The sequence below is a fragment of the Vibrio comitans genome (assembly GCA_024346835.1).
Classification (GTDB): domain Bacteria; phylum Pseudomonadota; class Gammaproteobacteria; order Enterobacterales; family Vibrionaceae; genus Vibrio; species Vibrio comitans.
Genome location: AP024867.1, coordinates 403,700 through 461,139, shown reverse-complemented (window position 1 = coordinate 461,139; position 57,440 = coordinate 403,700). Strand labels below are relative to the sequence as shown.

Genomic DNA, 57,440 nt, shown 5'->3' with positions numbered 1-57,440 from the left:
GGTTTTTTACTATTTAACTGGCAAGAGTACATAGCAATAGATGTTCTGTTACCGGCAATGTAACAGTTGTAGGAAAAGGTTTTTATGTTGAAGTCTATTGGTATTACTTTTTAATAATTGGTTGCAAATTATTGTCATTATCGTTGCGATAATTGATATCAGTTAAGAAATTTGTCTCTTTGCTACCTTAATCTGGATTGGATATTAACCAGTCTAGGAATAACAGTAGTATGAAATTGAAATCGCTCGTTGCTCTCTCTTTGCTTGCTCCTATCAGTGCTCTTGCCGATCATGACCACACAATAATTGATGGGCTAGACTTTGGCCCTCTAGCTCAACTGGTCGGTACGTGGAAATCTGTGGAAAGTGGTGGGGTAGATATATCACCTGCGCAAACGGGTACTCCGCAAGGTGAGGGAGCTCCTGCAATTACGCCTTTTTATGAAGTGATGACCTTTGAAGTGGCAGCCGATGCAGTGAATGCCAGTGAACAAACCTTGGTTGCTATGTACTACAAGCAAGAAGTCTTTCGAAAGGCTGATGATTCCAAGTTTCATGACCAACGTGGTTACTTTATCTATGATAAGGACAACCAAATTGTCTATAACTCATTCTGCGTACCAAGAACAACCTGCGTAACCGCAGAGGGTACAGCAGGCAACGAAATGACGCTCAAGGTATCTGATCGCGGCATCGCTGAATCAAACTACATGTTGAATAATGCCTCGACGACAGATTTCTCCATGAACATTAAGATTGATGGCGATACTCTAACCTACTCTCAAACCACAGCGCTTGATATCTACAACAAGTCATTTGCTCATACGGATTCATCGGTATTAGAGAGAGTGAAGTAGTAATCGGTTTTCTCCAGTTTACTCAAGGGTAACAGCACGGTTGCCCTTGCTCACTCTTGGATACCGCTGTTGTAAATAAAGGTCTCGGCAAATTGCCGAGACCTTTTGTTAGCTAAGTAACACTTTACTTGCTACTTGATGTTAATGTTTCTATCGCGCTGGTCGTACATATCTGGCGTGGTGTGTACACCACCTGCATAACCGGCTTTCTCAAGGGTTTCTCGCACTTCTTTTACATCCTCAGCGGTGACGACTATGTCTCGCGCCCCTAAATGATAACGGACGAAGGTAATTAGCTCTGCCAATTGCTGATCCGATAGAACATCTTCAAAACTGGCCATAGGCATGAAGTTCTTGTCTTCGACTAAGTATGTGGGCTCTAAGCCACGTACTGTCACTGCTATGGTGTTGAATGGGTCGCGGTGCATGATGATGCCATTGTCTAGAAGAGCTGGTGCTATCGGATCTCGCCCTTTACCATCTTCACCGTGGCAAGCACCACAGGTTTGTTGATAAATCGGATAGATATCCGAGTTGTAGGCACTGTCATCAAACCCTTTAGGCTTCAATACAACCGCATCAGGACTAATGAAGTTATTGGTATCGCCTTTAATTAGGTAGTAAGACATAGACTCCACATCTTCTCGGGTCATCAGGCTAAGACTGTTTTTCACTACATCAGCCATACCCGCAAAGGCAGTCCCCTTCGCTGAATGTCCGGTATGCAAAAAGTCAGTTAACACCTCAACATCCCAGCCATCAGTGTAAAGCTCGTTGGAGGTAATATCGGGGGCATTCCACCCATCGATAAGGTTACCTTGGAAGATGCGATCGGCAATTATGGCCTGAGCAATATTTCGCGGAGAATGGCACTCAGAACAGTGGCCTAAACCAGCGACCCAATACTTACCCTTCTGCCATTTTTCCACATCGTCGACACTTTCTTTAATCTCCGCAGGAACTTCATAGGAAAGGGGAGCGGTATCCATAAATACAATGTTCCAACTAAGTAATCCTAGTCGGATATTGGATGGGAAAATCATGCTGTTATCATCGTTACGTCTTGGCACTGCAGTGATCGATTGTAGGTATTCCCACATGTCGAGCATGTCCTGATCGGTAACGTATTGATACGAGGTGTAAGGCATCGCAGGGTAGAGGTATCCGTGTCGACCTTTACCATCAACTAGAGCAGCCTTAAAGTCTTCAAAGTCATACTCTCCGATCCCTTCGCTCGCGTGTGGGGTAATGTTGGTGGAGTAGACAGTACCAAATGGAGTCACGAAGGGCAGGCCGCCGGCAAAGGGTTCACCACCCTCTGCACTATGACACGCTACACAGTCACCAGCATGGGCAAGGTATTCACCACGCTCGATGGCCTCAGCGTCTAAGCTTGCGATTTTCGCATCCCAATCTAATCGAGACTTGGTCATCATAGCGCCGATGGCTAGGATTTGGTTGCGTGACAACTGTCCTTCAAATGCAGGCATAACGTTGTTTAGACCAAAGCGAATCGTGTGCTGGATCTCTTCTATACTGCCACCATGAAGCCAAGTGTCATCAGAAAGGACAGGCACCCCAAGCTCTTGATTACTGATTGAACCGTCGCCATGACAGGCTGAACAATATTGAGTGAACAGTTGTTTCCCAAGTTCTACTTTCACCGCAGGCACATTGGAATGTCGCTGATTTAACGAGGCTAAATAGTAAGAGAGCTTAGCAATCTCATCGTCGTTAAGAACCTCGTTATAACCTGCCATCGCACCATTGCGACCTTTCTCGATGGAATGAATGATGGCCTCATCACTTCCTCCATACATCCAGTCATTGTCGATAAGATTAGGGAAGTGCTTTTGGCCTTGGGCGTTATCCCTGTGACAAGCTGCACAGTGGGTTTGAAACAGCATTCGTCCAGAGGTCGTAATCGCTTCATTTTGAGCAAGACTCATTAATGAGGTGTCGGTAACCGTTGCAAATTGTTCGTCCAAAGTGGTGCTAGGGGAGCTTAACTTATCGTCACTTTGTTGCCAGTCGACCAAGCCCTGCCAGTTACCCAGACCCGGATAGAGAATTAGGTAGCCGACAGAGATAGAGAAAGCAATAAAGTAGCTTACAAACAATAGCTTAGGTGGAGGTGCATCATTTTCATCGATGCCATCAAAGGTCGCTAGAGACTTATTTGCATCTGCTTCATGGTTTTTGCGCCAATACTTGACGACAACCCCTACCATCAATATGAAGAAAACGACGGTGCAGATAACGGCCCATAAATTCCAGAAATTACTCATTGAGTTACTCCTTCTGCCGTATCAACCCCAAGGCTCTGTAGATATCGTATCAGTACTTCGCCTTTCGTTTTTCCGCGCACCTGCAGGCGTGCATTAGCGATATCATCTTCGCTGTAGGGTACGCCTAGAGTGCGAAGGGTGAGCATCTTGTCAGTAATGTCATCGCCAGAGAGTTTCTGCTCAAACAGCCACGGATAAGAGGGCATGATAGAGGTCGGAATGACATCTCTAGGATTAACGAGGTGCAGGACATGCCACTGATCCGAGTACTTTCTTCCCAAGTTGGTTAGATCTGGACCTGTGCGTTTAGATCCCCAAAGGTTTGGAAATTCATAGATATCATCCGGCTCTTGGTTTGCTCTGCCATTGCGTTTAACCTCTGGCTCCAAGGGGCGTACCATTTGCGTGTGACACACATGGCAACCCTCGCTGATGTAGATATCTCTGCCTGCAACTTCCACCGCCGTGAGTGGTTTAGCCATGCTGTTTGCAGCTAACTCAGGGCCTCGGACGATATTTGGCACAATTAGCACCAGAATAGAGAAGGAAGCAACAATGATGGTCGCAATGATGAGAATAACGACAGATTGAGTGAAGTCTTTACTCATTATGCTGCCTCCCTTTTAAGCACCAGTTTGGGCATCTTGACTGTCTTATACAGGTTGTACACCATCAGCAGTAGGCCAAGTACAAATAGCGCCCCACCGAAGAATCTGAGGAATAACCATGGCGCTTTGAAATCCATGGCTTCAACGAAGCTGTAAACCAGCTCGCCATTTTCACTCTGCGCGAGCCACATATAGCCCTCGCCGATACCTGCAACCCATAGAGCAATTGCATAAATAGCGACGCCAGCATGTGCAAGCCAGAAATGCCACTTAATAAGGCGGGTAGAGTACAGTTTATCTTTGCCCCACAGCTTTGGAATGAAGTAGTAGAAAACCGCAATCCCAGACATCCCAACCCATCCAAGTGCACCAGAGTGTACGTGACCGATAATCCACTCAGTATTGTGAGCGAGCATATTGAACCAACGAATTGCCAGCAGTGGTCCTTCAAATGTGGCTAAGCAGTAGTAAAGAATGGCTGAGAAGAAGAACAGCATGATGTAGTCGTTTTTAAGCTTCTCTTTGTTTTGTAGCAGCGTCATTGCACTGTTGAACGCGCCACCCCAAGAAGGTAACCAAAGGATCAGCGACATCACAATACCGATGTTTTGCACCCATATAGGCACAGATGAGTAGATGAGGTGATGAGTCCCCGCCCATGTATAGAAGCCGACCAACCCCCAAAAGTGAATGACAGAAAGGCGGTAAGAATAGATTGGTCGCTCTGCTACTTTCGGGATGAAGTAGTAGTTCATGCCAATGACGCCAGCAGTTAGCAGGAAGCCTACCGCATTGTGCCCCCACCACCACTGAACAATGGCATCTTGCGCCCCTGCAAACACAGAGTAAGACTTCATCATAGAGGCCGGAAGAGCCAAGTTGTTGACCACAAAAATCAGGGCGATCACGATAATAAATGCCGCAAAAAACCAGTTTGCCACAAAGATATGGTTGACCTTGCGTTTTGCTAAAGTACCAAAGAAAAGTATGGCGTAGAGCACCCACACGAGCACGATAAGTAAATCAATTGGCCATTCTAGCTCTGCGTACTCTTTTGACGTGGTGTAACCCAAGGGAAGAGATAGAAGAGCGAGCAGTAATACTAACTGCCATCCCCAAAACACCATCCAAGCCAGGCTTTTGTTGAATAAGCCACACTGACCAGTGCGCTGGGCGATGTACAAAGACGCACCCATCAAGACATTGACCACAAACCCATAAATAACACCAGAGGTGTGCAGTGGACGCAATCGACCAAACTGGAAGTATTCTGAGTCAAAATTGAGAACAGGCCAATAAAGCTGTGCGGCGAGTATAACGCCGATGAACATACCTACTACTGACCAAATTACGGACGCCACAACGAAGTATTTGACGACCTTGGTGCTGTACACCGTGGTTTCGTTTTCCATCAGAGAGTCCTTTACGGCTGAGTGTCTTGACCAAGCTGGGAGAAGTAGTACGAAATATCTTCAATATCTTGATCGGTGAGGGCATCCGCTTGTTGTTGCATTAAAATAGCTAACCCACTGGTTCTTTCTCGTGCTTTGTAGTCTTTAAGGGAGGAAATGAGGTAACCCATTTTTTGACCACGAAGGTTGGGGTAGGGATCAAGGGTGGATATGCCATCTTCGCCATGGCAGGTCATACATACTTTGGCCTTGGCTTTGCCGACTTCAAATTGAGCGTCTTCTTGTGCGTAAGCCGTCGCGCTTAATCCCAGTATTGCTAGTAACAGCAGTTTCATCGGTGTAAATCCTTTTCCGATCCTCTATTCGAACGAAAGAGAGGTATTGACAGATGTAGCCCAAAGTATAGTTAACCATTTGGATAAGGCGTTGCTTTGGTTGTTTTTTTGTACGTATCTGTAGATGAAAAAGTTTAGTTAACCGGAGCCAAGCACCTTATCAATTCCGGTTCTAAGGTGCTTGTTAACATTTATAGAGATTATGCTGGCGTTAAGCTTTGTGGGTCATTTGCTAGAGTTTGTATAATGTCTGAAGCATTCGCTGGGTCATCAGATTGTAGGTATAGCTCAATTAACTTTGTAATCTCCCAGTCAGCAAAGCTCTCTTGCACTGACAGTAGTTGGGTTGGCTTGTTGTTGTCCAAAATTAGCCATTGTGCTTGACCTTGATGTGATTCGGAGCTGATTAGGCGTTGGTCATTTACTTGCAAATAGTCTTTTAAAATTGCGGTAAGCTCGTTCATAGGTAGAGTCGATTCAATCCTATACAAATAGCCCCCTTGAACCTTTTGGCGTGCCCAGTAATCGATGTTATTTAAAACCAAGGTTTTATTGGAAATAAATACAGCGCAGCTGACAGTGGTAAATGAGGAAATTGCGACAGCAGAATGCTTGAATTCAGGCTGTCCGGACAATTTGTCGGTGGTGTTAGCAATTAGTGTACAAGGCTTACTATTTTTTGAGGTGGTCTCATTCCAATGTATTGGCATAAATAGCTGAGACGGAGATACCTCGGATGTAACTTTAGCCCGCACTAATGCCTCTCCTTGTTGATTAGATACCTTGGCTAATTGTCCGTCCAATATTTGGTATTTTGCCGCCGTCTCAGGGTGCACCTGTACAAAGGGTTCACTGATGTGTTCGGCCAATTTAGGCGATAGACCCGTTCTAGACATCGTGTGCCAGTGATCTCTAACCCGCCCGCTGTTTAGAATTAAAGGGTGAGTATCATCGATTTTGGCTAGAGCAGCTTGGTAGCTGACAGGAACAAATTGCGCTCGTTTATTGGGGGTATAAAACTGACCATTGCTAAGTAGCCTTTGGTTAATCACCTTATCTTGAAGCTCTATTACCGGCCATTGCTGAGGTTTAAGCTGGCTATAACCTTTATCATCAAGTTGGGTTAAACCGATTAGGTTAAGGTCGCGTTCAAAGTTTTCATTTCCTAGAGTCGTTAGTTTGGCGTATTCGGCAAATATCTCACCCTCGTGTATGTAGTCAAAGGCTTGTCTAAACCCCATCTTCTGCGCAACTTGGCTGATGATCCACCAATCAGGTTTCGCCTCTCCCGGGCTAGGTAAAATTCGTCGCTGTCTGGAAATTCGGCGCTCGGAATTAGTGACAGTCCCTGATTTCTCACTCCAACCTTGGGCAGGAAGAACCACATCGGCCAAGCGACTGGTTTCGGTATCAGCAATGCAATCTGAGACGACAACCAATGGACATTTCTCCAGTGCAGACCGTATCTTGTCGGAATTTGGCAAGCTGACCATAGGGTTGGTGGCCATGATCCACACGGCTTTTATCTTCCCAGAGTCTATGGCGTCAAACATGTCGATGGCTTTAAGGCCTGGCTTTGTGGCTAATGTATCCGTCTGCCAGTAATCACTGATTAGCTGCAAGTGCTCTGGATTATCAAATTCCATATGCGCGGCAAGGGTGTTCGCTAATGCCCCAATTTCTCGACCGCCCATAGCGTTAGGTTGCCCCGTAACCGAGAATGGTCCACAGCCTGTTTTACCTATTTTCCCTGTAGCAAGGTGACAATTGAGAATAGCGTTCACTTTATCTGAACCACTGCTGGACTGGTTTACTCCCTGCGAGTAAATAGTGACTACCTTATCTAAACTGGAAAACTCAGTGTAAAATTGAGTCAACTGCTCTGACGTAAGGCTAGTGATCTCTTCTATATCTCGCTGTGCAAGTGCTGCTTGAGTAGTCTCTTCAAAATGATCGGTGTGTGATGAGATAAACTCGTGATCTAACTTGTCTTGCTCAATAAGGTGCGAGAGTAGACCATTGAACAAAGCGACATCTGAGCCTGACTCAATGGGCAGGTGTGTATCTGCTATCTCACAGGTATCGGTCTTTCTTGGGTCAATAACCACTATCTTTAGCAAAGGTTTTTTTTGCTTGGCGGTGCGAAGGCGCTGAAATAAAACGGGATGGCACCACGCAAGGTTTGATCCCACAATCACAACCATCTCTGCTTGTTCCATATCTTCATAGCAAACGGGAACCGTATCGCTACCAAAGGCTCGTTTGTGCCCTACAACAGATGAGGCCATGCAAAGACGCGAGTTGCTGTCGATATTGGCTGTCCCCATAAAGCCTTTGATCAGCTTGTTTGCGACATAATAATCTTCGGTTAACAGTTGTCCTGAAACATAAAATGCCACCGAATCCGAGCCGTACTCTTGGATAGTTTGTGTAAACTTTTCTGCGACCATAGTGGTGGCGACTTCCCATGACAACTCTTTATTACCATGAGCAGTTTTTAGCGTAGGAGACAAAAGGCGGCCATCATGAATCACCGTTTCTCCTAGCGCTATGCCTTTGGTGCATAGCTTTCCATAGTTTGAGGGATGCTCCTTATCTCCTCGTATCTCAAGCTCACCCGAATGCTTCGGTCTGGCTTCAATTCCGCAACCAACACCACAGTACGCACAAGTGGTTTTGATCCATCCTTCATTATGTTCAGCCATGGGCGTTCCCTTTCATGTCTTAAGCTTCAATATTCATTACCTTGCAAAAAACAAACCAAAGCCTCAAAAAAGAAACTATTTAAAATAAATGCATTAAAAACAATAATTTAAAAATAACACTACCCCTAAAGTGGTAGTGTTATTTTATTGAAAACTGCTTACTGCGGTTGCTTTTGCACCAATTTAATCAATTTTGCACCGCGAATGGACATAAATTGAAACTTTATGTTTATCTGTATGAAAAATACGCAGAGTTGTTACTGGAGATTTACAAGTTAACTTGTTGTTATTAAAGATAATTAAATTTTATTTTTGTCTTAGATCAATTTATTGGCCTCCAATTTGCAGGAGTTGGCACAGAGGCGAATAAAAATTTGGTAGTAGTGATAAGAAGTCATAGCGACCAGATCTAGGAGTGAAGTAATGGGAATACAAAGCAAATATCTAGGTCGAGTAACCTTAGTCGGAGCAGGTCCAGGTGACCCTGACTTACTCACGGTAAAAGCGAGCAGAGCCATACAACAAGCTCGATTTATCATGTATGACAACTTGGTGAGTCATGAGATCCGAGCCTTGTTTCCAGAGGGTGCAGAGAAGGTGTTTGTGGGGAAATCCAAAGGTATGCACTGCGCAACGCAAGAGCAGATCAATACCTTACTTCTTGATGCAGCGCTTGAAGGTAAAGATGTTTGCCGAGTGAAAGGCGGAGACTCTTTTGTGTTTGGGCGCGGCGGTGAAGAAATGCTGATGCTGGCAAAACAAGGAGTAGAAGTGGATGTTATACCGGGAATTACGGCCGCTTCAGGTTGCACTAGTTATGCGGATATTCCTCTTACACACCGCGGCTTGGCTCAAGGCTGCACCTTTATCACCGCTCACGCAGATAAAGAGCTCGATATTAACTGGGATGCACTGGCTCAATTAAAGCAAACCCTCGTTTTTTATATGGGGCTTAGCAAAACGGACATGTTGATGGAGAAACTGATTGCGGGTGGATTATCAGCTAATACCCCAGTTGCCTTCATCGAGAATGGCTGTACCCCTAAACAGCGTGTACTTATCGGCAAACTTCACCAGTTAACTTCCCTTAAACAACAGCATCAAATTCAGTCTCCAGCATTGATTGTAGTGGGCAAAGTTGTGTCAGTTGCTGAGCAAATGGAGTGGCTTGGTCAACTGTCTGATAGACAACTAGGCAAAGTAGAGCATGAGCAAACACTACAGTTGACGGCATAGCCAGGCAACGATGTTTTGAAGATTACGCACAAAAATTTTGGGTTTCAAGGAATGGATATTATGAAAAAGCAAACAGTGATAGTGGTCGGGAACGGCATGGTAGGCCACAAATACATAGAAACACTATTGCAGCAGAAAAGAGATGATATTGAGATTATCACCTTTTCAGAGGAGCCACATCTTGCCTACGACCGTGTTCATCTTACCTCTTACTTTACTGGAGGTGCTAAGGAGTTAGCTTTAGCGGATGAGGATTATTACACGGAAAATGGCGTTAAGTTTGTGGTCAGCGATAAGGTCGTCAAGCTTGATACTGATGCCAAGCAAGTGATAACCGAAAGCGGCCGTATTGAACAATATGATTCCTTAGTGCTAGCCACTGGCTCTTTCCCTTTCGTTCCTCCAATTCCTGGTAATGATAGCGAGCATTGTCATGTATATCGAACTCTCGAAGACCTAGACGGAATTGAGGAATCCAGCAAGCTTAGTCAAAGTGGTGTGGTTGTGGGCGGTGGCCTTTTAGGTCTTGAGGCCGCAAATGCGATTAAAGAACTTGGCTTAGAGACGCATGTCGTGGAATTTGCACCGCGCTTAATGGCAGTGCAGTTAGATGAAGGTGGTGGTGCCTTGCTTCGTCGCAAAATTGAGTCGCTTGGTGTTTCGGTTCATACAGAGAAAGCCACCAGTGAGATTGTGGCGGGTGAGAATGCTCGCTATCGAATGAACTTTGCCGATGGTTCCCATTTGGAAACGGACATGATTGTGTTCTCTGCTGGTATCCGCCCTCAGGATGAATTGGCTCGCGAAGCGAATATAGAGATCGGTGAGCGAGGCGGGATCGTGATTAACGATTACTGCCAAACCAACCTGCCAGATGTCTATGCCATAGGAGAGTGTGCCCTTTGGGAGAACCGAATTTTTGGTTTAGTTGCTCCGGGTTACCAGATGGCTAAGGTCGCGGCCACTCATTTACTAGAAGGTGAGTCAGAAACGGCATCATTTACAGGTGCTGATATGAGCACCAAGTTGAAGTTGCTCGGCGTTGATGTAGCAAGTATTGGTGAGGTGCACGGTCAAACCCAAGGCGCTCAGTCTTATACCTTTAGTGATGAGATTGACCAAGTTTACAAACGTCTCATTGTCTCAGAGGACGGTAGTAAGATTATTGGTGCCGTGCTCGTGGGCGATGCTGAGGCGTACGGTACTTTGCTACAAATGAAGCAAAACGACATGCCTCTACCTTCGAATCCATCAGTACTTATCTTACCTAATGTTGCTGGTGAAGAACCTGCTGGTATGGGTATCGATGCCTTGCCTGATTCTGCGGTTATCTGTTCTTGTTTTGATGTGACCAAAGGGGATATCAAACAAGCGGTTCAGGCGGGTTGTAGCACCATGTCAGCCCTTAAAGAATCGACTAACGCTTCTACCGGTTGTGGGGGCTGTAGCGCTCTGGCCAAACAGGTGCTCGATAGTGAACTGTTGAGCCTAGGTGTAGAGGTCAACAATGACCTGTGTGAGCACTTTGCCTATTCTCGCCAAGAACTCAGCGACATCGTTCGCGTTAACCAAATCAAGACCTTCGATGAACTGCTGACGCAATACGGCAGTGGCCATGGCTGTGAGGTATGTAAGCCTACGGTAGGTTCTATCTTAGCTTCATTCTGGAACGACTACATTCTGAAGAATGAGCATATGGAGCTACAAGATACTAACGATATCTACCTAGGCAATATGCAAAAAGACGGCACTTACTCTGTTGTACCACGTATTGCTGGTGGTGAAATTACACCTGACAAGTTGATCGTGCTTGGACAGGTCGCGAAGGAGTTTGATCTTTACACCAAGATCACCGGTGGACAACGCGTTGACCTATTTGGCGCGGAACTTAATGACCTTCCTATCATCTGGAAGAAGCTTGTAGATGCTGGATTTGAAACAGGACACGCCTACGGCAAATCCGTACGTACAGTGAAATCTTGTGTCGGTAGCACTTGGTGTCGATATGGAGTAGGCGACAGCGTTCGTTTAGCTATCGATATCGAAAATCGCTACAAGGGTTTGCGCTCACCGCACAAGTTAAAATTTGCGGTATCGGGCTGTACTCGAGAGTGTGCGGAAGCGCAATCCAAAGATGTAGGCATCATTGCCACAGAAAATGGCTGGAACCTGTATGTATGTGGTAACGGGGGCATGCGTCCTCGACATGCTGACTTGCTTGCCACTGACCTAGATGAAGCCACCCTAATTCAATACGTCGACCGCATGTTGATGTTCTATATCCGCACTGCAGAGCGTTTGCAACGTACCTCTGTGTGGCTAGAAAATCTTGAAGGTGGCATTGAGTATCTCAAACAAGTGGTGGTTGAAGACAAGCTAAGCCTGGGCGCTGAGCTTGAGAAAGATATGGCCACCACTATTGGACAATATCAATGTGAATGGAAAACCACTCTTGAGTCTCCGGAAAAATTGAAGCGTTTCAGTCACTTCATCAATACGGATCAACGTGACAGTACTCTGAGCTTCGTTTCAGAGCGTGAGCAAAGGTTTCCAAAGAACATTACTGAACAATCAATAGACGTGGTGGAGATTGATTGAGCGTTTTGACGCTCTGTTAATTCCAAAACCACGCTTAACCAGAAATCATTTTCGACCTAGGAGAAAGACTATGAATCACTGGCAGACTATTTGCGATGTATCGGACATCGCACCGAATGTTGGAGTTTGCGCTCTGATCAATGGACGACAAGTTGCGATATTCAATTATCAGCGTGCTGGCGCGTTATACGCCATCTCAAACTATGACCCGATCGGCAAAGCGCAGGTTTTATCTCGCGGCATTGTTGGCTGTATTGGTGGAGAGCCTTGCGTATCTTCCCCTCTCTATAAGCAACACTTCAACCTAAAAACGGGGCTGTGCATAGAGGAGCCTGAGTTCAGTGTAAAAACTTACCCAGTAAGACTGCTTGATGGTGCTGTGCAGATACAGGTAACAGAAGCCGTTGCTGCTTAATATTTTTGTCCATTCCAGCAGTAGGAAGTCGCTGGAATGAAGGATTACTAGAAAAGGAATTAAATTATGGATAACAGTAAATTTTCTCTGTTTTCGTTTAGTGGCAAGATGAAGGTCTTGCATCTAAGTTGGATGGCTTTCTTCATCACCTTTGTGGTGTGGTTTAACTTCGCGCCTCTGTTGCAGATGGTGAAGGAAACTCTAGGTCTTACTACTCAGGAGATAAAAACCTTATTGATCCTGAACGTGGCACTGACCATCCCTGCTCGAGTTATTATAGGGATGCTTACCGATAGATTCGGCCCAAGACTGGTCTATTCTGCATTGCTCGCGATATGTTCTATCCCGTGTTTTATGTTTGCTTTTGCAGACTCCTTCATACAGGCCGCTATTGCCCGCTTCTTGCTCGGCTTTATCGGGGCGGGTTTTGTGGTCGGTATTCGCCTAGTCTCTGAATGGTTCCCGCACAACGAGCTTGGTACCGCTGAGGGTATCTATGGTGGTTGGGGTAACTTTGGTTCAGCCGCTGCGGCGTTTACTCTGCCTTCACTTGCTTTGCTATTCGGTGGTGATGAAGGGTGGCGTTATGCTGTTGCTATAACTGGCTTGATGAGCTTGGTGTTTTCATTCATTTTTTATCGCTCTGTTTCCGATACACCAAAAGGCTCTACTTACTTTAGACCTAAGCATTTGACTGCAATGGAAGTGACGTCAAAGGGTGACTTTTTCTTCCTACTACTAATGAAAATCCCAATGTATGCGGTACTGGGTCTTCTTGCTTGGAAACTGTCTCCTAGCGGTATTGGTATGCTTTCTGAAGTTGTAGTGAACTCTATTTACGGCGGTTTGTTAGCTCTATATTTGTTGGAAGTAAGCCAAGTTTGGAAAGTAAACAAAACTGTATTTGAAAAACCAGTTGAAGAGATTCACCAATACAAGTTTAAACAAGTTGCGGTCCTAAATGTGCTTTACTTTGCTACGTTTGGTTCAGAACTGGCTGTTGTCTCTATGTTACCGCTGTTCTTTGCTGAAACCTTTGAACTGACACCAGTGTTAGCGGGTATGGTAGCGTCTGCGTATGCCTTTATGAACCTAATGTCTCGCCCTGGTGGTGGTTGGATTTCAGATAAGTTTGGTCGTAAGCCAACCTTATTGATTTTGACTGCTGGTCTTGCTGTTGGTTACTTCTTGATGGGGCAAGTAGGCAGCCACTGGCCTGTATGGTTAGCTGTTGCGGCTGCTATGCTATGTTCATTCTTTGTTCAAGCTGGTGAGGGTGCAGTGTTTGCTACCGTTCCTCTTATTAAGCGTCGAATGACAGGACAAATTGCTGGTATGACAGGTGCTTACGGTAATGTAGGTGCTGTGACTTACTTGACGATTCTGTCTTTCGTTAGTTATCAGACGTTCTTCTATGTCATTGCGGCTACCGCAGTACTTGGCTTTGTTACCCTGATCTTCATGGAAGAACCAAGCGGTAAGATTGCAGAGGTTAATAAGGATGGTAGCGTAACCTTGATTGATGTTTCTAACTAGATAGGAGTAGAGCCCAGCTTATTTGAGTTGGGCTCTATACGTGCAAAATACGTCTATGAATATGCCAATCTCAACGCTAAAACTCGAACATGCAGGAACGTCACTGACGGGCACACGTGCTCAAAATCAGGATGCGATTTTACTTAAGATTCCCGACAGTCAGCACGACCTGATGCATAAAGGTATTGTGGCTTGTATTGCCGATGGAGTGAGTTGCAGCGACCAAAGTCAAAGAGCAAGTCATACTGCCGTCGTACAGTTTGTGAATGATTACTTCGCAACGCCAAGCAGTTGGAGCATTAAGCATTCGGCAGGTAAAATCTTAACGTCAATTAATGCATGGCTATATGAAGAGGGAAGCAAGCAAGCCCTAAATCACAACGGCTTAGTGACGACTTTTAGCTGTGTCATCATTAAATCGAACACAGCGCATATATTCCACGTTGGTGACACTAGAGTTTATTTGTTTCGGGAAGGGCAATTAAAACAGCTGACCAAAGATCATCAACGCATCAATTTGGCTAAGCAAGCATACCTTACTCGCGCGTTAGGTATGGATTCCAGTCTGGATGTTGACTATCAGCAACTGAGTTTGCGAAAGGGAGACCGATTCATCCTTACCTCGGATGGAGTGCATGATGTCATTGATGTTGAACCATTAGCGAGCTCTAACGGATTCTCACAACAAGAAATGTCTGATCTGCTTTGCCATCACGCATTTGAACAAGGTAGCCAAGATAACCTTAGTGCGCTTGTTTTTGATATTCGAGATTTACCCGCACATACACTTCCAGAACATCAGAGCTCTATGCTCTCTCGCTCTATTCCCCCAGTTTTAATTGAAGGCAATAAACTCGATCAGTTTACTGTACTCAAAACGCTGTATTCAGGCTCGCGTAGCCATGTGTACCTAGTGCAAGATGAACTAACCGGAGATAAGCGGGTTTTAAAAGCGCCATCAGAGCAATATCGAGATGATATCGATTATTTAAAAGCCTTTGCCAACGAGTTGTGGGTGGGAACTCAACTCAAAAATAAACGAGTGATGCGTGTTTACCCAAGCCCTAGTGATAGTCGATTTGTATATCAGATTTGTGAGTACATCGAAGGGATAACCTTGCGTCAATGGATGTACGATAACCCTCGAGCGAGCTTGGCTAAAACTCGTGAAATCTTAGACGAAATCATTAAGGCGCTTCGAGTGTTCCAGCGTGCCGATATGGTGCATCGTGATCTCAAGCCTGAAAACATTATTGTCACTCCATCGGGTGAGGTGAAGATCATCGACTTTGGCGCAGTGAGAGTTAAAGGTCTTGAAGAAATTACTCCTGAATCACCGGATAGCATTCCTCTTGGGGCGGTTAATTACATTGCACCTGAATATTTAGACTCAGGAGGCGCCACTCTGGTTTCGGATTTGTTTTCGGTTGCAGTGATCGGTTTTGAAATGCTAACCGGAGAGTTGCCTTATAAGCCAACCACAAGTCAAAACTTGCAAGCTGCAAGGCATACCAAGTGGCTGTATCGTTCGTTGTCAGATTACCGTGATGATATCCCTAGTTGGGTAGATCTTGTATTTCGTAAAGCGACCCACCATCTGCCAAATCGACGTTATCAGGTGCTGGGTGATTTTATTGCAGACTTATATGTACCTAATCCTGTATTGCAAAAAGAGCTAAAAGAGAGCCCGCTATTAAAGCGCAACCCAGTTCTGTTTTGGAAGAGCGTAGCTTTGATTATGACAGGGCTTGCGGTGGCTCAAGCGCTGTGGCTTATATCGAATTAATAAAAAAATGACCACCTATGTAAGTGGTCATTAAAGCATCTTATTTAAAATCAGTCTGTTATCTCGATAAACAAGGAAAGCAAGTACTAGCCACTCCTTGTTGTTCTCTAAATTATGGTTGTGTCGCCTTAGTAGCAAACATATTCAGTGCCTTTGCTATCTTCGCGATAACCTCATCACAGCCAGTAATATTGTGTCTTTGTTTAAGATAGTTTGGGTCGTTATAGGTAAACCAAACTAACCCATGTTCATCTTCTGAAATCAGCGCCTTTTGTGGGAGGTCGATACCTGCACTCTGCTGGCAAGCCATTAATGGGGAGCCTACTTTAGGGTTCCCAAATAAAACTAACTCTGTAGGGCGAAGCTCTATTCCCACATTTTCGGCTGCTTCTGAGTGCTTGATGCGAGCAAAGGTGGTCATGCCTTTTTCTTTTAGTACTTCAATAAGCTTGTCGGCGGTGGTTGAAACATCGTGTGAACTTTTAATTGAAATGAGCCCGTTGTTGGCATGAGCAGTAAAGCTCATTAAGAGCGTAACAAACATCCCTAATATTATCTTTCTCATGTAACCTCCATCTACATTGTTGTCTAACAATGAAGATAGTAGTCGTAGTGTTAGAGTCAATGTATTAACCCTAAGAGTGCTAAGTGCCCGTACTTTTCTATAAGTGAGCATTGTGGTTTCTTTGCCATTTAACGCCGAAATCTAATGCTTCAATACAAATAAAAATGCCCGATACAAAGTACCGGGCATTTAAATAATATAAGTGTTCAGTCTTGCGGGCGAATTATTACGCTTGTTCGCTAGCCAAAGTTTCTAGTTGAGTCATTGTTGTCTGTGAAACTAACTCACCATCAACGTAGTAACTTACGTTCTCACCGTCACGAACACCAGTCACAACAGATTTGTCACCATTGTTGTAAGTTACGTGCATCTCAATTGTATTTTCATCGATAGCCTCGAATGTAGAAGACTCTACTTCACGCATTGTGATTGGGTCAATAGGCGCTTCTGTTAGAGAAGGGTCTAGGCTTTCGTTCATGTTGTACATGGTTTTTGTTTTTGTATCAAATATGTGTGGCTTGCCATTGATTGGGTTCTTGCCAGACCAGAATTCAATTGAGTTGAAGACTAGAGAATCGACGGCAACAGTTAGGGCGTATACAGGCGCAAGAAGCATGTTTACACCACCACGAGCGTAGCGGTTATCAACAACTTCAAGGTTAAACTTCATTACATAACCTGTTACTGCGTTGCTACCAATACATCCGCTTAGTGATGCTGCCAGTGCTGCCATACCCAATACTTTTAAGCCAAACTTTTTCATTTATATACCTATGAACTTTGAAATCTAGTGAATGATAATCAGTTTTTGTGTTTACAAATAGCCATTTGATGCCATCACTCTCAAACTTATTCGCTCAGTATCAACGTCAGCACTAATATTGCCGTTTTCGTTGGAGAATTTGATGTCCACTACAAAAAGAAAATAAAGTGTTTTGCTTGTCAGTGGCTATTTTTAATTCGTGTCACTAATAACCTTGATATAACTATGTGTAATTTCAGGTATCAGGGACGAGGAGAAGTATATCGAGAGTTTAAATTATTGCTTACCAATATGCGCCAAGTAAATTAATAAATGATTAGACACTTTTACATTAGATTTTAGGGTAGGAGAGCGGTATTGAATCCTGCTTTGTTATTGAGCGTTTCTCCTGCGCTATGGCAAAAAAAGCGAGAGAGTAAACAGTTTATAAGAGGATTCATGACAGCTGCATACCTGCTTGATGTAAGCTTTGATGAAATGAGTCAGTGTAGATTTAAGGAGTAGATATCTATGAAGTTAAAATTCAGCCTGTTTATGACGGTAGTTTATGTCATGCTAGCCCCAACTTTAGCGCAAGCAACAACAGGCTTCTTGCAAAGCGAAGAATCTCAAGCTTTCGTCAAGGTATGCTTTTACGATGTGCTTGGTGAGACACATAGCCTAAATATCGGCGCTACAGAACTGTGCCCATTGACCTCTGACTTTGATGTGACGCCAAAGCTTCAACCACCCACAGAGGATGCCCAAAAGACGGGGTTTTTCAAACAGGAGCAAACCTCTGGATTCAGCAAGCTTTGCTCCTATGATGTGTTGGGAGAGACCTATGTTCTTACCATAGGTAGCACTGAAATCTGCCCGCTAACCTACAAGTTTTAACTTCTTATAAGAGAGTCACTTTCTCTATGATGATTGGGTCAATAGGTAAGTCATCAAGCCCAAATTTTGAGTGTGTTTTTACCTTAGCAATAGCATTTACTACATCCATTCCTGCTGTTACTTGGCCAAAAACAGCATAGCCCCAGCCTTGATTGTTGGTTGCGGTGAAGTCTAGAAAATCATTGTTATCTAGGTTAATAAAAAATTGTGATGTAGCAGAGTGTGGAGCGTCGGTACGTGCCATAGCAATAGAGCCGATGACATTTTTTAACCCACGGTTGGCTTCATTGACAATAGGATCATGAGATGGCTTTTCTAAAAGATTCTCAGTATGTCCGCCACCTTGAATCATAAACCCATCAATCACGCGGTGAAAAATAGTGCCCTCAAAGAAGCCTTCCTTGCAGTATCTAAGAAAGTTTTTACTACTTATAGGTGCCTTTTCCAGATTGAGCTCTATGGTTATTTCACCTAGGTTGGTTGTTAATACGATCATGCTATTGAGTTGCCATTTTAGATTTGGAATAAGCACTGAGTATACACGGAATATCAACCCTAAGCTTCGGCAGAGACTAAGCGGTGACTTTACGGTAAAATCTAGCAAACTTCTTTTACTGATTGTGTATGAGCTTTAGTGATATTCAACAAAAATTAGCGTCCTTCACCTCTCTTGAACAAGTGTTTGAGTACTTTGAGGTGGATTTTGATCGCCGATTTGTTGATGAATATCGTGTGCCTCTGTTTAAGCGTTTTAATGGTTATCTACTATTGGCCAAACCAGAGGATTGGTTTGCAGCACGAAGAGTATTAAGAAACGCTTACTGCAAAATCCAGCGCGGGCGACTAGAACCCTCCACTCGTTCTGCCTGCCGAGGTTGCACTTCTTGTTTACGTCGTTGAGTCTTAATCACTTAACGGTCTCTTTGTAACATCTTTGGTAACAACTCTTTGACAATTCACCGTCAGATTGATTAACTGGTATGACTAGTTGATTAGACGGTACAGTGAATGCTCTCTACGCTTAAGAAAGCCAACTTATATCTTAGTTATTTTGGGTTTAGTAAAGTCCCTTTACTTTGGCTTAGTCGTCCAAAAATACTGGCTATGGATGAAGAGATGGTCGAGATCAAAATTCCTCTAAAACGCCGAACAAAGAACCATTTAAACAGTATGTATATTGGTGCCCTTGTTATGGGGGCCGATGTTGCTGGTGGCTTTATGGCTGCTATGAAGGCACAAAAGCAAGGGCGAAAGATCTCACTCGCTTTTAAGGGTCTCAAGGCCGATTTCTTGATGCGTCCTGAAAGTGATGTTCACTTTATTTGCCGCGATGGCCGCTTGATTGATGAAATGCTTGAAGAGACGTTAGCTACTGGGGAGCGAGTAAATCAGGATGTACGGATTACTGCCATTTGTCCTGATTTGCATGGTGATAAGGCAATGGCTGAATTTGATTTAACCCTATCGATTAAAGCTCGATAGGGTTCTCAGTCAAAGCTTAAGATTGAAATTGATATCGGGGTTAAGTAGCTGAGAGCGTTCGTGCGCTAGGTCTTTACGACGATTTCGTAGCTTGTTGTATTTCTTGGTATCTGATGTCGCTTCCATCTGATTATCTAGATCTGCTATTTGCGAATCCAAGCTCATTAGCCTTTGCTGGCGTTGATACTCTTTTTTACCTAATTGGTAGTTTTTTAAGAACTGCTCGTCGTGGCATACGTTGTAGTAGGTGCGACCTTCAGAGCCCACTTTGTAACCGTTATCAGCAGAGCAATACACCTCTGTTCCTTGTTTAAAACCTTGCTGCCACTGAGATTTGTTAACCACAACGTTCGCTTCTAAACAATCCGTCGTATAATCATCAACGATACTAGGATCATTTCCATCTTTCCCATCTTGATAACCCACATCATGCCAATTTGCTGATTGGCATTGCTCCGGTGTCATACTGGCACATCCCACCAATGAAGAGGCCATAAGTGCACCGATAATTAGGCGGTTCATACCTTAATTCCTTTTGAATCCATAAAGAAGACTGTCAGCCGGGCTATTCGGTTAAGCAGACATTGATGCGATGTATTGTATGGATTTAGGTATGGGGTCGAACAGAGGTAAGAACATTGATTCAATAATTGATGTGTTACTAGGGTTTTATTCACTCTTTATGCTCTATTGAGAGAGTATTGAGGCTTAAGATAATCATTCAGTAGTCGAATATTTGTGTCTTAAGTGTGATTTACATCTCGTTACTGTCTATTTTTACACAAACCCTTTAACAACGAGCTTACAAGTAAGATACTGTTTCGACAGAATTTTAATTCAATAGGGAAGTTGATTATGCAAGAATTTGTGGATTTTCTGAATGGAATCATTTGGAGCCCCTTTCTCATTTACCTCTGCTTAGGTGCAGGTCTGTTTTATTCCATCTTGACGCGCTTTGTGCAAATTCGTCATTTCTTTGAGATGTGGCGCTTGTTGTTATCAGGCAAAAGCTCGGAAAAAGGTATTTCATCATTTCAGGCGCTGGCGGTTTCACTCTCTGGTCGCGTAGGTACAGGTAACATTGCAGGTGTTGCAGCTGCGATAGGCTTTGGTGGTCCAGGCGCCGTATTTTGGATGTGGGTTGTTGCTTTCTTTGGCGCTGCTACTGCGTACGCCGAATCTACTCTTGCTCAAATCTATAAAGAGGAAGATGAAGGACAGTTCCGTGGTGGTCCTGCGTACTACATCGAAAAAGCGATGGGGCAGAAATGGTATGCGTGGATCTTCGCCATTGCGACTATCTTTGCCTGTGGTGTACTTCTTCCTGGTGTGCAATCGAACAGTATAGGTAACGCTGTTGAAGCAGCATTTGGTTCGGGTCCTGCGATTGAAACGGCTATGGGAACGTTCAGCTTTGCTAAAGTCCTAACCGGTACGTTTATTGCGATAGTGCTTGGTTTTATCATCTTTGGTGGTGTTAAACGTATTGCGCACTTTACGCAAATTGTTGTTCCTTTTATGGCTCTGGCCTACATACTGACCGCTTTTGTTATCATCTTGCTTCACATTACTGAGGTGCCACGTATATTTGCGATGATTATAGGTGATGCCTTTACTCCTATGGCTGGCTTTGGTGCTGCTATTGGTTGGGGTGTTAAGCGTGGTGTTTACTCGAACGAAGCGGGTCAAGGTACCGGTCCACATGCGGCTGCGGCGGCCAACGTAGCTCACCCTGCACAGCAAGGTTTGGTTCAATCGTTCTCTATTTATATCGATACACTGCTTGTTTGTTCTGCTACTGCATTCATGATTCTTATTACAGGCATGTACAACGTTCATGGTGCGGGAGAGGGTGTATTTGTTGTACAAAACCTCTCGGAAAGCATTAGCGCGAATGGCCCTGTATTTACTCAGCTTGCTATCGACAGTGCGTTGCCTGGTATAGGCAAGCCGTTTATTGCAATTGCGCTGTTCTTCTTTGCCTTTACGACCATCTTGGCTTACTACTACATTGCTGAAACTAATGTTGCGTATATACGCCGTACCTTCAAAGTAGAAGGCCTGATGTTTTTTCTTAAGCTCGTTATCATCTCGGCGACCTTCTACGGAACAGTGAGAACGGCAAACCTTGCTTGGGCGATGGGTGATATTGGTGTTGGCTTGATGGCGTGGTTAAACATCATCGGTATTTTGATCATCTTCTTTATGTCTAAACCTGCACTCAAGGCTCTAAGAGACTATGAAGAGCAACAAAAGCGCGGTGTTACGGTATACACCTTTGATCCGGTCAAGCTTGGAATCAAAGGAGCAACCTACTGGGAGAAGCGTTTAGAGAAATCGTCTAAAGAGTAACGCTACTCCAGACTTGTAATTGAGGGCCTAGAGGACTTATCTCTGGGCCCTTTTAGTTTTGGTTCAACAAAACTGTCATCTTTAAACGATAAAATGGTGGTGAGTTACGAAGCATGACAATTTGCATGGTGTGATGTGATAGATTTAGTTTGTGTAATTTAATACTGAAAGTAAATTACATCGATTTCATAGAAGTGTGATCACGATCTCAATAATGGCCGTTTTGGTAATTATTAATAACCAGAAATGTGAAACCGACCACGGCATTAGTTTAATTGTATTATTATAATTCCATTCTGTTGTGTGGATTGTTCCGTCTGGAGAAGTATGTTGTCTTGGCCTATTGTTTTTGATTTTTTGAGTGTGCTTTTGCTAGTAGTACTAGCTGTGGCTGCTACAAAATCGATGGAATCGCTAAGGAAAGCAATTTGGTCTGCACAAAAGAACGATGTATCTGAAGATCTAGTGCGTAAAAGCCTAGCAAAATTGAGTTTGAATCGAGCTGTTTTGGTGCTAACGATAGCAACGATAGTGATCAAGGTTGCTTTGATCTTAGGACAGGTTCTAGATTTAGACTCTATTGATAAGTCTGGCCTTCTCGATGATTCTGTTGTTCAGTATATCGTCGTAGAATAACGCCTCTCTTCGTTCCCGACCATTCTCCATACCAGTTTAACTTTCTTTCATTGGTTTCCAATTTACCTGGTTGATAAGTTCAACTATGATACAGTTAACTAAAGTGCTGCTATCTAACTTCATGGTATATCAATGGATAAAAACCTAATCTCTGATACGATTTTTCAACTCGTACAATCATATCGACATGCAATGCGTGTTGAGTTGCAGGCTAACGACCTTGGTTTAAATGGTATGCATGTCCGTTGCCTATCGTTTATAAGGCAACGAAAGCAATGCACAGCCAACGATATCGTTCAGCATTTCTCTAGAGACAAAGCTCAAGTCGCACGCTTAGTGAAAGAGATGATTGGTAACGAGTGGATAGTGAAGTCGCCAAACCCTGAAGATAAGCGCAGTCAGTTCCTATCATTGACAGAGCAAGGCATTTCATTGAGTGAGCAGATTGATGTAGCTCAGCAATCGATTCAAACAAGAATGAAGCAAGACTTAAGCGACGAAGAACTAAAAGTATTCTTAAGCGTCGCACAAAAATTTACTCATAATTTATCAGAGTAATTTACCCTATTGATTGGTTTAGTTTGGAGATCGACATATGCAGCTTATTGAGCCCTCGCTTGAATTCGAGTCATCGTTTGCTCAATTTTATGAAGATTTTGCAGCGAACGATGAGATTAACTCTGATTATTACCTAGAAGGTGTATTGAACTTCAACGCCTACATTCAGTGTCTGAAGGATGAAGCTAAGGGTATAAACCTAGTCGAGGACTATGTGCAGTGCAGTCATTTTTGGCTAGTTGATGCAAACAAGAATATCTATGGTGCTATCCGAGTACGTCACAATATTGATACTGAATTGCTTGCCTTAGAGGCGGGACATATTGGCTACGACATAGCCCCTGCTTATAGAGGCAAGGGTTATGGCACATTGATGCTAAAAAAAGCGCTTCTAAAAGCCCAAGCGATCGGTCTAGCTAAGGCTCTTGTTGTGGCTGATGAAGACAATACGGCTTCACGTAAAGTTATAGAAGCCAATGGTGGCCAACTAGAAAGCGTTGTATTTGGTAAGGTTTATCCAAATCCCTTGGCAAGATACTGGATAGAGTGTGATTAGCCATATTTGAACTGGTAGTCAGTGACAAGCCGTTGTCAGTTTTAACGTTAAATGTTCATTTCAACGAAATCTAGGCCATAGTCGGTCAATGCGATGCGGCTATCTTCAACGCGAATACACTCGCTACTTTCTAATGTATTCAATACTCGATTTAGCGGTTCGTTAAGGTAATCCGTGATTGATGAATTCATTTCGTCAAAATGACAGCAGCCCATAGGTTGTAGAGTAAGATATCTGAGCAAGGTAAGACTATCTGTGTGAAGAGTTGAATGTACTTGAGGGCATAGATTAGATTGCATAACTGTAGTCCTTTATTTTAGTTATTATCTTTTCTTTTAATGTGCCTCATACTTAATACAACGTTCGTGATCTTGATTACAGGATGAGTATGAACTAATGGAATAACCATTATTCCAAATGCATATATTTTATTTATTAATCGATACTTTGTTTATACGATAATTAATTTATATTCTTACCCATTGACCTCTAGATACTCTAGGCCAAAATCAGTCAGGTAAATATTTTCACCATCAATGAGAATGCACTGATTAAACTCTAGTAAATTAAGTAAAGTATCTACCTTTTCACACACAGAGTGGTAGATGAAGAATTCAAGTTCATCTAGTGTGACTGTCCCCATAGGCTTTAAAGACAATAACTTAAGCACAGCGAGGCTATCCAGATGTAACTCTGGGTTAATCTGCTGGCAAGTATTTGATGGCATAAGCTAAATCCTTTTATATGAGTTTATGCAACAAGTATAAGATGCCTTGATAATTTAAGTTAGACTGTGACTCACGTGGCATTTATATAGAAAAACTATTCTATATAATATTAGTTGAGCAAAATAAGCCTATAAATGTAACTGAGGATTTCTAGTTGTATCTGGTTGTATTTGTCACGGGTTTGAACGCTTATACATTATGACGAATATATTACCTAATTATTATAAGCAATGATCTTTCTTGAAATAAAAAGCCAGAGATCAAGTCGATCTCTGGCTTTTTATTCAGGGAGTTTAAGTTATTTGTGCTCTACTTGATACTCAAGTTGGTAGAAACGAGCTTCGCTTTCACCATCAGTAAACTGATTGTATACACCTGCCTTGAAGTAGCTTAGTAGGTGGCTCCAGTATTCGATGTTGTGATTTACTTTTTGTTTACCGTCAACGTTCACAATTAGGGTGCTGTTACCTACGATGATATTAAAATCAGTTGCGCCCGCTTTTGCCTTGCCAAGATCGTACTGTTTGTAGGCATTTTCAGATTTACATGCTGGCTTACCGATGTTTTCTTTGCCTTTCTTACCTTTACAGATAAGTGCATTGTCTTTAACTACTGCCCAGTAATGTCCTGCTGTTTCACCAGCACCTTCACGCCACACTACGCGTAGAAGTGGGTGAGGAATGTTGTCTTTACCATCTACAGTCACGCCTTTGTTGTGTACTTGAAGGTAAGTGATTTCATTTTGCTTTGATGTGGAGTCTTTCATCGAAGCTTCAGGGTTTACTGGTTCAATGCTTGCGTTTAGATGGTAGAACGTATGTGGAAGAGAGGTGTTAAAGTTCTTATGAACACGCAGTTCGTTTCTTTTGTGATCTCCCGTCATTTTAAAGACGAAAGCCTCTGAGTCCTTGTCTACATAAAATACTTCGTTCACAACGCCAGAGAAATCGGTGTTGGTCGCGATGTAAAGCTTATTGCCTTTCTTGCCAGCAGGGTCAGAAATCTGCAATTCCGATTCTGAAAGTATTGGGCGATATTGAGCGTAGTCTGCAGGGATACCACGGTTATCACCAACGTCATCAAAGGTGATGGCAAAAGCTTGAGAAGATAAAAGTAAGGTCGTGGCAAGGCCAAGTATTTTTGTTTTACGAAGTGTCATTTTGGTTATTCCTCAGTAGACAGTTCAATATTGCTTGTTTGTATTATTATATTTGCAGTAAGAGAGTGCCGGAACTACTCAATTCGTTTCATGTGATCAAGCTCTACTTTGCAAGTAGAAGAGGGAATAAGTAACTAAAGGTAGCAAATGATTACATAGAGCTAGTGGATTTAAATGCACTGAGTCATTCAGCAAAACTATGAGTTTGTATCTGCTGTGGTCTATAACAATAGAACCACTGCACATGAACAGAGGAACTTGCGATGAAATGCATGACAAAGCCCTTTTTATTATTTGGATTGGTGTGCCTTTCTTTTTCATCTCATTCAGCGACCGAGCTTAAGTTGGAGAACTTATTGTCTGCTGAACTAGAAGGAAAGCCCGGCACAGAGGTTATTGTTAGTCGAGTTTATATTCCTCCCAAGACCTCCCTACCTAAGCACTGGCACCCAGGTGAGGAGTTTGCCTATATTATCGACGGTAGCGTCACTCTCTGGCAAAAAGGGAAAGAGGATCTGCATTTGACGGCAGGGCAAGTTGCCAAAGTCCCCCAACATCAAGTTCATACAGCTACAACCGATGAAGAGGGTGCTACGATAATCGTTTTTCGCGTTCATGAAAAAGGCAAGCCAGAGCGTGTGAAGGCGGAATAAATATCAAACAGTTGCATCGCGAATTTAATTGCCTATACAGTTAACGCTTGATAATGGCTATTAATCTAATGACAATCATTTGATACATAGGCAAGACTAAATAGTTTTGCAGCATTATTTTGCCGACAAAAGGACTTATTGAAATGGCTAAGCAGTTTTACAACAATCTTGATCTTAACCTTCTGCGTACATTTCAGATTATCTTCCAAGAAAAAAACCTTCAGAAAGCTTCATTGAGATTGCACGTATCTGCGCCAGCGCTCAGTAAATCGCTCAATCGACTTCGAGACCATTTCAACGATCCACTATTTGTGAAAGTACCTAAAGGGTTGAGTCCAACCCCATTTGCGAAAGATTTGTCTGAAAGTATTAGCCCTACGCTAGAGAAGTTAGCGAACAATCTGAATTCATTAAATGATTTTCAACCGGAAGATCTGCAAGGAAGAATCACATTGGCGATATCTCCTTTTATTCTGCAGGCAATAGGATGTGATTTATTCTCTGCACTGTCTAAACAAGCGCCAAATGTTGAATGGCACCTAGTGAATTGGTCTAAAACTTGTTTGGAGGACATGGTGAAAGGGGACATAAAAATAGGCGTAAATTACGATATTGACTTGTCTCGCAAAGATATCAGCAGTCGTAAGTTGGCAACAGATTGCTTCAAAGTAATTGTTCGAGAGGATCATCCTCTTCAAGGCAATTCAGTTAAAGTGAGTGAATTATCGAAATATCCGGTAGCAGCTCTAATTGTGGCTGATTGGAATACTCGACGTACATTTGCTGAGAAGGTGTTTGATGACTTTGCTCTGATACCAAAAGTAGCATTACGCTCAGATCTGCCCTCTGTTGTCTTGGAGACAATAGCGAGAACCGATCTAATCTTTCCTCACTCAGGTTTGTTTAATGTTCAGCGCTATCCTCATTTAAAAGCATTGAGTGTAAAAGATCGAGAAGTCGAAATGCTCAAAGATATACATCTATTTTTTAGCCATAAAGATAAGCATGATGGTACGACGAAATGGCTACGAAAAATCCTATCCTCTATTCTAAAGCAGCAAATGTTACAAAATGATTCAGTGTTAACTTCTGGTTAATAGCGCTAGTCATTTTGGTGAATGGCTCTACAAAGTAAAGATACTTAATATTCTCTCAACGGCAGGAACGCCAACTTATCCGCATTGATGCATTTTGGTATGTTTAAGAGAAGAGAATAATTTTGATGAAAAAAACGATCATCGCTTCCACTGTTTTAGCAACACTTTCGTTTGGCAGTTTTGCACAATCTGTAAACGTAGAAGAGGCTAATATACAGACTCAACTTTTAGTTGATGCTCAGATGGCTCAAATTGATGCGCGAATTTTAGAGCAACTAGAAAACCAAGATGCACGAGTTGTGATGATTGATGACACAGTTTATGAAAAAGATAGCCAAGGTGTTTGGACTGTAGTAGGTACAACTTCTGTTGCATTAGCTGCTGGTTTACTGAGCGGTTCGTCTAGCAATAGTAAGAACTCTTCTACCGATGGTTCAATCAACCTACCTGAGATGTCGCCTAGCAATCCTGTTTATAATCAGCCAGCAAACCCGTTAGAAGCAACACCAGAAGCAGACAACGGCCGTAGCATCGAGAAAATTGCTGAGAATGCATGGACAGTATCAACACACGGCGAGCTTGACGGTTACATCATTCATGAGAATGGCGAGTTCACAATCCGCAATGCAGATGGTGACTACGTCGGTTCATGGAAGCCAACCATTGGCCATCCAATCCAAGGCACCCCTGCAAACCCAATTGAAGCAACACCGGAAGCGGATAATGGCCGCAGTGTTGAGAAAATCGCTGAGAACGCGTGGGCAGTATCAACACACGACGAGCTGGATGGTTACATCATTCTAGAGAATGGTGAGTTCACAATTCGCAATGCAGATGGCGACTACGTCGGTTCATGGAAGCCAACCATCGGTCACCCGATCCAAGGCACGCCTGTAAACCCAATCGAAGCAACACCGGAAGCGGATAATGGCCGCAGTGTTGAGAAAATCGCTGATAACGCATGGGCAGTATCAACGCATGGTGAGCTTGACGGTTACATCATTCATGAGAATGGCGAGTTCACAATCCGCAATGCGGATGGCGACTACGTCGGTTCATGGAAGCCAACCATCGGTCACCCGATCCAAGGCACCCCTGCAAACCCAATCGAAGCAACGCCTGAAGCAGATAACGGTCGCAGTGTAGAGAAAATTGCAGAGAACGCGTGGACAGTATCAACACACGACGAGCTAGATGGTTACATCATCCTTGAGAATGGCGAGTTCACAATTCGCAATGCAGATGGTGACTACGTCGGTTCATGGAAGCCAACTATTGGCCACCCGATCCAAGGTACCCCTGTAAACCCAATTGAAGCGACACCAGAAGCAGATAATGGCCGCAGTGTTGAGAAAATCGCAGAGAACGCGTGGGCAGTATCAACGCACGGTGAACTTGACGGTTACATTATTCATGAGAATGGCGAGTTCACAATCCGCAATGCAGATGGCGACTACGTCGGTTCATGGAAGCCAACCATCGGTCACCCGATCCAAGGCACCCCTGTAAACCCAATTGAAGCAACACCGGAAGCGGATAATGGCCGCAGTGTTGAGAAAATCGCTGAGAACGCGTGGGCAGTATCAACACACGGCGAGCTGGATGGTTACATCATTCTAGAGAATGGTGAGTTCACAATTCGCAATGCAGATGGCGACTACGTCGGTTCATGGAAGCCAACCATCGGTCACCCGATCCAAGGCACGCCTGTAAACCCAATCGAAGCAACACCGGAAGCGGATAATGGCCGCAGTGTTGAGAAAATCGCTGATAACGCATGGGCAGTATCAACGCACGGTGAGCTTGATGGCTATGTGATTGTTGAAAATGGCGGTGTTACTGTTCGTGATAGTGACATGAATGAAGTAGGTTCATGGTCACCTAAAGGTAGCGAATTTTCAGCAGCAGATGTTCGAAATAAGTTCGCTTCACTGTCACAAAGCCAGCGTAACAACATTCGTCAAATGTTACGCAACCGTAAGTAACAATTAGCTTTAGCTAGTCTAAGTAAGCCCTCAAATAGAGGGCTTATTTTTATCTTGTTCGATACAGTCCATGGATGGTCTAGAAAACTGAGACCTGAGCCTTGAAAAAACTTCTAGCCGTTATCCTTATTCATTTCTCTTCTTATTCATTTGCTTCAATAGAGCAGGACTCAGAAAGTGGAGTCATTGACTTCATTACTGAGACATTTGATATATCTGTTAGTAACTCAGACTTCCTGGGTGACTATTCAAGTGATTATGTGTTTACGCTAAATGCTTCTTACAACATCAATGAAACATGGCGTGTTTTCGGCTCTTTAGATACTGATGAATTTTTGGATGTCGGTGTTGGCTATTCATTTTTTATTGCTGAGCGAGTTTACAATGAAGTTTCGGTATCTGTAGGTGGGAATACAGACAAGACTTATGTAACAACTGTTGGTCTTTTTTCTGCGACGCAATGGAATGATTTTGTCTTTTACACCAACTTTGAGGGGCAATACATAGAAAATAATCCCGACATTCCAAACTTAGATGTGCAAAGACAACAGATTTTTTTCAACAAATTAGTTGGGACCAACTATGAGGTTACCCAGTGGTTAAGTTTATCTGCATCCTACGGGCATGATCAAAACCATTACGATGTAATTAGTGTTAATGATTTCAAATTTACCGCTCCAATAGAAGGGTATGCAGACAGTTACGTGAACCTAGGATTTATATTGAATTTGTGGGGTGTGAAACCTTATATTGCTTATCGTTTTGATTTGAATGAAAGTGAAGCTAGCTATTGGGATTTTAGTTTGTCGTTTGATTTTTAGTTATTTGGGCTATGTGGTATCTACTTGATTAATAGAACTAAAACTACAATTGTATCCTAGTGAATTGTTATAGCGATAAACTAAATTATTCATAAACAAAAAGGCGAACCCAATGGTTCGCCTTTAGTGTTAATTTAGAGCTCTAACTACTCTTCAACGTATTCTTCAATGCTCGGGCACGAACAGATCAGGTTGCGGTCACCATAAACGTTATCGACGCGGTTTACTGTTGGCCAGTATTTCCATACACGTTGCGAACGTGAAGGGAAAGCGCCAAGTTCACGTGGGTATGGACGATCCCATTCGCTGCTCGCAAGATCCACCTGGGTGTGTGGTGCGTTAACTAGTGGGTTGTTGTCCAACGGCCATTCGCCGTCACGAACCTTGTTCATCTCTTTGCGGATGGCAATCATAGCGTCGCAGAAGCGGTTTAGTTCTTCTAGATCTTCTGACTCTGTTGGTTCAACCATTAGCGTACCCGCTACCGGGAATGACATAGTTGGCGCGTGGAAGCCGTAGTCCATTAGACGCTTAGCGATATCTTCTTCGCTGATACCTGTCTCTTCTTTAAGAGGGCGAATATCGATGATGCACTCGTGTGCTACTCGGCCATTCTTACCGCGGTATAGAACTGGGTAGTAAGGTAGCAGACGCTCCATTACGTAGTTCGCGTTTAGGATTGCCACTTCGGTCGCGTGTGTTAGGCCTTGCTCACCCATCATTGCGATGTAAGCCCATGAGATTGGCAAGATAGAAGCACTGCCCATATCGGCAGCAGAAACTGCGTGATCTGGACCTTGTAAGCCATTTTCAATGTGGCCTGGTAGGAATGGTGCCAAGTGAGATTTAACACCAATTGGGCCCATGCCTGGACCACCGCCACCGTGCGGAATACAGAAGGTTTTGTGTAGGTTAAGATGCGAAACATCTGAGCCGATAAAGCCTGGAGTAGTTAGACCCACCTGTGCATTCATGTTTGCACCGTCAAGGTACACTTGGCCACCTGCAGCATGGATCTTGTCACACACTTCTTTCACATGCTCTTCAAATACACCGTGAGTTGAAGGGTAGGTGATCATGATGCTAGATAGGTTCTCAGCGTGCTTTTCAATCTTCGCCTCTAGATCTGCCATGTCGATGTTGCCATCGTCATCACACTTCACTACGACAACCTTCATCGACACCATAGATGCTGTTGCAGGGTTAGTACCGTGTGCTGAGCTTGGGATCAGACAAACATTACGATGACCTTCGCCACGGGATTGGTGGTAGCGTTGAATGGCAATTAGACCTGCGTACTCGCCAGATGCGCCAGAGTTTGGCTGAAGTGAGAAGTCATCGTAGCCAGTGATCTCACAAAGCTTGGCTTTCAGATCTTTTGCTAGAGCGGTATAGCCAGCTGCTTGTTCAATTGGTGCGAATGGGTGAATAGCACCGAATTCAGGCCAAGTGACTGGAATCATCTCCGCTGCAGCGTTTAGCTTCATCGTACAAGATCCCAGAGGGATCATGCCGTGCGTTAGCGAGAAGTCTTTGTTCTCTAGTTGCTTAAGGTAGCGCATCATCTGTGTTTCACTGTGGTGAGTGTTAAACACAGGGTGGGTTAGGAACTCTGATTCGCGGCGGCAGCTTTCTGGAATTGCGGCAAATTCGTTTTTCGCGACTTCTGCACTAAGCGCTTCAATAGACTCAGTCACCTGGAATACGCTAAATAGCGCAACGATATCTGCCGTGGTAGTGGTTTCATCGAAACTCACACCTAGTTTACCGTCTAGCTTACGCAGGTTGATGTTGTCACGTTGAGCAGCGCCGTAAAGCGCATCTGTTCTGTCGCCAGTGTTAATAGTAATGGTATCGAAGAACGAGTTATTTGCTAGTTCATAGCCAGCTTGAGTCAAGCCTGCTGCTAGAATTGCTGTCATGTGGTGCGTGCGGCGAGCGATGGTTTTAAGGCCTTCACTACCGTGGAATACCGCGTAGAACGCTGCCATGTTGGCAAGTAGTGCTTGAGCTGTACAGATGTTTGAGGTCGCTTTCTCACGACGGATATGTTGCTCACGTGTTTGCATTGCCATGCGCAGTGCTTGGTTACCGTTGGTATCGATAGATACGCCAATAACACGACCTGGCATAGTACGCTTGTGCTTGTCTCGGGTAGCCATGAATGCTGCGTGAGGACCGCCGTAACCCATAGGCACACCAAAGCGCTGTGCTGAGCCAATCACTACATCAGCGCCCATCTCGCCAGCAGGCTTGATTAGCGTCGAAGCTAGAAGGTCTGTCGCGACAGTAACCAGTGTTTTATTTGCTTGTGCTTTAGCGATGATGTCAGTCAGGTCTCGCACATCACCGGTTGTATTTGGATATTGAACTAGCGCACCGAACACGTCTTGCTCTGGTAAGGAATCTAGATCGCCAATTTGAACTTCAAAGCCGATATATTCAGCGCGAGTTTTAACAACCTCAATGGTTTGAGGATGAACGTCGTTCGCCACGAAGAAGGTCTTACTCTTACTTTTACCAGCGCGCTTACACAGAGTCATCGCTTCTGCCGCAGCCGTTGCTTCATCGAGAAGAGAAGCATTGGCAATTTCCATGCCCGTAAGGTCAATAACCATTTGCTGGTAGTTTAGTAGGGCTTCAAGGCGTCCTTGAGAAATCTCTGGTTGGTATGGCGTGTACGCTGTGTACCAACCTGGGTTTTCGAGAACATTGCGCAAGATTACGTTTGGCGTGAAGGTGTTGTAGTAACCTTGACCGATAAAGGTACGCTTAACTTGGTTTTGCTGAGCAAATTTCTTCATTTCCTCTAGCATGCCTGCTTCACTCAGTGGTGCATCTAGAGTCAGAGGCTTCTCTAAACGGATTTGTTGAGGCACCGTTTGTTGAACAAGCTCATCTAGGCTCTCAGCTTTGATGCGCTCAAGCATTGTTTTTTGATCAGTTAAGTTGGGACCGTTATGGCGTGCAACAAATTCGTTATCTGTACTCAAACTGCGTAGTAGATCAGTCATAATTCCTTTATACCTTACTTGAAGCCTTCTACGAGACTTTAGGGGTGATTCAGTTTCCTAGTTGCTTTTGCAAGCGAGAGTGCAATTCAGGCTTTCGATGTGGAGCATTCTTGCTCTCTTATACGTGTCTCTGAATGGCAAGATCCCCGCAGTTGCGGGGATACTTAAAAGCTATTGTTTTAACTTAATAAAACCGAAGAGGGTTACTCGTCTTCGATGCTAGCTAGGTAATCTTCTGCGCTAGTTAGGTTGTCTAGCTCAGATGGATCTTCTAGTTTCACCTTAACAATCCAACCGCCTTCGTACGGTTCTTCGTTGATTAGCTCAGGGCTATCTTCTAGTTCTTCGTTGATTTCAACGATTTCACCTGTGATTGGTGCGTAGATGTCTGACGCTGCTTTTACAGACTCAACCAATGAAAAGCTGTCACCAGCTTCAATGTTTTCTTCTACTTCTGGTAGGTCGACAAATACAACATCACCTAGCATCTGTTGAGCGTGCTCTGAGATACCGATAGTAACCGTACCGTCACCGTTGTCTTTAACCCACTCATGGCTATCAGCAAACTTAAGGGTGTTGTCCATTTTTTGAATCTCCAACTTAATCAGATTTGAATTAATAAAAGCACTATTGCAGATAAAATAAACCGAGTTGTGTACATTCTCAAGTCGAAATTTCCTATTGGAAACAAAAAAGTCAAGAATGTAACTTATCTCTCACTTAATCTTGCTCTATGCTCTTCATCCTGACTGCCTTTTTGTGGCACACTTTTCAATCAAGAAATTGGATGAAGATTAAGATGAAGGACCTCATGAAAGAACCCAAACTGGATGATTATCCATCATTAACCATAGAGAAGTCCTCAGTAGAAAACAGCGTTGAACCATTAAAGTTAGGTGACAAAATTAAGTCAATCCGTAGCCAGCTTGGTTTAACACTTGAGGAAGCAAGTCAGCGCACAGGGTTGGCTCGTTCAACGCTAAGTAAGATAGAGAATGAACAAATCAGCCCGACCTTTCAGGCAATGCAAAAGCTGGCCTCTGGCTTAGATATTGACATGCCTCAGTTGTTTGCTCCGCCCAAGAATAAAGGGGCTAGCGGGCGAAGAGACATTACGATGAAGGGGCAAGGTAAGCCTCACCCTACGGCCACTTATGAGCATGAGTTGTTGGCTACCGAGATGTCACAGAAAAAAATGATGCCATTCAAATCTGTGGTGCATGCACGAAGCTTCGATGAATTTCAGGGGTGGGTTAGACACGATGGAGAGGAGTTTCTACTCATTTTGTCCGGTGAAGTCACCCTGTACACCGAATTTTATGAGCCTTTGGTACTTGCTGAAGGTGACAGTGTTTATTACGACGCAAATATGGGTCATGCGCTGGTTTCGCGCAGTGAACAAGACGCGCAAATCCTTTGGGTTACTGCGAAGTAAACCGCTCGAATGTAGCGGTTGTGTTACGAGACGAAGTTTCCTATAGTGTCGGCAAACGTTTGCTTAACTGCGAAACTGATATCAATCATTATGAATATGTTGCTCTGGGCCAAGTTACGAAACATGGCGCAGGACACAGCTAAGGAGAGACAATGACTGAAGCTTTACTGAAAACCCCTTTACACGCCCTTCATGTTGAAGAAGGGGCAAAAATGGTGCCATTTGCTGGTTACGATATGCCAGTTCAATATCCACTAGGGGTTAAGAAGGAGCATCTGCATACTCGCGATGCAGCCGGTCTTTTTGATGTATCTCATATGGGGCAACTTCGCCTAAAAGGTAATAATGCGGCTGCTGCATTAGAAGCCTTAGTTCCTGTTGATATTATTGATCTAGCCAGTGGTAATCAGCGCTATGCGTTCTTTACCAATGAGCAAGGCGGCATCATGGATGACTTGATGGTGGCGAACCTTGGCGACCACTTGTTTGTGGTAGTCAATGCTGCGTGTAAAGAGCAGGACATTGCGCACCTCCAAGCAAACTTGCCTTCAGACGTTGAGCTAGAAATTATCGATGATCGTGCATTACTTGCGCTTCAAGGTCCTAAAGCCGTCGATGTATTAGCTGAACTGAATCCCGCAGTAAAAGATATGCTGTTTATGGATGTAGCTCGACTTGAGTTGCTTGGTATCGAGTGTATTGTGAGTCGTTCTGGCTACACTGGCGAAGACGGTTATGAGATCTCAGTTCCTGCTGAGCAAGCGGAAGCTTTGGCTCGCAAGCTAACAGATTCTGACCTTGTAGAGTGGATTGGCCTTGGTGCTCGTGACTCGTTGCGTCTTGAGTGCGGTTTGTGTCTTTACGGCCACGACCTGGACATTACAACCACTCCTGTTGAAGCTAGCCTACTTTGGGCGATCAGCAAAGTACGTCGTGCTGATGGCGAACGTGCAGGTGGCTTCCCAGGGGCAGACATTATTCTTGACCAAATTGCCACGAAAGATGTTTTGCGCAAGCGTGTTGGCCTGGTTGGCCAAACTAAAGCGCCTGTTCGTGAAGGCTGCAAGTTGTTTGATGCTAACGACGTGGAAGTGGGCGTTGTAACCAGTGGCACGGCAGGACCTAACGCGGGTAAGCCGGTTTCTATGGCCTATGTACGTGCTGACTTAATGGCAGCAGGCACTGAAATTTTTGCTGAAGTACGCGGTAAAAAACTGCCGATGACAGTAGAAAAAATGCCATTTGTACCGCAGCGTTACTACCGCGGTTAATCGCCTTCAATTATGTCGAAAGTGACATTGGAAGGGCACATTATCGTGCCCGTTCAAGACTTGAAATCGGTACTTGAGGCTTTGCCTGAGCATATTAAATTGACTCACGCAGAGCCCGGTTGTATTGCCTTTCATGTTCAACAATCCTCAAGAAAGCCTCATCGCTTCGATGTTTATGAAGAATTCATAGATCGAGAAGCTTTTGAATATCATCAACGCCGAGTAAGAGAGTCTCACTGGGGAACTATTACCTCTAATGTGATTCGACATTACCAAGTCTCAGAAGAAAACTAAACACTATGCCTCTTAACCAAGTGACTCTCGAGAATCAATCTTTCGTTCCCAGCAAGATATTGTGCGTCGGCAGAAACTACGTGGCTCATATTGAAGAGCTGGGCAATGAAGTTCCAGAAGACATGGTCGTGTTCATGAAGCCCAATGCTTCTCTTAGCCGACAGCTAAATAGCTTCCATGAAGAACCGCTACACTACGAAGCTGAGCTGTGCTTTTTGATCAAAGACGGCGAATTTTCTGGCGTTGCCATTGGTTTAGATCTCACTAAGCGTGATATGCAAAGTGCGCTCAAAGCTAAGGGCCTTCCTTGGGAGCGTGCTAAGGCATTTGATGGCTCTGCGGTTATTTCAGATTTCGTCGCTTTTGAATGCGATTTCAAAGAGTTATCGCTTGAGCTCTGGATAAATGATGAGCTGATTCAACAAGGTGGAGTCGAGCTTATGCTGTACCCACCGCAGGTGATCAAGCAAGAGCTAAGCAAATTTACTTCATTAGAAGAAGGTGACATTGTGATGACCGGCACACCCAAAGGTGTGGGTGTGGTTCATAAGGGCGACCGATTTGTGGGGCGTGTTTTGCAAGGAGATCATTGTCTTGTAGAACAAAACTGGTTAGCGCAATAAGTAAGATGTTCCCCTAAAAACCAAAAGCCCTCTTTATACAATAGGATAAAGAGGGCTTTTATCGTTATTAATCAGATAGTAACAGTGCCTAATCTATTAAATATCGGTACGTTTAATCAAACGTACTTCATCAAAATAGGCTTCTTCATCAGAGTCGGGTGTTCCCTGATACGTTAGGGCAAACTCATCGATTCGAACTTCAAGCTCTTTGTTGTTTTCTACTTGATAAAGTAACTCATCTTCACCGACTGAAGTATCAATTTCCATGTAGGCAAACACTTCAACATCGCTATTGGCTGCACTATCAAACTCAAGAGTTACTTGCTTGAAGCAACTTTTAACACTTCCTTCTGGGGCATCATCGAGATCCTTAACGTGTGCTCTTGCATCCGAAATGATCGTCCCTACGCTATTTTTAACGCCATAATGTAGCGTAGATACAGAGTCATCCCCTTTATTGTCACAGTAGTAAAGGCTATATGTCATCGGTGTATTCAGAGGAATATCTGAGACTTTTTGGCTAAGACCTGGAGTCGCACTAAAGTCATAGGTATCTTCGCCTTTTTTAAAGCGTATGCGCGCGGAGCCATTTGTACCACCTTCGTCACTAAAGGCGGAATCACCTGAACTACCTACATCTCCTAAGCCTTCACTGCTACCTTCTTGTTGAAGCCAAAAGTCACTGCTACCACCATCGGAGCGCCACTGACCCAAATCGCCGTCTTGAATCCCGGCATTTAACGTTACTTCACTCGCTAGTGCTAAAGACAGTTGGCCTGATGTTTCTGTAGCTCCGGTTGTGAACTCATGGATAACCAGCTGGTAATCTGAATTTGATACATCACCGTCAAAGCTGTGCTCGCCGACGCTGATATTATATTTCCCTTTCACAAAAGCAGAGACTGCATGTTTTGTGTTGGGTGTCAGCGTTACTTCTTGATATGCACTTTGATCTTTTCCTATCACAACTAAGCTTGAGTTGTAGCTAAAGGTACCTGAATCTGTAACGAAGGCATTGCCCAACCAACCCTCAGTACCATCGATAAACGCATAGTTGTCTAGTTCAATTTCGTGGACTACTGGTTCAGGCTTATCGAAAGAATAAGATTGTGGACCTACATCATCATAATCGAGTGGCTCAATTAGTGGAGAACCATTAGTAATATCATCTGCACCCGCCAGCGTGATTTCATTACGTGCAAGGCCATCCATATCAGAGGTGACGGCAACAAATTCGCCTCTATCGTATTCAGTTGCATCAATGCTCGAAGAGTTTGATGGGCGGTATAAACCATCGATGCCTTTTACTAAGTGAGCGCTAACAAGGCTACCAGTAACTGTGCCTGTATCTGCAAAGGAATCACCATCTACAATATTGCCGACAACAACAGAACTGCTTGCCCAACCACGGTCAGTTTCAACAAACACAGGACCGATGGCTTTATCAACAATGTTATTTGCAAAGTAGATTTGTTCTGGCTGTTTAGACTTACCACCACCATCGATGTTAATACTATTGATGCTGTCAATTACGGTATTAAATGCCACATGAACATTTTCAAGTGGCTGATAGCCATTTCCGCCATCACCTGCGCCGTCAGTACCAAGAAGCACGATGCCACCATGATGGGTCGTCGACTTGTAACGGGCACCTTCGATATAGTTGTTTGTAACAATGTGTCCATCATCGACAAGTCTTAAGCCGCCTGAATATGGATAACCATCACCAAAAATGAAGTTGTTAGAGATGTTGTTATGATTACCATGACGGTTGGTAATTGAACCATAACTGTTACGCACTGTGTTTTGTGCAATCACGTTTTTTGATGCTTTATTTGAGATAACTTCAGCTTCACCTTGAATACGCTCAAATAGGTTACCAATAACGAATGAGTTACCGGCATAGTGGTGCGTTTCACTTAGACCAGTACGAATAGCTTCATAGTCATTGTCGCTACTGCCAGCGTAAAGCTTGCCCTGTGTGGGAGGACGGTTAGCAAAGTAGTTCGCGTAAACAGTGGTGTATTCAGCGATTCCCCCGTTACCCTCGTCCATTAGTCCGCTTTCTCTTACTAGCGAAACAATAGGGTTCCCGGTAGTTTTACCACTGAAAATATTGTGATCAATCCAGTTATGCTTGCCGTAGAGGGCTAGCCACACGCCATTTTCTTTGTCACTGGAAAGGTTTTTATCGCTATCGATATTCACAAAGACATTTTCTGAAATACGGCAATGATTACAAAGTTCAGCAGAGCTAAATCGTGTTTCTAGTAATTTACTACTCGCACTTTCTCCGCCATCAAAGATAAGGCCATGTAACTGAACATACTCGCCGCCCATAATGATCTTGGTTTCGCCGGTGATAGTCACCTGGCCTGGGTTAGTCGCACGAACCTTAATTGGGGCTTGTTCTGTACCTTGGCCACCAAAGACAAGCTCTGCTTCGCTATAAGTACCATCATCAATACAGACAACATCACCAGGGTTCATCGCTTTGTCGTAAATACTTGGCTCAGAAATATACTCGGTGCATTCGCTTGAATCGGAGTTTAAAAGGGTTTTAACACCTTGCGGCATATCTTTTGCAAAAGGTACCTCTGATGTTATTGGAGTCGAGGGATCAAGTGGCGTTCCAGGTATTGATTCATCAGGATCCACTGGAACAGATGGCTCTAATGGCGTTCCAGGTATCGAGTTATCAGGGTCGGTTACTTGACTACTTTGACTGGAATCATTACAACCGACGATCGCTAACGTTATCAATATGGATAAAATTCTCTTGTTCATATTCCCTCTTATTTCAAATGATTATTTCCTGTATCAATATGTTATTAAGTTTTACTTTCTGTTTATAGCGATCGATATCTCATTTGTATTACATGAGTACAATAATATTTAACTACTAGGGCGCTCGTTATGTTTTTATTCTTTAAAAACAACAAGTTAAATGGAGGCTGTGTATTGATTGAAATGATAGGTTAATGATTGAATTCTTGAGTTACCTCACAAGGTAAAAATTGAAATAAGCCTAATTTGAACACGAGTTGATTGTTTATTGTTGAGGGGGATCACCTTTTAGTCGGTGTATCTAAACCTAATGATAAAACTTTTTATTTGTCTGGGAGATAATAATTCATTGCTGTGGATTATTATTCTTATTTAATTTTAAATATGAAACTGAAGAATACTAAAGTAATTATGCTTACTCATGATGGTCAACAAGGAATACAGGAAATGATCATTCTACGAACATAGGTTTTAATCTGTTACTCACCTTCATTATATTGCATATAAAGGGCAAAGTGATTTACCAATAAATATAAGAGGTTTTCACCTTTATATATTGGGACGGTCTATACAGCGCACTTTTTCTGACCCCAGAGTAACGCCTTCAGATTCCTGAATATCTCAGAGCGTAACTATTGAACTGGGGTTACAGTTTTTAAGACTTCATCACTCAGACGGCAATCTTTGCTTGAGTTCCAATAACATCTGAAAAGCACTTTCGCCTGACATCTCGTACGGATTGAAATCTGGTGAGCTTGAGAATTGCATATTGATAAGGACTGTTAGGTAAGACTCAGGGATGTCTCCCATAGACCAATCACCAAACACTCTGGTATGGATCTCTTGGAAATAGAGAATTTGCACATTGTCGTGTCTTTCGTCTTTCAAAATGCGGTTATAGGTCGAGTTCACCGCCTCTCTTGAACCCTCTAAGCATTGTAAAAAATATTTGTTGTTGTGGCTTAAAAGGCCAGTTAAATGACTTTGTTGATTGAATTTCCTAGAGGTTGCAAGAATGTCGTCTAAGGTATGGGAATCACAGGTTGGAGATAGGGTACTGATATAAATTAATCGAGTTAGAACCATAGCCATCACTTCTATTTTTATCAAAAGACACTATCAAATATACTCTATGTCGCTGAAATTCCTAGGTGAGCCCCAATGAGTTATCCAATTGTGAGCTCGCATCGTGACACAGAATCCATTTCAATCTATCATTCGTTGTTAAATGGCTAGTTCTAGCCAACCTCAGGGACAAATCACGATTATCGCTCCGCCGGAGACAAATCATGATTATCGCTCATTAATTTATGGAGCATGATTATGAATACTTGGGTTAAAGATGCGATCGTTTACCAGATTTACCCCCGCAGTTTTAAAGACTCAAACAATGACGGTATTGGCGATATCAACGGTATCCGTTCGAAGCTCGACTATCTTCAACAACTGGGCATTAATACCCTTTGGCTAAGCCCGATCTACGACTCTCCTTGTGATGACAATGGCTATGATATCCGCGACTACCAAGCCATTCTTAGCAAATTTGGTACGATGCAAGACTTTGATCTTTTGCTTGAAGAGTGTCATCAACGAGAGATGAAGTTGGTCATGGATTTGGTGATCAACCATTGTTCTGATGAGCATGAGTGGTTTGAAAAGTCGAAGCAATCCAAGACTGGACCGTATGCCGATTACTTCTATTGGTCTGATGAACCCAACGATTTGAGATCGGTGTTTGGGGGCTCGGCGTGGGAGTATTGTGAATCACGACAGCAATTCTATTTGCACACCTTCAGCAAAAAGCAGCCAGATCTTAATTGGGAATGTGCTGATCTTGTTGAAAAAATAGAACAGATGGTGGATTGGTGGCTGGATAAGGGCGTTGATGGTTTTCGAGTGGATGCCATCTCGTTTCTTGATAAATCAGGAATTGAAGCTGCGCCAAACGGCAGCTTTGCGACAGAGGCATGTGTGAATAGGCCGAAAGGGCATCAACATCTACAGCATCTAATGACGAAAATACACTCTCGTGATGTGCTCAGCGTAGGGGAAATCAATGCCAGAGATACTGAAGAGTTGTTGGATTATATACTTCCATCACGCAGTGAGTTTCAAATGGCGATTGTGTTTACTCCCCCAGAAGTAGAGGTCTTTCATGAGAACTTAAATCGATATTACAAAGAACAGCTCAAAACTCGCATTGAGGTGCAGCAACAGGGCGCGTGGAATGCGAATTTCCTCTCTAACCATGATAAACCTCGTCAGGTATCCCTTTACGGTGATGACAATGAGTTTTGGTCGCAATCGGCAAAGGCGTTAGCGGTTCTCAATCTTACCCAACATGGCACACCTTACTTGTATCAGGGTGAAGAGATTGGTATGACCAACTGCTATTATGACGACATTTCTGACTATGACGACATTGATACACTCGCTAAATATCGAGAGCAGTTAGCGTTAGGCATGTCTAGCAATGATGCTTTAGCGATGGTAAGTAAGGCGAGTCGAGATAACAGCCGAACCCCTATGCAGTGGGATGACTCGCTTTTTGCAGGCTTTAGTGACGCTAAGCCTTGGCTGAAGATGAACGATAACAAGTCATCGATAAACGTAGACTCGCAGCAGAACGATGCTGATTCCGTATTGCAATTTTACAAGCAATTGATTCAATTAAGACTCAATTCCGAAGCGCTAAAAACAGGTGAGACGTCATTGTACGATACAGAAGATGCCATTATTGCCTATCAGCGTGAAGGCGATTGCGGTACGTACTCTATTGTCGTGAACCTAAGTAACGAAATGGTTTCGGCTCCACATATTCCATTGCTGGAATCAGCGGAGTTAGTGCTAGGTCAGGAACTCAGTGAACATTTACCGCCCTATTATTTTGCGGTGTATAAAAGCTAGTTGCTCTGAGCTAGCGTTAGACACAACACGGTCAACGCTAGCTCTTTAGTCATTGCTACTGAACGGTACTGCTGCGGCGAATAGCCTGTCCCGGTGCAGCATCGGTAATTAATTTGCCATCTTGCACCACAAATTGGCCATTCACCAATACGGTGTTGATACCAGTAGAGAGGGCGGAGGGCACTTGATACGTCGCGTGATTGTCTACAGTGTTAGGGTCGAATATGACGATGTCTGCGTCCATGCCTGGCTGGATTCGCCCTTTCTTTTGCATTTGAGGCACGAAACCATCGAGTACAGTTGCAGGCATATAACTCATTTTGCTAATCGCTTCTTCCATTGTCAGCAGGCCTCGCTCTCTCACGTACGAACCTAAGATCTTGGTGAAGGTGCCACTTGATCTTGGGTGAGCGAACGCTTCACTTGGAAGTGGCCATTCATCGCCTTCGTAGTAGCTGATTTTTCCTTCGTCAATGAGCATCCAAGGCATTGAGTCCGACTCAATCAACACATTAGGGTGTAAAATGGAGCGGTCTAGCGCGGATAGCTCGCTAGGCACTGCTTCATCTAAGAAGTGCCAATTGATAACGGTTCCCGGAGCTTCTTTTTGTGCTTCGAACACTTCCTCGTTGCTCAAGCGCTTGTTACCGAGCTGTATGCTTTCTTCTTGATAGCCTAAACGCTCTTTCCATTGAGGACCGCTGAACATAGCGCCACCAATGACGGTACTTGCCGCGCCCCAAGGATAGGCACCTGCAGTGACATGAAAGCCATTTTCGGTTGCTTCATCAAATAGCTCTAATGTGGCATCGATGTCTTTTAGCGAGGTACTGTTAATATGGTTGATGTGCATTTTTGCGTTAGTCAGTGCAGAGTTCGCGATCAGCTCTTGAATGGCTTCAAAACTGCTTCCCGGCTCGAGCATACTTGCGTAGCGAACATGTGTATAAGTTGCGACCTCATGTTCGGCCGCAAGCTTTGCTAACGCATAGTACTCCTTTTGACCGTAGCCCGGTGCGTAGCCTGCGTTGATACCTATGCCAATTGCACCTTCTTTCAACCCTTGCTCTACATAAGCAATGATCTTTTCAAGCTGCTCATCTGTTGCAATTTCTTGTTTCCAGCTATCTATGCCTTGCACGTTTTGAAAGTATTTTAAGTCAGCATAAGGTGCTTGCTCTGTAAAGGTGGCGACACGCGCAAATGTCCAAGCAGCAGAGGCTCCATAATTAATTGGCAGCTTTTTATTCGATTGCGCCTCATACCATTCACCAATAGGAAGTATGCCTGACTCAAGCTCTAATGCTGTTGTCACGCCTTGTTGAGCCTGCATTCGATAGCCTGAGATATTTTGTCCATGATGGTGCAAATCAATAAAGCCAGGAGAGACAATTTGACCTTGTGCTTTAATGACTTGTGTACCTTCAATTGCTTCGGTAGTGATAATCTCAATGGTACCTTTATTAATACCAATATTACGTACATCACTAAGACCAGTTTCAGGGTCAATAACGTGGCCCCCATGGATAACCAGATCATAGCTTTCTGCGTATACGCTGGCTGAACTGGCCAGCAGGGCAATCGGCAATACTGCTGCGCGAATGGGTGATTTCATGTTTGTTCCTAAAGGTTGGTTGTCATGGTTAATGCCCTTTTTACAGAAAGAGCAGACTAATGAAGCTTCTAGTACCCTATCCAAGTAACTAGAAGGCTACGTACTCCACTTTGATGGCTGACATCGAGTAGCCAGTGCTAATGACTTCAGTGCCATCAATAAAAGAAATCGGCATATCTTTTGGTTCAGCGGTTATGTCACCAGTCACCACGATCACTTTATATAAATCTTGAAGTTCAAAACCCTCTTTTAACTCAACAATCACAGTCTGATTCGCCGGTGGTGGAGGGGTATGTATGCAAGCTCCAGCAGTAGGAACCAGTAAAAATTTGGTGGTCAGCATCCCTTCCATTTCAAGGGGAACTAAAAATCCGGGGATAGAGACGTTGATGAGATTGAGCGCCGTATTCACTGTTGATAAGCGTTTGCGTTCGATGGCAAGTGCTTTATCTCTGAGTTCGAGTAAGTCGTCTGCTTCAAAGCCAGCATCCCTTAACGCCTTTATATCTTGTTGATATTGAAGAGACTCTGCGTCATTCATGTCACGTCTTTGGCTGGTATTTCGATAGTTCAATATGTTGTAAAGTTGACTGACCTGAAGTTTATTCAATGCAGGTAATTCAACGGTTTCGGTTGCTGGTGGAATAAGCGCTTCCCACTGAATCATCTGTGCAGATGAGCTACTGAAGCTGGCCAATATCAAAAGTAATGAGCTCAATGTGCGTAGTGTCATGGCGTGATTTCTATGCGTTAGGGTTGATAAATGATCAGAATTTGCTTTTTCAAACCAACTTCGTTTTTTAACTGACCTTTTTTGATGCGGGGGAGTGTATCTGTGGTCGGCGAGCTGATTTAGGTCATTTGGTGACAAAATATGCTAGTATTTGATGCTTTGCTGCTGTTGTTTAAGGTCTAGCCATGAAATCTACATCAGACAGAGCCCGCATATTGTTGAGCTCCTCCGATAACATTGCCCCGTTTATTGAGTACTGTGAAACGCGAAATATTGACTGGGTTTCATGCGCAACGAAATTGAACCTTCCAGTAGAATTAATGAGAAAACAAAGTTGGCTACCCACCAAAGAAGTCATGCTCTTTTTGGCTGAGTTGCAAAGAACCCAGAATCTTCAAATTGGTATGGAAGTGGGGAAGTGGGCATCTTTAGCGAAAATGTCAAAAGAGATCGCTGAACTGGCGGAGCAGTCCCTGTCTTTAGAACAAGGCATTCAAAGCCTTGTGCATGAGCTGACAAATTTAAATAACCATGTGATTATTTGGACTGAGTATAGTCATGGGAACTGGTGGCTATGTCACCGCAGTGGGTATCGTCCCTCAGTTATTGGCTTTGAACACACTGAGTGGTTTAGAACGTTAGCTTTAGTCAGCTTTTGCCGGTATTTCCTTGGCTCTGACTGGAAGCCCGTAAAAACAAAATTAATGATGCAACGTCGAGAGCAAGTTGCCATCCCAAATCAGTTCCTCCAACCAGATGTTGAATTTTCCTACCGCTATGGGGCAATAGCGATTGATATTGATGAGGGCTTTGAGATCTTTTCTCCTTTGGGAAAAGCACAGCAATGGCATAGTGAAGTGTTAAAGCTGATTCGCACCTATGCTGTTTTGCCTTGGTTCACTATTGAGTGGTTTGCTCCAATGCTTGGGATGACAAAGCGAACATTGCAAAGAAACTTAAAGCAGCAAGGCTATGTCTTTAAGTCTGTAAAAGAAGAGGCAAGAAAACAAAAAGCGATAGAGTTGCTTAGTGAAAGTACTTTGTCGATTGAAGATATTTACTGGCAGGTCGGCTACACAGATCTCAGTAATTTTAACCGAGCGTTTAGAGCGTGGACGGGTTTTAGTGCTCCTGCCTATAGAAAAATAAAATCTGAATAAACAAAAGAATGCTTTACAGCCTGCTTTATTAGTGTACTATCCACTTTCACTCTGTGATTCAGAGTTATTAATGAAATATAAAGTAAAAGCAAAACCCTCAGTATTCCTTCGTTATTGTTGTCATCCTCAGTGTTTCCTTAGCTTCATCGTAGCATTCAATAATTCAAAATTTCAGCGTCTCGCAATATTGCGAAAATAAATGATTAAAAAATAAGGGACACATTATGTCTAACAAAACTACTGGTATCGTAAAATGGTTTAACGAAGAGAAAGGTTTCGGCTTTTTGACTCAAGACAACGGCGGTGCAGACGTATTCGTTCACTTCCGTGCTATCGCATCTGAAGGTTTCAAGACTCTAGCTGAAGGCCAAAAAGTGTCTTTCACTGTAGAGCAAGGTCAAAAAGGCCTTCAAGCTGCTGACGTAGTAGCTATCTAAGTTTTGTCGGCGCAGATAGCCTAGGTTGTCTGCGCCAACTTAATACCATTAATTCATAACTCAATAATTTATATCGTAACACCGTAAATAAAAAACCTCTCTCACATCTGCAAAATGTAAATGTCGTCACGTTAGTTATTTCCTTCGCTACATCAATATAAATATAAAATAAGTTTAACTATTTCTATGTGGAAATTAATTTCTTCAGGAAAGGGTTAGTCGTATAAAAATTTAAGGAAATTTATGTCTCGTTCTATCGGTCGTAAACGCTTTTGGTTCCAAAAAAAGTGTTCAGAAAATAGTACCAAATTTAAAAAAGCTAGCTAATTATCAATACTTAGCTTCGCTGTAATGTCTTAGACTCAAGCCGTTTTCGTGATCCAGAACGCTTTGAGTTAATAAGAATGCTATCTCTTACGCTACTCAATCCCCTAGTAAACCTCCAGTTTTGCCCTATACCTAGCTTGTCTATCTATGAGCTTGGTTTCATTTCGCACCTACTAACATTTGTAAATCCCTTGAATTCATTGGCCTCAGGCATTAGTTTAACTGCCAATAGTAAATGGATATGAGAATTACCAAATGACTTCAGAAAGCAACAACGCTCAGCCTTGGGCACAGCCGATGCCACAACACCAGTTTGAATTTATGTCTAAAGTACTGTCTGCACCTTCCCCTATCGGGTTTGAAGCGGCAATGAGCTATGGCGTGATCAAGCCTGAGTTTGAATCTTTTATGCCTGAAGGCTGGGGTATTCATCAGTTCAAGGGTAACGCGAGTATCGTGTTTGATTCTCATCCTGGTCGTGATGATCTCACTAGCGTCATGATCGTAGGCCATGCCGATAAAATTCGTATGCAAGTACGCAAGATTGATAATGACGGCAAGGTTTGGATCAATACGGACTCATTTTTGCCGACTACTTTGATTGGCCATGAAGTCCAAGTCTTCTGCCAAGATCCGGAAAAGCTAGGTGCTTATAAGGTGATTAAAGGTGGAACGGTTGAGGCACTAGGTGCTATTCATTTCTCTACACCATCACAACGTACTGGTGAGCAGGGCATTAAGCCTGAATCGATCTATCTAGAGCTACAAATGCACGGTGAGGAACGCAAAGCACAAGTAGAAGCACTTGGCTTACGTGTAGGTGACCCAATCCTACTCGACCGTCCTATCAAGCGAGGCGTTGGCGCGGATACTTTCTTTGGAGCTTACCTTGATAACGGTTTAGGCTGTTTTTCTGTTACTGAAGTGGCTCGTACTCTTGCTTCTGAAGGTCTAGACAACGTACGTGTACTATACACTATCGCGACTCATGAAGAGATTGGTCGTTTTGGTTCAACTCAAGTCGTGGGCGAGCTTAAGCCTGATGTATTGATTGCAACAGACGTAAATCATGACTACGAAGCAGCTCCTGGTATTGGTGGCCGTAACATGAATCCACTGAAAATGGGTCAAGGGTTTACTATCGGTCGTGGTTCTGTCGCTTCAGAGTACTTGGTCCAAGTGTTTGATACTTTGTGTCGTGAAAAAGGCATCCCGTTCCAATTGGATTTTTCTGGCCGTGATATGGGTACAGATGGTATGGCTGCAGCGCTGGCTGGCGTTGATAGCGCATCAATCTCTATTGGTTACCCAATTCGTAACATGCACACTTCATCCGAGTCTGCTCACACAGGTGACTTGCTTGCTTCTATTGAGGCGATCACTGAAGTCTTGCGTCATTTCAATGGCATGAATGACGGAAAGGGTATTACTCGCGATGACCTAAAGAACAGTCATATTCGATTGGATAACCTTTAATCTAAAGTGATGTAGCACTTGGTATAAGAGCGCTTCGATTGGGCGCTCTTTTTTTTGTGTGTTTAAAGATACTTTACACACAGTTTTACAGCCTTGAGAGCAGTATTGGATGATCAACCCTAATTGTCCTTGTATACTCTGCTTGAAAGATCCTAATTGAGACAAGGGAACAACAATGCCTAAGGCAAGTGAAATCAAAAAAAGTGCTGCGATTGAGCACAACGGTAAAGTGTACTTCGTTAAAGAAATCAACAAACTAACGCCAAGTGGCCGTGCAGGTGCAAGTTTATACCGCATGCGTATGTATGATGTAGCGACAGGCGCAAAAGCTGACGAAAGCTTTAAAGCCGATGAAATCATTAACCTAGCAGATTTCAGCCGTCACCCATCTACCTTCTCTTACATCGATGGCGATGAGTATGTGTTTATGGATAGTGAAGATTACACTCCATACAACTTCAACAAAGAGAGCATTGAAGAAGAGCTTCAGTTCATCAATGAAGAAACACAAGGTATCTACGTACTGCTAGTTGATGGCAGCCCAGTAGCGCTTGAATTGCCTTCAGTTGTTGAGCTTGAAATTGTTGAAACAGACCCATCAATCAAGGGTGCTTCAGCAGCAGCTCGTACTAAACCTGCAACGCTTTCTACAGGTCTTATTATTCAAGTACCTGAGTACATTGCTGGTGGAGAAAAGGTTCGCGTGAACACCACTGACAAAGCATTCATGGGTCGTGCTGAGAAGTAATCTCTCATCCTTATGAAATGAAAACGCTGTTGCTCTAGAGCAACAGCGTTTTTTTATATCTTTAATTAGAAAGCGAGTGGAGATAGGTCGTGATATTCCCACTTATCTTGCTCGGTAATAGTTCGCATGACTTTACAAGGGCTGCCTACAGCGATGACCCCCGCAGGAATATCTTTGGTCACGACACTGCCCGCACCAATAATACTTCCTTCGCCAATAGTTACTCCACCGCATACCGTGGTATTCGCTCCTAGCCAAACATCGTCGTGCAAGGTTATAGGGCTTGATGCGTAAAGACCTACAGCAGAACGTTGATAAGGGTCGATGGCATGCTCTACACAAGCTAACACACTGCCTGGGCCTATCATCACGTTGGCACCAATATGCACGGCAGAGGTATCTAAAATAACGCAGTTGTAATTGAGAAGAGCAAAGCCTTTGAAATGAATATTGAAGCCATAGTCACAGCGAAAGTGAGGCTCAATATTCATAAAAGAGGTCACAGTACCAAACAATTCTTTATAGAAAGTTTGTCTCTGTTCTATGTCATCGGGATGAGAATTATTGAGTTCAAAGCAGAGGCGCTTAGCCTTGGATTGAAGCTTTTTATCATCACGGTCAAACTTATGGATGAAGGGCTCATTTGAAGTGAGTTTGTCGATGAAAGTCATGGGCGTAGTAATGTTGAAAGCAAGTGCCATTACTTTATCAATCAAGCGATACAAAAAATCAGGCTTTAGTCGAGAAAACAGGAATTGTTACGAATTGAATTGCCTACTGTTTGTGAATTTTAGTGCGCGCCTTTTGAACTTTGTCAGGGAATATGAGTAAAACATAGTACTGCAAAGCCAAACTAAAAACGCTATATTCAATAGACAAACTAAATTGCCGTTGTAACGCGGGAATTGCAATAACTGGCTGATGATAACCCTTTTTGTTAAGGTAAATCACTGAGTGAAGGAACAACTCAGGCAGAGTGCACCAAATGATGGAGTAGGGTATGCATAAAGCACTAAGATTAGCTGCGTGCGCAGTGATAACCTTTTCGCCGCTTCAGGCTTCGGCCTCAGAAGGCGGTGCGAGCACGTACATCATTAACGGCGTCGCGGTCTCTATTCAGGCTTTCCCCTCTTTCTCGAGTCTCTACTTTGATCAGTTGAATACGTCTGGCCTTTATCAAAATTATTGCGGCGCCACCATTCTAGATGAATACCATGTTCTCACAGCTGCTCACTGTGTAGAGGGAGATTCGTACTACTACACCTACACTTCGATAGCTCCTCAGTTGCAAGACGAGCAGCAGGTTTTAAGTGGTTTCGTACAACTTATTCGCGCAAGCGAGTTTTATTACCCTGATACTTTCGTAGATAGTGAAGCACTAAGTTGGCCAGACGATATAGCGATTATCAAGCTCGAATCGCCTATGCCCGTCGACCCAGCAGACTACGTGACTTTAGCTGCGGCCAGTGACATCGCCACCTATGATGTAGTTGGAACAGAAATGATCGTTATTGGGCATGGTTATACTCGCTCCGGCAATGATGACGCCGACATTCTTCAGGGTACAACCCAATCCTTACTGTCCTCTTCACAATGTCGCTCTGCAGATATTAGTAGTAAGCAGTTATGCTTAATTGGAGACTATAGCTCAGACACTGAGTTATTAAATTCCACATGTGGAGGCGATTCAGGCGGGCCACTGTTTTGGTATAACGGTAGCCAGTATGTTCAGGTAGGCATTACCAGTTATGGACCTACTCAGTGTGGTAACCCAGACTCAGATTATTCTTCTGCTTATACAGAAGTGGCGGAGTATAGAGATTGGATCGCAAACGTTCTGGCTGGAAGCGTGACACCTCAAGTTGTGGTCACAGAATTTGATCGAGAAAATTACACGCCAGATGACGGAGACAGTGTTTTCGATGACACTTCTGGAGGCAGTGTATCTTGGGCTTGGTTAATGGCCCTGCTCATTGGGCGCGGGTTGTTGTCTCGCCGACCAAAGCATTAATCTCCCTCCCTATTTAATACATTCCTTTCGGTAGTGGCCGGTTATTGTTGTTATAATCACAACAATAACCCCACAGTAGACCTATTCATGCTTACTCGCTCTGATGATCTCGAAATCCTTGTTACTGTTGTTGATAGCGGTGGTTTCTCTGCCGCTGCGGAAGCATTAGATATTCAAGTTGCCAGAGTGTCGCGCTCGGTGAGTAAGATTGAGAAGCAATTGGGCGTGTCCATTCTCAACCGAACAACACGACGGGTAGAACTAACGGATGAAGGGCGGCAGTTCATTGATGCTGCTCGATTAGGCTTGCAGCAATTGCAAAAGGCCGAGGATGATATTGTTTCTCGAGGGGAGTTACCTAAGGGGCGTTTGCGAGTGGATGCCGCAAGCCCTTTCGTTTTTCATCAGCTAGTCCCCCTTGTTAAGGAGTTCAATCAGGCTTATCCGGACATTAAGCTTGAACTCACTTCCAATGAAGGTTTTGTTGATTTACTAGAGAAGAAAACGGATATCGCCATTCGTATTGGCTCTCTCACTGACTCAACCTTGCATGCCAAACCGTTAGGGAAAAGTCTTCTCTATATTGTGGCTTCGCCTGAATATTTGTCTCGCAGAGGAATACCAAAGCAAACCAGCGATCTTTCTACTCATGACATCATAGGTTTTGCTGGAGTTAAGGTACTTAATGATTGGCCGTTGAAGGGGTTCTCTCCCTTAGAGCAAACTTTTACCTCAAGCAATGGAGAGACAGTGAGGCAGTTGGCACTTGAAGGGAATGGGATCGCGTGCTTATCTGGTTTTATGGTGAATAGAGATATACAGGCTGGGCGCCTAGTATCCTTATTGGAAGGTGACAAGATCAGCAATACAGGGCGAGAGTTGGTGAACGCTGTTTACTACCGCTCTTCTAACGTATCAAAACGCATCTCGGCGTTTATAGAGTTTATTCAGCCCAAACTCACGCTATAAGTCACTCAGCTGGACGCTAAGATTGTTTTTGATCCACTGAACAGTTGGAGAAAGGAGAGTGACTCTGCTTGGCAACCTTATCAGCTGCCCTAGCTTCTTGTGATACGTGGTAAAGATTATTCATAAAGAAGCCAACTATAACCCCTAAGATGACAAATTGTATAGGCTTTAAATTCATTCTAACCCTCATAAATGATAACGCTTAGCCTTGATAGTTAAGCGTAGACCGAATTTAGAGGGCTTTCAAAAGCGAATTGTCTCTATATATTATTTAAAACAGACGTCAGCCCAACGTGCTAAGCCTGCGGTAACAGACCCAAAATAATTGCCACTCACTACCGGCACATTAGGTAATACTGTTTGTACTGCATCTCTTAGCACAACAGAACGTGCTGAGCCACCGGTCATGAATATCGCGTCTGGAGTGGTTTGCGATTGCTGAACCGCTTCCAGAACTAACTTAGTGATCTTCTCTTTAGGTACTTCAATGGCTTGCTCCATTTCGTGTCTCAACACCGGAACCTCTACCACCTCACTGAGAAGTTTGATCTGGGCTAGATAGCTGTCATTCTCAGACAAAGCAATCTTGGCACTTTCTGCTTGAGACACTATGCCGTAGCCAAGCGCACCTTGGTGAACTTCAATCATTCTTGCAAGCTTGGCTGGTTCACACGCTTCACGATGTAACTGTTTGAGTAGGGCTAGGTTTTCTTTACCGTAAAAGTCGCGTTGCGCCTGAACGTTATTAATCAAAATAGAGTGCCAAAATTGGCTAATAGGTATTTCAAGGCCTGATTGTTTTCGGCTTCCCTTACCGAACTCAGTCATAAATTGCTTATAGGCGATATGGATATCGAGATCGTTACCCCCTACAAGCTGTCCTGTATGGCCAAGTAGCGTCTCTTTTCGATCGCTTTTACCAAGCCAAGATGGGCCCATTTGAATCATGGAGCAGTCAGTTGTACCACCACCGATATCAACCACTAGCACGTTTTGGTCAGAGGTTAATGTGCTCTCATAGTCGAGCCCAGCAGCAACGGGTTCAAATTGAAATTCGACGTTCTTAAAGCCAGCTCTGGTCGCCGCTCTTAGTAATATGTCTTGTGCTTGCTGGTTTGATTCTTCTCCACCACGACCAAGAAAGTTTACAGGTCGACCTATAACGGTATCTTCAACCGCTCTTTCAAGAGATAGCTCTGCTTGAGATTTCACGTTTTCCATCATGGCGCACACCAAGTCTTCAAAGAAGGCTAATTGCACGTCACGCAAGCCTCTAGCACCTAAGAAAGACTTAGGTGATTTGATGTAGTAGACATCCTTTGGATCTTCTAAGTACAGATCTAGAGCCGGTTGCCCAAACAGGATTTCTTCTTCCATAACATCGATGCCTTCCTCTCGGTTAGCACGAATAGCACGCTGCAATACGGCTTCACCAGGCTGTGTGATCGGCATGATGTTCTTGCGACGATAAAGGTATTCAGAGACCGACTCAGAGGTTGGGGCACATAAGGTCGACGAGATGTATTTGTCGCCATTGCTTAGTGGAATTTGGATTGCTTGGTTATCGATAATATGTGCCACGGAGCAGTTTGCGGTACCGTAATCAAAACCTATTGCCATGTGTCCTCCAAAGACCAGTAAGTGCTGCAAAAAAGGGGCGCAATTAAACCTTGTTTAGGTAGTGAAGGTCAAGGGGATATGAGGGAAATAAAGGGTAACTTTTGATGATTGAAAACTTCGAGTTTAGATGACTATCCAATGGTTATCCCAGTAGATCCCCGCGAGGCTTCCACTGGCGTTATGTGCTTGTTCATCACCTGTATACAAGGTGCCTTTGTTATCCACTATGTAATAATTGTGCTTGGTTGATGCTAGAGCGCATCCATCGGCGACAAAACGCACCTGCTTTAGCTTACCTGTTTGCCGATCAAATAGGGCAATTCGGTTTCCTCTAGGCGAAGAGACGATAAGGGTTGTGTCAGTTACCGCAAGTGAACCTATGTATCCCTCAAACCCTAGCCATTCTTCGGTATCTAATGGTAGGGGATTGAGATATTCAGCGTCTGTTTTTGTAAAGACAAGAGAAGATAGCGATTCATCTGGGGCTTGGGATTGAACGCCAACAAAGACTTGGTCTTGAGGCGTTACTGCTATATGTCGGATAGAGAGCAAAGGATCTTCAAGATGAGCTTGAGAGGTGATTTTCCCTGTATCCTTATTTAAGGTTACGAGGGTCGAATGCATTGAATCAAGGTTTATCTTTTTCCTACCTTGGGTTTGAATACCGCCAACCGCAACGACCAAATCACCATTGGATAGCACTTCTATTTGGTGTGGACCAATACCAAAGTTACTGAACTTACCGATCCGTTGATAATCTTTCGCTACATCGTAAATGCCGATTACACCTTTGCAAGAATGGGTTTCTCCCTCTGATACATACAAAGTCTCACTGTCTGATGAATAGGCGGCGTGACCATAAAAAAAGCGATGCTGTACAGGCGTGATCCGCTGAACAAGCTGGCCATTGTCGAGTGAGATAATATCCACAAACTGGCCTTGTCGACGCGCAATCACCGCAAGATGCTGGTGGGTAGTATTACTTGCCAAACCATGCCCACGAGCAGGAAGCGGGTGAGAGTACTTTAGCTTACCTTGAGGCGTTACTGCAGCGGCAAAGTAGTTCCCTTTACCGTCTGTAGCGCACCCAGCAATAGCGGTAGGTTGCTCTTTCGCTAGTGAAACAGCGCAACCAGGCAGAAGTGTGATTCCTAGCGCGGAGGAAGATTTAAGGAACGTTCGTCTGTTTATCATTATGTTAATCACCGTCCGTAGAGTTGAAGCCTACGACTATGCCTAGCTTCATTGCCGCTTCAGTAGCGATTAAATAGTGAACGTACTCAACCTTATTATATTGCGCCAATGCTCGCTGATAGCCTTGTGCAGAGCTTAAATCTGAGAACAACGATGCCTTGGCAGGCCAACTATTAACAGAGCTTTTAATTGTGCTAGATATTGATTCGGCTAATACTGAGTCGACATCTTGCAAGATATCAATAAGGCCATTGGGCGCATGCACTAAAGCGTCAATAGTCTGCCAATTGGCAAATAGATTGGCGTACGAGGTTTGTGAGCGCCATGATTCAGCAAAGTAAGGACGCGGCTTACCTATTTTTGCGAGTGGTCGAGAGAGTTTTTTCTGCATGTAGTCTAATTGGTCATTAAGCAATGAAATGTATTCCACATTCCACTGCTTTTCCTCGAGATCTTTCCATGGATTCATTGACCAAGCGTCACGCACAGTTTCCGAGGTTTGTAATAAACGCTTCGAAATAGTGACTCCCAATGCACAGCGATTTTCTAAGCTAAATTCCTCAGCCATTTCATCATATAGCAGCCATTCAATGGCACTCAGCCCTTGTAATGTGGCACTTAGGTTTGACAGTTCTTTGGGCGAAACATTCGGGTTGGTAGATAGTTGGGCTTTCATCTGCCGGCCTGTTGTATTTTTTTTGTCAGGCCAAAATTGCACTTTCCAAGCCAGTTCTTGAAGCTCTTCAGGGCCACTGCTTTGCCCTTGAAAGGCCATCCAAGCTAGCATGGTTTTGTGCCACTGATTCTGCAGTTCGGTCAATGACTGTTCATCGCTACTAGATAAACATTGTGTTTGAAATGCTTGGTGCAGATTCACGCTGTTCGAATAAAACAGTTCGGCGTGTTGATGTTGTAGCTGATACACCGCTTGGCTGGGATGCTGCGTAACCTCAAACTGGCTCGATTCCAGAGAGGATAGATTGCTTGAGTTAGGGGAACTGCTCGAACAACCGGACAAGATGGTAGAAAATACAAATGCCGTCATGCTTAGTTTTTTAATTGGAAAAGACATAATCAATACCTACTACAAAGATTCTAAGAAGCGGATAAGCGCATCGCGCTCTTGCTGATTTAGCTTGAGAACAGCCTCTTTACTTTGCTGTGCTTCACCTCCATGCCAAAGCACCGCCTCCATCAGGTTTCGTGCTCTACCATCATGTAAGAAATAGGTATGTTTGTTGACCTCTTGAGTGTATCCAATCCCCCAAAGTGGTGCAGTGCGCCACTCTTGACCATTGGCAATGAATTCACCTCGGTTATCGGCCAAACCTTCCCCCATATCGTGTAATAACAGATCTGTATATGGATGTATGGTCTGTTTTGAAAGAGCAGGTAAGTCGGTTAGTTCCTTTGTTACGGCCTTTGGCTTGTGGCAACTGTCACAGCCCAATTGCGCAAATAAGGCTTGTCCTTGAATCACTGATTTATCATCGGTATCACGACGATTTGGAACCGCTAGATGTCGAGAGTAGAACTCGACAAAGTTCAGGATCTTGTCACTGACTTCAGGAGAGCCTCCGTTTGGAAGTTCCTGACAAATGGTTTGGGGCTGAGTGCAGTTTTCTTCAATGAAGATATTGCTAGTGATCCCGAGATCGCCATTAAATGCAGCCGCATTTTGTTGCATTAGAGTGGGTTGTCCTGCTTTCCAGCCAAATCGGCCAATGACGGTTTTTGCTTGTTTCTCATCCCAAACCTGATTCGCTTTACCAGAAATACCATCTTGATTGCTATCATTGATATCTTGCCAATCCAGTAGCTGACTGTCAGGGATCGCCTCAAGTAAACCAAGGCCAATCATTGGAGGGGCAATTCTTGCTGAGAGCTGAACGTTTTCAGACATAGGACCATAGTTCAAGTCACTGATCAGGATGCGAGGTTTTCGAAGCTCGACCGTGTAACCATCAGAAAATGTCTCAACATGAGTCGCGTAAGTGATCTGTATTTTCCCTTCGGGTTTGGCGCCAGTAATAGCAAAGTCTTGCAACTGCGCTCCATAGGTGGGATCTGGAATATTCCCTTGGGTGATCAGACGCTTCTTGTCTTCGTCACTTGATGCAGGAACTGAAAGCCGAATGAGCATAGACACCGTTTGAACCTCTCCTTCCTCTGGTGGGTGTCCTCTGCCATCTTTGATGTGACAGTTCTGGCAACCATTAGTATTAAAAAGTGGGCCCAGTCCATCTCTTGCATCAGTGGAGGCAGGGGCTTGTACCCATGGATTCCTAAAGAAGCTATTGCCGACGCTAAAATCCAGCCGATCTGACATAGGAAGATTGCCAGCGGGCTGAGAGAAGGCATTGGTGCCACTTTTGTTGATACCAGTTTTTCCACCAGAAGCGACACCATAGGCCATAACAGGTGATGCAATGGCTAGAGAAAGTAATGGTGCAAACAAAGGGGTGAGTAGGGTGGCTTTGATCATAACGAGAGACTTCTACTTCAATAAACTAAAACGGAAAAAGGGGCTCTAAGAGCCCCAGAGTGAAGATCGTCGAATTAAAACTCGTGATCAGCTGTATCTGGATTCAGGCTAGTAATGCCGATAACCCCAGCCGCTTTTTCTATTGCAGCCGTTTGAGCGACAAGTGCAGAGATCGAATCTTCAACCAGTTGATTACCTTCCGCGTTGTTGCTTGCGATGAGTTGATCAAAGTGCGTGTTGTTTTTCTCAGCAGAGTAAACTAGCTGACGAACTTGCGTTCTTGTTTGGTCAAATTGACCTTGGATTTCTTTTGCTTCTTCTTTGGAT

53 protein-coding genes (2 of these 53 running past the window's edge) are annotated in these 57,440 nt (G+C 43.8%); 29 read left to right on the top strand and 24 right to left on the bottom strand.

Annotated elements, in window-relative coordinates; genetic code table 11:
• Positions 1-63: the final stretch of a hypothetical protein gene (locus OCU46_RS15910; protein WP_141270659.1), read on the top strand. It extends 405 nt beyond the left edge of the window; only the last 63 of its 468 coding nucleotides appear in the window; its start codon lies beyond the left edge, outside the window; it ends in the stop codon at positions 61-63.
• Positions 64-230: 167 nt separating this feature from the next.
• On the top strand, positions 231-857 hold the full coding sequence (locus OCU46_RS15905) for a heme-binding beta-barrel domain-containing protein (RefSeq protein ID WP_141270660.1): 627 nt from the start codon (positions 231-233) through the stop codon (positions 855-857).
• Between the two features lie 131 nt (positions 858-988).
• Here OCU46_RS15905 and OCU46_RS15900 read toward each other — a convergent pair whose 3' ends face one another.
• The 5 genes from OCU46_RS15900 to OCU46_RS15880 form a co-directional block, all read right to left on the bottom strand.
• A complete protein-coding gene (locus OCU46_RS15900) occupies positions 989-3,145 on the bottom strand; it encodes a c-type cytochrome (protein ID WP_141270661.1) in 2,157 nt (718 codons plus the stop codon).
• Positions 3,142-3,753, bottom strand: coding sequence for a cbb3-type cytochrome c oxidase subunit II (locus OCU46_RS15895; RefSeq protein WP_141270662.1), 612 nt, complete (start codon positions 3,751-3,753; stop codon positions 3,142-3,144). Before OCU46_RS15895 ends, OCU46_RS15900 begins: the two co-directional genes overlap by 4 nt.
• Positions 3,753-5,165 (bottom strand): cytochrome-c oxidase, cbb3-type subunit I, encoded by a 1,413-nt coding sequence (gene ccoN, locus OCU46_RS15890; protein WP_141270663.1) that lies wholly within the window; start codon positions 5,163-5,165, stop codon positions 3,753-3,755. The genes OCU46_RS15895 and ccoN overlap by 1 nt, the downstream gene beginning before the upstream one ends.
• An 11-nt stretch (positions 5,166-5,176) precedes the next feature.
• Positions 5,177-5,500, bottom strand: coding sequence for a c-type cytochrome (locus OCU46_RS15885; RefSeq protein ID WP_141270664.1), 324 nt, complete (start codon positions 5,498-5,500; stop codon positions 5,177-5,179).
• 200 nt (positions 5,501-5,700) lie between these two features.
• Entirely contained in the window at positions 5,701-8,205 is a 2,505-nt protein-coding gene (locus OCU46_RS15880) for a molybdopterin oxidoreductase family protein (RefSeq protein WP_141270665.1), read from the bottom strand.
• Between the two features lie 423 nt (positions 8,206-8,628).
• Between OCU46_RS15880 and cobA the strand changes: the two genes are divergently transcribed.
• From cobA to OCU46_RS15855, 5 genes are all read left to right on the top strand, one after another.
• Positions 8,629-9,441, top strand: coding sequence for a uroporphyrinogen-III C-methyltransferase (gene cobA, locus OCU46_RS15875; protein WP_141270666.1), 813 nt, complete (start codon positions 8,629-8,631; stop codon positions 9,439-9,441).
• Positions 9,442-9,501: 60 nt separating this feature from the next.
• Positions 9,502-12,039: a nitrite reductase large subunit NirB gene (nirB, locus tag OCU46_RS15870; protein WP_141270667.1), complete on the top strand. Its 2,538-nt coding sequence runs from the start codon at positions 9,502-9,504 to the stop codon at positions 12,037-12,039.
• 70 nt (positions 12,040-12,109) lie between these two features.
• A complete protein-coding gene (gene nirD, locus OCU46_RS15865) occupies positions 12,110-12,454 on the top strand; it encodes a nitrite reductase small subunit NirD (protein WP_141270668.1) in 345 nt (114 codons plus the stop codon).
• A 66-nt stretch (positions 12,455-12,520) separates the two neighbouring features.
• Positions 12,521-13,990 carry a NarK family nitrate/nitrite MFS transporter gene (locus OCU46_RS15860; protein WP_141270669.1) on the top strand — a complete coding sequence of 490 codons (1,470 nt, stop codon included), beginning with the start codon at positions 12,521-12,523 and terminating at the stop codon, positions 13,988-13,990.
• A gap of 55 nt (positions 13,991-14,045) precedes the next feature.
• On the top strand, positions 14,046-15,776 hold the full coding sequence (locus OCU46_RS15855) for a bifunctional protein-serine/threonine kinase/phosphatase (protein ID WP_141270694.1): 1,731 nt from the start codon (positions 14,046-14,048) through the stop codon (positions 15,774-15,776).
• A gap of 112 nt (positions 15,777-15,888) precedes the next feature.
• Here OCU46_RS15855 and OCU46_RS15850 read toward each other — a convergent pair whose 3' ends face one another.
• On the bottom strand, positions 15,889-16,341 hold the full coding sequence (locus tag OCU46_RS15850) for a DUF302 domain-containing protein (RefSeq protein WP_141270670.1): 453 nt from the start codon (positions 16,339-16,341) through the stop codon (positions 15,889-15,891).
• Between the two features lie 226 nt (positions 16,342-16,567).
• On the bottom strand, positions 16,568-17,104 hold the full coding sequence (locus OCU46_RS15845) for a DUF3332 family protein (protein ID WP_141270671.1): 537 nt from the start codon (positions 17,102-17,104) through the stop codon (positions 16,568-16,570).
• A gap of 510 nt (positions 17,105-17,614) precedes the next feature.
• On the opposite strand from OCU46_RS15845, the gene OCU46_RS15840 reads away from it, so the two are divergent.
• Positions 17,615-17,980 (top strand): hypothetical protein, encoded by a 366-nt coding sequence (locus OCU46_RS15840; protein WP_141270672.1) that lies wholly within the window; start codon positions 17,615-17,617, stop codon positions 17,978-17,980.
• Between the two features lie 4 nt (positions 17,981-17,984).
• Here OCU46_RS15840 and OCU46_RS15835 read toward each other — a convergent pair whose 3' ends face one another.
• Positions 17,985-18,476, bottom strand: a complete 492-nt coding sequence (locus tag OCU46_RS15835) for a peptidylprolyl isomerase (RefSeq protein WP_141270673.1) — start codon at positions 18,474-18,476, stop codon at positions 17,985-17,987.
• Between the two features lie 128 nt (positions 18,477-18,604).
• Between OCU46_RS15835 and OCU46_RS15830 the strand changes: the two genes are divergently transcribed.
• Together OCU46_RS15830 and OCU46_RS15825 are read left to right on the top strand one after the other, a co-directional pair.
• Positions 18,605-18,880 carry a nitrogenase-stabilizing/protective protein NifW gene (locus tag OCU46_RS15830; RefSeq protein WP_141270674.1) on the top strand — a complete coding sequence of 92 codons (276 nt, stop codon included), beginning with the start codon at positions 18,605-18,607 and terminating at the stop codon, positions 18,878-18,880.
• Between the two features lie 108 nt (positions 18,881-18,988).
• Entirely contained in the window at positions 18,989-19,462 is a 474-nt protein-coding gene (locus OCU46_RS15825) for a DUF4442 domain-containing protein (protein ID WP_141270675.1), read from the top strand.
• 9 nt (positions 19,463-19,471) lie between these two features.
• Here OCU46_RS15825 and OCU46_RS15820 read toward each other — a convergent pair whose 3' ends face one another.
• On the bottom strand, positions 19,472-19,984 hold the full coding sequence (locus tag OCU46_RS15820) for a DUF2799 domain-containing protein (protein WP_141270676.1): 513 nt from the start codon (positions 19,982-19,984) through the stop codon (positions 19,472-19,474).
• A 333-nt stretch (positions 19,985-20,317) separates the two neighbouring features.
• Between OCU46_RS15820 and OCU46_RS15815 the strand changes: the two genes are divergently transcribed.
• The 4 genes from OCU46_RS15815 to OCU46_RS15800 all read left to right on the top strand — a co-directional run bounded on the left by OCU46_RS15815 (position 20,318) and on the right by OCU46_RS15800 (position 23,564).
• Entirely contained in the window at positions 20,318-21,814 is a 1,497-nt protein-coding gene (locus tag OCU46_RS15815; protein WP_141270677.1) for an alanine/glycine:cation symporter family protein, read from the top strand.
• 327 nt (positions 21,815-22,141) lie between these two features.
• Entirely contained in the window at positions 22,142-22,450 is a 309-nt protein-coding gene (locus OCU46_RS15810; RefSeq protein ID WP_244311374.1) for a hypothetical protein, read from the top strand.
• A 132-nt stretch (positions 22,451-22,582) separates the two neighbouring features.
• The gene (locus OCU46_RS15805; protein WP_141270678.1) at positions 22,583-23,008 is read left to right on the top strand and encodes a MarR family winged helix-turn-helix transcriptional regulator; all 426 of its coding nucleotides are present in this window, start codon (positions 22,583-22,585) and stop codon (positions 23,006-23,008) included.
• Positions 23,009-23,045: 37 nt separating this feature from the next.
• On the top strand, positions 23,046-23,564 hold the full coding sequence (locus OCU46_RS15800; RefSeq protein ID WP_141270679.1) for a GNAT family N-acetyltransferase: 519 nt from the start codon (positions 23,046-23,048) through the stop codon (positions 23,562-23,564).
• Positions 23,565-23,611: 47 nt separating this feature from the next.
• On the opposite strand, the gene OCU46_RS15795 is transcribed toward OCU46_RS15800, so the two are convergent.
• From OCU46_RS15795 to OCU46_RS15785, 3 genes are all read right to left on the bottom strand, one after another.
• Positions 23,612-23,863, bottom strand: a complete 252-nt coding sequence (locus OCU46_RS15795; RefSeq protein WP_141270680.1) for a hypothetical protein — start codon at positions 23,861-23,863, stop codon at positions 23,612-23,614.
• A gap of 176 nt (positions 23,864-24,039) precedes the next feature.
• Complete coding sequence (locus OCU46_RS15790) at positions 24,040-24,291, bottom strand: hypothetical protein (protein ID WP_141270681.1); 252 nt, start codon at positions 24,289-24,291, stop codon at positions 24,040-24,042.
• 299 nt (positions 24,292-24,590) lie between these two features.
• Complete coding sequence (locus OCU46_RS15785) at positions 24,591-25,451, bottom strand: polysaccharide lyase family 7 protein (RefSeq protein ID WP_141270682.1); 861 nt, start codon at positions 25,449-25,451, stop codon at positions 24,591-24,593.
• Positions 25,452-25,714: 263 nt separating this feature from the next.
• On the opposite strand from OCU46_RS15785, the gene OCU46_RS15780 reads away from it, so the two are divergent.
• From OCU46_RS15780 to OCU46_RS15765, 4 genes are all read left to right on the top strand, one after another.
• Positions 25,715-26,104 (top strand): cupin domain-containing protein, encoded by a 390-nt coding sequence (locus tag OCU46_RS15780; RefSeq protein ID WP_141270683.1) that lies wholly within the window; start codon positions 25,715-25,717, stop codon positions 26,102-26,104.
• A gap of 143 nt (positions 26,105-26,247) precedes the next feature.
• Positions 26,248-27,201: a LysR family transcriptional regulator gene (locus OCU46_RS15775; protein ID WP_141270684.1), complete on the top strand. Its 954-nt coding sequence runs from the start codon at positions 26,248-26,250 to the stop codon at positions 27,199-27,201.
• A gap of 125 nt (positions 27,202-27,326) precedes the next feature.
• Positions 27,327-29,186 carry a hypothetical protein gene (locus OCU46_RS15770; protein WP_337972467.1) on the top strand — a complete coding sequence of 620 codons (1,860 nt, stop codon included), beginning with the start codon at positions 27,327-27,329 and terminating at the stop codon, positions 29,184-29,186.
• A gap of 101 nt (positions 29,187-29,287) precedes the next feature.
• Entirely contained in the window at positions 29,288-30,007 is a 720-nt protein-coding gene (locus OCU46_RS15765) for a hypothetical protein (protein ID WP_141271831.1), read from the top strand.
• A gap of 146 nt (positions 30,008-30,153) precedes the next feature.
• Here the strand turns inward: OCU46_RS15765 and gcvP are convergent, their stop codons facing one another.
• Together gcvP and gcvH are read right to left on the bottom strand one after the other, a co-directional pair.
• The gene (gcvP, locus tag OCU46_RS15760) at positions 30,154-33,021 is read right to left on the bottom strand and encodes an aminomethyl-transferring glycine dehydrogenase (RefSeq protein WP_141271832.1); all 2,868 of its coding nucleotides are present in this window, start codon (positions 33,019-33,021) and stop codon (positions 30,154-30,156) included.
• A gap of 203 nt (positions 33,022-33,224) precedes the next feature.
• On the bottom strand, positions 33,225-33,605 hold the full coding sequence (gcvH, locus tag OCU46_RS15755; protein ID WP_102550378.1) for a glycine cleavage system protein GcvH: 381 nt from the start codon (positions 33,603-33,605) through the stop codon (positions 33,225-33,227).
• Between the two features lie 227 nt (positions 33,606-33,832).
• Between gcvH and OCU46_RS15750 the strand changes: the two genes are divergently transcribed.
• The 4 genes from OCU46_RS15750 (at position 33,833) to OCU46_RS15735 (ending at position 36,644) form a co-directional block, all read left to right on the top strand.
• Positions 33,833-34,456 (top strand): helix-turn-helix domain-containing protein, encoded by a 624-nt coding sequence (locus OCU46_RS15750; RefSeq protein ID WP_141271833.1) that lies wholly within the window; start codon positions 33,833-33,835, stop codon positions 34,454-34,456.
• A gap of 152 nt (positions 34,457-34,608) precedes the next feature.
• On the top strand, positions 34,609-35,727 hold the full coding sequence (gcvT, locus tag OCU46_RS15745; protein ID WP_141271834.1) for a glycine cleavage system aminomethyltransferase GcvT: 1,119 nt from the start codon (positions 34,609-34,611) through the stop codon (positions 35,725-35,727).
• Positions 35,728-35,739: 12 nt separating this feature from the next.
• Positions 35,740-36,021 carry a putative quinol monooxygenase gene (locus tag OCU46_RS15740; protein WP_141271835.1) on the top strand — a complete coding sequence of 94 codons (282 nt, stop codon included), beginning with the start codon at positions 35,740-35,742 and terminating at the stop codon, positions 36,019-36,021.
• 5 nt (positions 36,022-36,026) lie between these two features.
• A complete protein-coding gene (locus tag OCU46_RS15735) occupies positions 36,027-36,644 on the top strand; it encodes a fumarylacetoacetate hydrolase family protein (RefSeq protein ID WP_141271836.1) in 618 nt (205 codons plus the stop codon).
• A gap of 96 nt (positions 36,645-36,740) precedes the next feature.
• On the opposite strand, the gene OCU46_RS15730 is transcribed toward OCU46_RS15735, so the two are convergent.
• Positions 36,741-39,431, bottom strand: a complete 2,691-nt coding sequence (locus tag OCU46_RS15730; RefSeq protein WP_141271837.1) for a polysaccharide lyase 6 family protein — start codon at positions 39,429-39,431, stop codon at positions 36,741-36,743.
• Positions 39,432-40,097: 666 nt separating this feature from the next.
• Complete coding sequence (locus tag OCU46_RS15725; protein WP_208733550.1) at positions 40,098-40,517, bottom strand: BLUF domain-containing protein; 420 nt, start codon at positions 40,515-40,517, stop codon at positions 40,098-40,100.
• Positions 40,518-40,754: 237 nt separating this feature from the next.
• On the opposite strand from OCU46_RS15725, the gene OCU46_RS15720 reads away from it, so the two are divergent.
• Positions 40,755-42,338 (top strand): alpha-glucosidase, encoded by a 1,584-nt coding sequence (locus tag OCU46_RS15720; protein WP_141271838.1) that lies wholly within the window; start codon positions 40,755-40,757, stop codon positions 42,336-42,338.
• 55 nt (positions 42,339-42,393) lie between these two features.
• Here the strand turns inward: OCU46_RS15720 and OCU46_RS15715 are convergent, their stop codons facing one another.
• Together OCU46_RS15715 and OCU46_RS15710 are read right to left on the bottom strand one after the other, a co-directional pair.
• Positions 42,394-43,953, bottom strand: coding sequence for an amidohydrolase family protein (locus OCU46_RS15715; RefSeq protein WP_141271839.1), 1,560 nt, complete (start codon positions 43,951-43,953; stop codon positions 42,394-42,396).
• An 88-nt stretch (positions 43,954-44,041) separates the two neighbouring features.
• Positions 44,042-44,686, bottom strand: a complete 645-nt coding sequence (locus OCU46_RS15710) for a DUF3299 domain-containing protein (protein WP_141271840.1) — start codon at positions 44,684-44,686, stop codon at positions 44,042-44,044.
• 185 nt (positions 44,687-44,871) lie between these two features.
• On the opposite strand from OCU46_RS15710, the gene OCU46_RS15705 reads away from it, so the two are divergent.
• The 4 genes from OCU46_RS15705 (at position 44,872) to efpL (ending at position 48,834) form a co-directional block, all read left to right on the top strand.
• Positions 44,872-45,846, top strand: coding sequence for a helix-turn-helix domain-containing protein (locus OCU46_RS15705; protein WP_141271841.1), 975 nt, complete (start codon positions 44,872-44,874; stop codon positions 45,844-45,846).
• 224 nt (positions 45,847-46,070) lie between these two features.
• Positions 46,071-46,283 carry a transcription antiterminator/RNA stability regulator CspE gene (cspE, locus tag OCU46_RS15700; RefSeq protein WP_017029860.1) on the top strand — a complete coding sequence of 71 codons (213 nt, stop codon included), beginning with the start codon at positions 46,071-46,073 and terminating at the stop codon, positions 46,281-46,283.
• A gap of 582 nt (positions 46,284-46,865) precedes the next feature.
• The gene (locus tag OCU46_RS15695; RefSeq protein ID WP_141271842.1) at positions 46,866-48,086 is read left to right on the top strand and encodes a M28 family peptidase; all 1,221 of its coding nucleotides are present in this window, start codon (positions 46,866-46,868) and stop codon (positions 48,084-48,086) included.
• A 175-nt stretch (positions 48,087-48,261) separates the two neighbouring features.
• A complete protein-coding gene (efpL, locus tag OCU46_RS15690) occupies positions 48,262-48,834 on the top strand; it encodes an elongation factor P-like protein EfpL (protein WP_141271843.1) in 573 nt (190 codons plus the stop codon).
• 65 nt (positions 48,835-48,899) lie between these two features.
• On the opposite strand, the gene OCU46_RS15685 is transcribed toward efpL, so the two are convergent.
• Positions 48,900-49,535, bottom strand: coding sequence for a sugar O-acetyltransferase (locus OCU46_RS15685; protein WP_244311420.1), 636 nt, complete (start codon positions 49,533-49,535; stop codon positions 48,900-48,902).
• Positions 49,536-49,834: 299 nt separating this feature from the next.
• On the opposite strand from OCU46_RS15685, the gene OCU46_RS15680 reads away from it, so the two are divergent.
• Both OCU46_RS15680 and OCU46_RS15675 read left to right on the top strand, forming a co-directional pair.
• Positions 49,835-50,845 carry a S1 family peptidase gene (locus OCU46_RS15680; protein ID WP_141271844.1) on the top strand — a complete coding sequence of 337 codons (1,011 nt, stop codon included), beginning with the start codon at positions 49,835-49,837 and terminating at the stop codon, positions 50,843-50,845.
• A gap of 87 nt (positions 50,846-50,932) precedes the next feature.
• A complete protein-coding gene (locus tag OCU46_RS15675) occupies positions 50,933-51,814 on the top strand; it encodes a LysR substrate-binding domain-containing protein (protein ID WP_141271845.1) in 882 nt (293 codons plus the stop codon).
• A gap of 267 nt (positions 51,815-52,081) precedes the next feature.
• On the opposite strand, the gene yegD is transcribed toward OCU46_RS15675, so the two are convergent.
• The 5 genes from yegD to OCU46_RS15650 form a co-directional block, all read right to left on the bottom strand.
• The gene (gene yegD, locus OCU46_RS15670) at positions 52,082-53,434 is read right to left on the bottom strand and encodes a molecular chaperone (RefSeq protein ID WP_141271846.1); all 1,353 of its coding nucleotides are present in this window, start codon (positions 53,432-53,434) and stop codon (positions 52,082-52,084) included.
• Between the two features lie 123 nt (positions 53,435-53,557).
• Complete coding sequence (locus tag OCU46_RS15665; RefSeq protein ID WP_141271847.1) at positions 53,558-54,628, bottom strand: DUF1513 domain-containing protein; 1,071 nt, start codon at positions 54,626-54,628, stop codon at positions 53,558-53,560.
• A 4-nt stretch (positions 54,629-54,632) separates the two neighbouring features.
• Positions 54,633-55,700 (bottom strand): imelysin family protein, encoded by a 1,068-nt coding sequence (locus OCU46_RS15660; protein WP_141271848.1) that lies wholly within the window; start codon positions 55,698-55,700, stop codon positions 54,633-54,635.
• 12 nt (positions 55,701-55,712) lie between these two features.
• Positions 55,713-57,113 (bottom strand): di-heme oxidoreductase family protein, encoded by a 1,401-nt coding sequence (locus OCU46_RS15655; RefSeq protein ID WP_167495399.1) that lies wholly within the window; start codon positions 57,111-57,113, stop codon positions 55,713-55,715.
• Positions 57,114-57,187: 74 nt separating this feature from the next.
• A protein-coding gene (locus OCU46_RS15650) for an imelysin family protein (protein WP_141271849.1) crosses the window boundary here: on the bottom strand, positions 57,188-57,440 show its 3' portion. Its footprint extends 995 nt past the window's final position; the window shows 253 of its 1,248 coding nt (coding positions 996-1,248); its start codon lies beyond the right edge, outside the window; the stop codon is at positions 57,188-57,190.

What these genes read in the sequence shown, in the direction of transcription:
- OCU46_RS15905 (WP_141270660.1), top strand. Translation starts at nt 231, where the DNA reads ATGAAATTGAAATCGCTCGTTGCTCTCTCTTTGCTTGCTCCTATCAGT.
- OCU46_RS15900 (WP_141270661.1), bottom strand. Translation starts at nt 3,145, where the DNA reads ATGAGTAATTTCTGGAATTTATGGGCCGTTATCTGCACCGTCGTTTTC.
- OCU46_RS15895 (WP_141270662.1), bottom strand. Translation starts at nt 3,753, where the DNA reads ATGAGTAAAGACTTCACTCAATCTGTCGTTATTCTCATCATTGCGACC.
- ccoN (WP_141270663.1), bottom strand. Translation starts at nt 5,165, where the DNA reads ATGGAAAACGAAACCACGGTGTACAGCACCAAGGTCGTCAAATACTTC.
- OCU46_RS15885 (WP_141270664.1), bottom strand. Translation starts at nt 5,500, where the DNA reads ATGAAACTGCTGTTACTAGCAATACTGGGATTAAGCGCGACGGCTTAC.
- OCU46_RS15880 (WP_141270665.1), bottom strand. Translation starts at nt 8,205, where the DNA reads ATGGCTGAACATAATGAAGGATGGATCAAAACCACTTGTGCGTACTGT.
- cobA (WP_141270666.1), top strand. Translation starts at nt 8,629, where the DNA reads ATGGGAATACAAAGCAAATATCTAGGTCGAGTAACCTTAGTCGGAGCA.
- nirB (WP_141270667.1), top strand. Translation starts at nt 9,502, where the DNA reads ATGAAAAAGCAAACAGTGATAGTGGTCGGGAACGGCATGGTAGGCCAC.
- nirD (WP_141270668.1), top strand. Translation starts at nt 12,110, where the DNA reads ATGAATCACTGGCAGACTATTTGCGATGTATCGGACATCGCACCGAAT.
- OCU46_RS15860 (WP_141270669.1), top strand. Translation starts at nt 12,521, where the DNA reads ATGGATAACAGTAAATTTTCTCTGTTTTCGTTTAGTGGCAAGATGAAG.
- OCU46_RS15855 (WP_141270694.1), top strand. Translation starts at nt 14,046, where the DNA reads ATGAATATGCCAATCTCAACGCTAAAACTCGAACATGCAGGAACGTCA.
- OCU46_RS15850 (WP_141270670.1), bottom strand. Translation starts at nt 16,341, where the DNA reads ATGAGAAAGATAATATTAGGGATGTTTGTTACGCTCTTAATGAGCTTT.
- OCU46_RS15845 (WP_141270671.1), bottom strand. Translation starts at nt 17,104, where the DNA reads ATGAAAAAGTTTGGCTTAAAAGTATTGGGTATGGCAGCACTGGCAGCA.
- OCU46_RS15840 (WP_141270672.1), top strand. Translation starts at nt 17,615, where the DNA reads ATGAAGTTAAAATTCAGCCTGTTTATGACGGTAGTTTATGTCATGCTA.
- OCU46_RS15835 (WP_141270673.1), bottom strand. Translation starts at nt 18,476, where the DNA reads ATGATCGTATTAACAACCAACCTAGGTGAAATAACCATAGAGCTCAAT.
- OCU46_RS15830 (WP_141270674.1), top strand. Translation starts at nt 18,605, where the DNA reads ATGAGCTTTAGTGATATTCAACAAAAATTAGCGTCCTTCACCTCTCTT.
- OCU46_RS15825 (WP_141270675.1), top strand. Translation starts at nt 18,989, where the DNA reads ATGCTCTCTACGCTTAAGAAAGCCAACTTATATCTTAGTTATTTTGGG.
- OCU46_RS15820 (WP_141270676.1), bottom strand. Translation starts at nt 19,984, where the DNA reads ATGAACCGCCTAATTATCGGTGCACTTATGGCCTCTTCATTGGTGGGA.
- OCU46_RS15815 (WP_141270677.1), top strand. Translation starts at nt 20,318, where the DNA reads ATGCAAGAATTTGTGGATTTTCTGAATGGAATCATTTGGAGCCCCTTT.
- OCU46_RS15810 (WP_244311374.1), top strand. Translation starts at nt 22,142, where the DNA reads ATGTTGTCTTGGCCTATTGTTTTTGATTTTTTGAGTGTGCTTTTGCTA.
- OCU46_RS15805 (WP_141270678.1), top strand. Translation starts at nt 22,583, where the DNA reads ATGGATAAAAACCTAATCTCTGATACGATTTTTCAACTCGTACAATCA.
- OCU46_RS15800 (WP_141270679.1), top strand. Translation starts at nt 23,046, where the DNA reads ATGCAGCTTATTGAGCCCTCGCTTGAATTCGAGTCATCGTTTGCTCAA.
- OCU46_RS15795 (WP_141270680.1), bottom strand. Translation starts at nt 23,863, where the DNA reads ATGCAATCTAATCTATGCCCTCAAGTACATTCAACTCTTCACACAGAT.
- OCU46_RS15790 (WP_141270681.1), bottom strand. Translation starts at nt 24,291, where the DNA reads ATGCCATCAAATACTTGCCAGCAGATTAACCCAGAGTTACATCTGGAT.
- OCU46_RS15785 (WP_141270682.1), bottom strand. Translation starts at nt 25,451, where the DNA reads ATGACACTTCGTAAAACAAAAATACTTGGCCTTGCCACGACCTTACTT.
- OCU46_RS15780 (WP_141270683.1), top strand. Translation starts at nt 25,715, where the DNA reads ATGAAATGCATGACAAAGCCCTTTTTATTATTTGGATTGGTGTGCCTT.
- OCU46_RS15775 (WP_141270684.1), top strand. Translation starts at nt 26,248, where the DNA reads ATGGCTAAGCAGTTTTACAACAATCTTGATCTTAACCTTCTGCGTACA.
- OCU46_RS15770 (WP_337972467.1), top strand. Translation starts at nt 27,327, where the DNA reads ATGAAAAAAACGATCATCGCTTCCACTGTTTTAGCAACACTTTCGTTT.
- gcvP (WP_141271832.1), bottom strand. Translation starts at nt 33,021, where the DNA reads ATGACTGATCTACTACGCAGTTTGAGTACAGATAACGAATTTGTTGCA.
- gcvH (WP_102550378.1), bottom strand. Translation starts at nt 33,605, where the DNA reads ATGGACAACACCCTTAAGTTTGCTGATAGCCATGAGTGGGTTAAAGAC.
- OCU46_RS15750 (WP_141271833.1), top strand. Translation starts at nt 33,833, where the DNA reads ATGAAAGAACCCAAACTGGATGATTATCCATCATTAACCATAGAGAAG.
- gcvT (WP_141271834.1), top strand. Translation starts at nt 34,609, where the DNA reads ATGACTGAAGCTTTACTGAAAACCCCTTTACACGCCCTTCATGTTGAA.
- OCU46_RS15740 (WP_141271835.1), top strand. Translation starts at nt 35,740, where the DNA reads ATGTCGAAAGTGACATTGGAAGGGCACATTATCGTGCCCGTTCAAGAC.
- OCU46_RS15735 (WP_141271836.1), top strand. Translation starts at nt 36,027, where the DNA reads ATGCCTCTTAACCAAGTGACTCTCGAGAATCAATCTTTCGTTCCCAGC.
- OCU46_RS15730 (WP_141271837.1), bottom strand. Translation starts at nt 39,431, where the DNA reads ATGAACAAGAGAATTTTATCCATATTGATAACGTTAGCGATCGTCGGT.
- OCU46_RS15725 (WP_208733550.1), bottom strand. Translation starts at nt 40,517, where the DNA reads ATGGTTCTAACTCGATTAATTTATATCAGTACCCTATCTCCAACCTGT.
- OCU46_RS15720 (WP_141271838.1), top strand. Translation starts at nt 40,755, where the DNA reads ATGAATACTTGGGTTAAAGATGCGATCGTTTACCAGATTTACCCCCGC.
- OCU46_RS15715 (WP_141271839.1), bottom strand. Translation starts at nt 43,953, where the DNA reads ATGAAATCACCCATTCGCGCAGCAGTATTGCCGATTGCCCTGCTGGCC.
- OCU46_RS15710 (WP_141271840.1), bottom strand. Translation starts at nt 44,686, where the DNA reads ATGACACTACGCACATTGAGCTCATTACTTTTGATATTGGCCAGCTTC.
- OCU46_RS15705 (WP_141271841.1), top strand. Translation starts at nt 44,872, where the DNA reads ATGAAATCTACATCAGACAGAGCCCGCATATTGTTGAGCTCCTCCGAT.
- cspE (WP_017029860.1), top strand. Translation starts at nt 46,071, where the DNA reads ATGTCTAACAAAACTACTGGTATCGTAAAATGGTTTAACGAAGAGAAA.
- OCU46_RS15695 (WP_141271842.1), top strand. Translation starts at nt 46,866, where the DNA reads ATGACTTCAGAAAGCAACAACGCTCAGCCTTGGGCACAGCCGATGCCA.
- efpL (WP_141271843.1), top strand. Translation starts at nt 48,262, where the DNA reads ATGCCTAAGGCAAGTGAAATCAAAAAAAGTGCTGCGATTGAGCACAAC.
- OCU46_RS15685 (WP_244311420.1), bottom strand. Translation starts at nt 49,535, where the DNA reads ATGGCACTTGCTTTCAACATTACTACGCCCATGACTTTCATCGACAAA.
- OCU46_RS15680 (WP_141271844.1), top strand. Translation starts at nt 49,835, where the DNA reads ATGCATAAAGCACTAAGATTAGCTGCGTGCGCAGTGATAACCTTTTCG.
- OCU46_RS15675 (WP_141271845.1), top strand. Translation starts at nt 50,933, where the DNA reads ATGCTTACTCGCTCTGATGATCTCGAAATCCTTGTTACTGTTGTTGAT.
- yegD (WP_141271846.1), bottom strand. Translation starts at nt 53,434, where the DNA reads ATGGCAATAGGTTTTGATTACGGTACCGCAAACTGCTCCGTGGCACAT.
- OCU46_RS15665 (WP_141271847.1), bottom strand. Translation starts at nt 54,628, where the DNA reads ATGATAAACAGACGAACGTTCCTTAAATCTTCCTCCGCGCTAGGAATC.
- OCU46_RS15660 (WP_141271848.1), bottom strand. Translation starts at nt 55,700, where the DNA reads ATGTCTTTTCCAATTAAAAAACTAAGCATGACGGCATTTGTATTTTCT.
- OCU46_RS15655 (WP_167495399.1), bottom strand. Translation starts at nt 57,113, where the DNA reads ATGATCAAAGCCACCCTACTCACCCCTTTGTTTGCACCATTACTTTCT.